This is a genomic window from Stenotrophomonas sp. YJH_SMC_6, from assembly GCF_059371335.1.
Map to the genome: position 1 here is coordinate 1 of NZ_JCAFUM010000009.1, position 56,617 is coordinate 56,617.

Genomic DNA, 56,617 nt, shown 5'->3' on the forward strand with positions numbered 1-56,617 from the left:
CAACTTCGTGATCCGGGTGCGGATCTGCTTTGGGTGGGTGCGGACCGTTGGCCCGCACGACACGGTAGTGCCGGCCGCTGGCCGGCAACTTCGTGATCCGGGTGCGGATCTGCTTTGGGTGGGTGCGGACCGTTGGTCCGCACTGTTTGAGCTGGATGCAGGCTGACCTGCCGTGCCGACCAACGGTCGGCACCCACCGAAGCAGGGCCGTAGCCTGCCCTCGACCCCGCGTACACGCCCACGCTGGCAAGCTGAGCGTCATGGCTGAACCGCTCCCGCTGCGTCCGCCACCGCCATTGCTGGACGACGCCTGTGCGTTGTTCCTCGATGTCGATGGCACCCTGATCGAATTCGCTGCACGCCCGGATGCCGTGCAGCTGCTGCCGGATGTGCGTGAAGCCATCGGCCGCATCAGCGACCGCCTGGAAGGTGCCGTGGCACTGGTCAGTGGTCGACCGCTTGAACAGCTGGATCAACTGTTCGCCCCCCTGCAACTACCCGCCGCCGGCCTGCACGGCCATGAGCTGCGTGGCGAAGACGGTCGTGTGCTGCGCGACGAACACGACGACGACACCGCCGAATGGCTGCACGCGCTGCACCAGCAGGCGATGCGCTTCGCCCATGGGCATCCTGGCGTGCTGGTGGAAGACAAGGGCGTCGGCCTGGCCTTGCACTGGCGCGGTGCGCCGCACGCCGCCAGCGATGTCCGCGCGTTCGCTGACCGCCACGTGCGTGGCCGCACCAGCTACCGCCTGCAGCCTGGCGACCATGTGGTCGAGTTCGTGCCTGTCGGCACCGACAAGGGCCGTGCCGTGCGCCGGATGATGCAGTACCTGCCCTTCCGCGGCCGCCTGCCGGTGTTCCTCGGTGATGACCTCACCGACGAATTCGGCTTCGATGCCGCCAACGGCCAGCATGGCTGGAGCGTGCTGGTGGGTGAACGTGAACCCAGTGCGGCCGTGTTCGCGCTGCCCGACATACGCAGCGTGCACGCCTGGCTGCGTGAGAATGCCTATTGACCCGGCCAACCCCCACGGCCGCAACCGAGATGTACCGCGTGATGACCCAACCCGATCTTGATCTGGGCGTGGTCGGCAACGGCAGCTTCGGCGCCCTGGTCGACAAACATGCCCGCGTTGTCTGGAGCTGCCTGCCCACCTTCGACGGCGACCCCACCTTCTGCGCCCTGCTCGGCCCCAACCAGCAGACCGGCGGCGACTTCGCCATCGAGCTGGAGGACTTCGCGAGCAGCGAGCAGGAATACCTCACCAACACTGCGATCCTGCGCACCGTGCTGCGTGACACGCAGGGCGGCGCATTGGAAATCCTCGATTTCGCCCCGCGCTGGCGCCAAAACGACCGCTTCTACCGGCCGGTCAGCCTGATCCGCCAGGTGCGTCCGCTGGCCGGCAGCCCGCGCATCACCGTGCGTGCGCGCCCGCTGGCCGACTGGGGCGCACGCGTGCCAGAGTCGACCTGGGGCAGTAACCATGTGCGCTGGATCCTGCCCGAACACGTGCTGCGGCTGACCACCGATGTGCCGGTGCGCTTCGTGCGCGACGGCCTGCCGTTCGTGCTCAACCATCCGATCCACCTGATCCTGGGCGTGGATGAATCGCTCAATCGTTCGATCAGCGGCTACGTGCAGGAAGCCTTCCAGCGTACCCGCGATTACTGGCGCGAGTGGGTGCGCTACCTGTCCATTCCACTGGAATGGCAGGACGCGGTCATCCGCAGTGCGATCACGTTGAAGCTGTGCCAGTACGAGGACAGCGGCGCGATCATCGCGGCGATGACCACTTCCATTCCGGAAGCACCCGGCAGCGTGCGCAACTGGGACTACCGCTACTGCTGGCTGCGCGACGCGGCCTTCGTGGTGCGGGCGCTGAACCGTCTTGGCGCCACGCGCACGATGGAACAGTTCCTCGGCTACATCTTCAACCTGGCCACCACCGACGGCACGCTGCAGCCGCTGTATGGCATCGGCTTCGAGGCCAAGCTGGACGAGGACGAGGTACCCAGCCTGTCCGGTTATCGCGGCATGGGCCCGGTGCGGCGCGGCAACCTGGCCTGGGTGCAGCGCCAGCACGATGTCTACGGCAGCGTGGTACTGGCCTCCACGCAGCTGTTCTTCGACCGGCGCCTGCAGGACCCGGGTGATGCGCACACCTTCGCCCGCCTGGAACCCCTGGGCGAACAGGCCTTCGCCCTGCACGACGTACCCGATGCCGGCCTGTGGGAATTCCGCGGCCGCACCGAAGTGCACACCTACACCAGCGCGATGTGCTGGGCTGCCTGCGACCGCCTGTGCAAGATCGCCGTGCGCCTGAAGCGCGATGACCGCGCGCATTACTGGCGCGAGCGCGCCGACACCATCCACGCGCGCATCATGGCCGAATCCTGGAACGAGGAGCTGGGCCACTTCACCGATACCTTCGGCGGCCATCGGCTGGATGCCTCGCTGCTGCTGCTGGCCGATATCGGTTTCATCGACGCGCTGGACGCCCGCTTCATCGCCACCGTCGATGCCATCGGCCGCGACCTCAAGCATGGCAATTCGCTGTACCGCTATGTCGCGCCGGATGACTTCGGTGAACCGGAAACCAGCTTCACCATCTGCACCTTCTGGTACATCGACGCGCTGGCGGCGATCGGGCGCATGGACGAAGCACGCGAGATGTTCGAGCTGCTGCTGAAGCAGCGCAACCATCTGGGCCTGCTGTCGGAGGATCTGGCCTTCGACAGTGGCGAGGCCTGGGGCAATTTCCCGCAGACCTATTCGCACGTCGGCCTGATCACCGCCGCAATGCGCCTGTCGCGGTCCTGGCAGGAGGCATCGTGAGTCGTCTGGTCGTGGTTTCAAACCGTGTGGCCGTGCCCGGCGAGAACCGCGCCGGCGGTCTGGCTGTCGGCCTGCTGGCTGCCCTGAAGGAACGCGGTGGCCTGTGGTTCGGCTGGAGTGGCAAGACGGTGAAGGAAGGCAGCGGCACGCTGCACCGGCAGAAAGACGGTGACATCGACTACGTCACCATGGACCTGAGCAAGCGCGAGGTCGATGGCTACTACAACGGCTTCGCCAACCGCACCTTGTGGCCGCTGCTGCACTTCCGCCTGGATCTGGTCGACTACGACCGCGGCACCCGCGAGACCTACCACAAGGTCAACGCGCTGTTCGCCGACAAGCTCGCGCCACTGCTGCGCGAGGACGACATCGTCTGGATCCACGACTACCACCTGATCCCACTCGGTGCGCTGCTGCGCGAGCGCGGCATCGGCTGCCGCATAGGCTTCTTCCTGCATATCCCGATGCCGTCTGCCGACCTGCTGCAGGCGATGCCCGACCACCTGCGGCTGTTCTCCGCGCTGTACGCCTACGACCTGGTCGGCTTCCAGACCCAGCGCGACGCTGATCGCTTCCAGACCTACCTGCGCCTGTTCGGCGGCGGCCGCGTGCTCGACAACGGCGAGCTGGAAGCACCGGGCGGGCGCCGCTTCCGTGCCGCCGCCTTCCCGATCGGCATCGACACCGAGCTGATCGCACGCCAGGCCGGCACCGCGGCCACCAAGGCCGCCGTGAAGAACCTGCGCGCCAGCCTGCGCGATCGCCAGCTGGCGATCGGCGTGGATCGCCTGGACTATTCCAAGGGCCTGCCCGAACGCTTCCTTGGCTTCGAGCGCTATCTTGAGCGCCACCCCGACCAGCGCGGCTCGCTGACCTACCTGCAGATCGCCCCGGTCTCGCGCGGCGACGTCACCGAGTACCGGCAGCTGCGCAGCCAGCTGGAACAGATCGCCGGCCACATCAACGGTGGCCACGCCGAACCTGACTGGACGCCGCTGCGCTACGTCAACCAGAACTTCACCCATGCCACCCTCACCGGCTTCTACCGGGCGGCGGCGGTCGGCCTGGTCACGCCGTTGCGCGATGGCATGAACCTGGTGGCCAAGGAATACGTGGCGTCGCAGGACCCGGAAGATCCCGGCGTGCTGGTGTTGTCGCTGCTGGCCGGCGCTGCCGACGAACTCAAGCAGGCATTGCTGGTGAACCCGCACGATCTGGACGGCGTGGCCGACGCCATCGCCACGGCAGCAACGATGTCACTGAGCAGGCGCAAGGAACGCTGGCACGCGATGATGGATCACCTGCGCACCTACGACATCAATCACTGGCGCCGCAGCTATCTGGACGCGCTGGAAGGTTGAGGAAAAAAGGGGACGGAGGGGATCAAGGCAGTTGTGCACAGACGCCTTGATCCCCTCCGTCCCCTTTTTCCTTCAATCCAGGAATCGCGCTGCCTGCTCCGGTGCGGGCAGATGACAGGCGTCGTGCCGTCCGAACCAGCGGTAGCGGTTGCGCGCCAGCGCGCGGTACGCGGCATCACGCCAGCCACGCGGCACTGCCCGCAACACGCCGATCAGGCGCCAGGCGCTGCCCAGCCCCGTCAGCACGCGCAGGATCGCATCGGTATCGGTCCAGGGGCCCTGCGCGTCCAGCAGCAGGAACGACGTCGGGTCCTGCGGGTCCAGCCCGTGCGCGCGCAACATCGCGCTGCCCTGCTGCCCCTGCATCGCCGCAAAGCGGTAGCGCCCCGCGCGGTCGAAACGCAGCAGGAAGCGCACCCAGCGGTTGCACAGCGCGCATACGCCATCGAATACGATCACCGCGCTCCCCGCCTCGGCGGCGGCCTCACTGCGGTTCGAGCCAACCTTCATAGCGGATCAGGGCTCCCGCCCAGGGCAGCGTCACATCGACCAGGAAAGTGTACCGCTCACCCTGCCAGGCTTCGCGGCAACGCACGCCCCCAAACCAGCGCCTCGGCAACGGCAGCAACCCGAACGCCCAGACCCGGCGCACCGACCAGTCGATGCCACCCTCGCGGGCCTGCAGATCAAACTCGAAGCGCACCGCGCCCAACTGCTCGCGCAGGCAGCCCTCGTGCGCCCACAGCCGCGACACCATCGGCCAGCGGCCAAAACGCCGCGCCCACTGCTCGCCCTGCCCGTGTGCACTGAACGCCACTTCGGTCGGCAACGCTCCACCGTCCTTCGGCAGCCGCGCCAACGCGGCCAGCAGCGGCACCAGCCAGTGCCGCCCCCTCACGATACGCGCCTGCCCCACGTAGCGGCAGGGCAACGGCGCGGCATGCAACGCCTGCACCGGCGCGGCCAGGGTGGCGAAGGCCGGCCCCAGCACGCGCGCGAACAGCGGCAAGGTCAGGGCGCGATCCAGGCCAGCGTCGCCATGCGCCCGGTGCGACGGTCGCGCCGGTGCGAATACAGGTCCGGATCGGCCATGGTCGACACCGTGCCGCCATGGACCTGCGCCGGGTCCATGCCCGCCGCCTGCAACCGCTGCCGCGCCAGCGCGAACAGGTCCACCTTCCAGTGGCCTGCGCGGGTGGCCACGAACGCCGCGTCGGCGGCCGGATCATGGCCGACGAAGGCGTGGTAGACCTCCTCGCCGATCTCGTAGTCGGCCGGTCCGGCGGCCGGGCCCAGCCAGGCGCGCAGCTGCGCCGGCGGCGTCTGCATGGCGGCCACGGTGGCCTCCAGCATGCCGTCGGCCAGGCCACGCCAGCCTGCGTGGGCCGCGCCCACCTCACTGCCATCGGCGGCGGCAAACACCACGGGCAGGCAGTCGGCAGTCAGGATCGCCAGCACCACGCCCGGCACCGAGGTCACTGCGGCATCGGCCACCGGCTCGCTTGCGCCGGGCACCGGCGGCGCGGTGAAGCGCAGCACGGTGCTGCTGTGCACCTGGCGCAGCCAGTGCGGTGTCGAGGGCAGCCCCAGCCCCTGCTGCAGCAGCCGGCGGTTGTGCTCGACGTTGGCCGGGGTATCACCCTCGGCCGCGTGCCGGTTGCCCAGGTTGAACTGCGCGAACGGCGCCGGCGAAATGCCCGCACCGTGCCGACGCGTGGTCAGCGCATGGACGCCCGGAGGCGCCGGCCAGTCCGCCTGCAGCACCGGCAGCACGGCGGCCATCACCAACGGTCCCGCTCGCGCGCGGCGAAGGCCTCGCTGTCTTCGCGCAGCACCTTCATCAGGTGCAGCATGTCCTCCGGCACCGGCGCGGTGTTGCGCACCGGCTCACCGGTGATCGGGTGCGTGAACTCCAGGGTCTCGGCGTGCAGGGCCTGGCGCTTGAAGCCACGCAACGCGGCCACCAGCTCATCGCTGGCCCCCTTGGGCAGCTTCAGCGCACCGCCGTACAGCGGGTCACCGATGATCGGATGGCGTACATGCGCCATGTGCACGCGGATCTGGTGGGTACGGCCGGTTTCCAGGCGGCACTCCAGCGCGGTGTGCGCACGGAAGCGCTCGCGCAGGCGGTAGTGGGTGATCGCTTCCTTGCCGTCCTCGCGCACCGCCATCTTCAGGCGGTCGCGCGGGTGGCGGTCGATCGGGGCATCGGCGGTACCGCCGGCCACCAGCGCACCCATCACGATGGCCAGGTACTGGCGGTGCACGTCGCGTGCGGCCAGCTGCTCGACCAGCGCGGTCTGCGCTTCCAGGGTCTTGGCCACCACCATCACGCCACTGGTGTCCTTGTCCAGGCGGTGCACGATGCCCGCGCGCGGCAGCACCGCCACCGACGGGTCGCGGAACAGCAGGGCGTTGACCAGGGTGCCGCTGTGGTTGCCCGCGCCCGGGTGCACCACCAGGCCGACCGGCTTGTTGATCACCAGCAGGTGCTCGTCCTCGAACAGCACGTCCAGCGGGATGTCCTCCGGCTGGGCGTCGGTCTGGGTTTCCAGCACCACGTTGAGGGTCACCACCTCGCCACCGCGCAGCGGATCGCGCGGGCGCACCTGGGCGCCGTCCAGCAGGACCTCCCCGGCCTTGATCCACTCGGTCAGGCGCGAACGCGAGTATTCGGGGAACAGTTCGGCCACCACGGCGTCGAAACGGCGGCCGGCAGCGGTGTCGGGGACGATGGCCTGGCGGGCCGATTCAGAGGGTTGTTCAGACATGGCAGGGGGCATTCTTTGAAATTTTGGGGTCCCGGCGGCCGGTTTCAGTCGCTGGACAGGACACTAGGCTATCATCGACCCTTCGTATTCCAGCCGCGTCCCGCCTTGACCTCATGATCCGACGCTCCTCCATGCTCTCCGCGCCCGTCCGCCTCACCGCCCTGCTGCTGGTGCTGGTCATCGCCGCCACCGGCTGCCACCGTGGCGCCAAGAAGGGCGATCGCCCCGATGAAGGGACGCCGGTCGAACAGTTGTACGAGAAGAGCCACAAGCTGATGCAGGGTGGCAACTGGAGCGGGGCTGAAACCAGCTTCCGCCGCCTCGTGGCCCAGTATCCGTACGGCCCGTATACCGAACAGGCGATGATCGAAACCGCCTACGCGCAGTACAAGGCCGGCAAGCACGACGATGCGGTGTCCAGCATCGACCGCTTCATCCGTACCTACCCGACCCATCGCAACATCGCGTACCTGTACTACCTGCGCGGCCTGGCCAACTCCAACCGCAGTACGGTTTTCCTGCGCCGCGTATGGTCGCTGGATGCCAGCCGCCGCGATCTGTCCACGCCGCACCAGGCGTATTCGGACTTCAACATCGTGGTGGACCGTTACCCGAACAGCCGCTACGCCGCCGATGCGCGCCAGCGCATGCTGGAGCTGCGTGACGTGTTCGCCCAGCATGAGCTCGACAACGCCCTGTACTACATGCGCCGCGGCGCCTGGGTCTCGGCCGCCGGCCGCGCCAACTACCTGCTGGAAACCTATCCGCAGAGCGCGTTCCAGTACGATGCCGTCGCCGTCCTGGCCGATTCCTACACCCACCTGGGCAACAAGACCCTGGCCGACGACGCCCGCCGCGTCCTGCAGCTGAACCAGCCGGACCACCCGTGGCTGGAAGGCAAGTGGCCGAAGTACCCGTGGATGATCCGCAAGCTGAACCCGTTCGCTGGCGAAAAGTCCGCCAGCACCGGCCAGCGCAACGCGCGACTGGAAAAGAAGTAAAAGAAGGCCCCGAAAGGGGCCTTTTCTTTGTCGGCAGATCCACACCATGCGTGGAGGGTTCGTGCGCCCATGGACCACGACACTAGGAATTCTACGAATCCCCGGCGGATGCGACGCCGGTCCCAATCGGCGTAGGCGAGGCCCTCCACACTACGGCGCAACGGCCATCCCGGCCGTGAAGGAGCGCCCCATGACCCCACCGCCCCGCCGTTTCCACCCGCTCGCCTGCCTCCTCGCCACTGCCCTGCTGGCGCTGTCCTCGGGCCCCGTGGCGGCTGCCTCACCCGCACCGGGCGATCTGCTGTCTGCTGCCCCCTATCGCGCGCCATGGGTGCCGTCCAAGGCCGCGCAGGCCTACAAGCTGCACTACCGCACCCCGGATCATCGCGGCCAGCTGGCCGAAGGCACCGGCCTGCTGTACCTGCCCGCCGGCGCGGCGCCTGCAGGCGGCTGGCCGGTGGTGTCCTGGGCACATGGCACCCAGGGCATCGCGGATCGCTGTGCGCCCTCGGTGTCCGGCCCCTACCAACCCGAACGCGACGGCCGCTTCCTCGATCAGTTCCTGGCACAGGGCTATGCGGTGGTTGCTGCGGACTACCAGGGCCTCGGCAGTCCAGGTGACCATGCCTATCTGCATGTGCGCACTGCCGCGCGCAATGCCATCGACCTCGTCAAAGCCAGCCGCCAGTATCTGGGCACCGCAACGCTGTCGCCGCGCTGGGTCTCGGTCGGCCATTCGCAGGGTGGTGCCGCCGCGCTCACTGCCGGGCATCTGGCGCCCACCTATGCTGGCCCGTCGCTGCACTACCGCGGCAGCTTCACCACCGGCACGCCCACCGCCGTCGAGCTGACCGCACTGGTGATGAAGCCGGACAACCGCACCGCCAATCCTGGCGCGCTCAACGCGTATCACGCGTATCTGCTCGACGGTCTGCTGCAGGTTGCGCCGCAGATCGACCGCGTCCTCAGCGACACCGGCCGCACCCGCGTGGCAGTGGCACGCGAGCAGTGCCTGGGCGAACTGGCCACCACGCTGGACGGCGCGGATACCGGCAGCATGTTCACCGCACCGCTGACCAGCGTGCCGGGCATCTGGGCCGTGCTGTACGACTATCTCGGCGTACCGCGCCGCGGTTTCAGCCAACCGCTGATGCTGGGCCACGGCAGCGAGGACCGCGACGTCCCCTATCTGACCACCCTGCTGTATGCCGCAGGCCTGGCGCTGCGCGGCGAGCCGGTAGCGTTCCGGCGCTACCCGGTCGACCATCGCGGCACGCTGGACGCTGCGGCGGCGGATGGCCTGGCATTCGTACGAGCCCGGCTGGGGGACGGCCACTTCAACGACGCTGCGGAAACCGCCGGCCTCGAACAGCTGCTCGACGACGCCCGGTAGATCCACGCCATGCGTGGATGCGCGGGATACGGGTTGCCGGCCAGCGGCCGGCACTACCAAAGGCAGTAGATCCGCGCCATGCGTGGATGCGCGGGATACGGCGTTGCCGGCCAGCGGCCGGCACTACCGGATGCGGTAGATCCACGCCATGCATGGATGCGCGGGATACGGGTTGCCGGCCAGCGGCCGGCACTACCGGAGGCAGTAGATCCGCGCAATGCGTGGATGCGCGGGATACGGATTGCCGGCCAGCGGCCGGCACTACCGGAGGCAGTAGATCCACGCCATGCGTGGACGCGCGGGATACGGGTTGCCGGCCAGCGGCCGGCACTACCAAAGGCAGTAGATCCGCGCCATGCGTGGATACGCGGGGTACGGGTTGCCGGCCAGCGGCCGGCACTACCTGCTAACGGCTACCTCAACCCTTGTAGCCGTTGCTGATCGGGTAGCGACGCTCGCGACCGAAAGCGCGGCGCGACACCTTCGGGCCTGGCGCGGCCTGGTGCCGCTTCCACTCGCTGATGCGCACCAGGCGCAGCACGCGGTCGACCACGGCCGCGTCATAACCGGCGGCAACGATCTCCGTGCGCGACTGCTCCTGGTCGATGTAGCGGTACAGGATGCCGTCCAGCACGTCATAGGCCGGCAGCGAGTCCTGGTCCAGCTGGTTCTCGCGCAGTTCGGCCGACGGCGGGCGGCTGATCACCGCCGGCGGGATCACCGGCGCGCCGCCCACGGTATTGCGCCACTTGGACAGGCCGAACACCTCGGTCTTGTACAGGTCCTTCAACGGCGCGTAGCCACCGCACATGTCGCCATAGATGGTGGCATACCCGACGGCGTACTCGCTCTTGTTGCCGGTGGTCAGCAGCAGCCCTCCGAACTTGTTGGCCAGCGCCATCAGGATCACGCCACGGCTGCGCGACTGCAGGTTCTCTTCGGTCACGTCCGGCGCAGTGCCTTCGAACATCGGCGCCAGCGATTCCATCAGGCCCTTGAACGCCGGCTCGATCGAGACCGCTTCCAGCTTCACGCCCAGTGCCTGGCACTGCTCGGCGGCCAGGTCGTTGGACATGCCGGCGGTGTAGCGCGACGGCAGGCGCACAGCGGTGACGTTCTCGGCGCCGAGCGCGTCGACCGCCAGCGCCAGTACCAGCGCCGAATCGATGCCACCGGACAGGCCCAGCCAGACCTTCTTGAAACCGTTCTTGCGGCAGTAGTCCTGGATGCCACGGGTCACCGCGCGCCAGGCCAGCGCGTCCATGCTCTCGTCGCCGTCGTCCATCCACACGTGCGGCATGAAGCGACGCGTTTGGCCGTCGTACTCCACCACCAGCCACTGGTCGACGAAGGCGGCGGCGGCGGGGTGCACCGTGCCATCACCATCGGCCACCACCGAGGCGCCATCAAACACCAGCGCATCCTGGCCACCAACCACATTGAGATAGGCAATCGCTGCCCCGCTCTCGCGGGTGCGTGCGGCCAGCACCGCATCGCGCTGGGCGTGCTTGCCGCGCTCGTACGGCGAGGCATTGGGTACCACCACCAGCTGCGCGCCGGCGCGCACGGTGTCGGCCAGCGGCTCGGCGAACCACAGGTCCTCGCAGATCAGCAAACCCACCGGAATGCCGTTGACCTCGAAGACGCAGCTGCCACCGTCCGGATCAACATCGAAGTAGCGGCGTTCGTCGAACACGGCGTAATTGGGCAGCTCACGCTTGCGGTAGGTCTGCTCGACCAGGCCATCGCGCAGCACGCTGGCGGCGTTGTAGACCACCGCGCCAGCCGCCTGCGGCCAGCCGACCACCGCCGTGATGCCGCGGCAGGCACCGGCGATGCGCATCATTGCCTGCTCGCACTCGTACAGGAAGCCCGGGCGCAGCAGCAGGTCTTCCGGCGGATAACCGCTCACCGCCAGCTCGGGGAACATCACCAGCTCGGCGCCGTACTCGTCGCGCGCCTGGCCGATCATCTCGATGATGCGCTCGGTGTTGCCGGCGACGTCGCCGACCGGGAAGTCGAACTGCGCCATCGCGATGCGGATCGAAGCCATGGGAATCCAGCCTGTGGTTGCAATGCCGCCATTGTAGCGCTGCGCCATGCGCGCGCCGGGCGCGCTCGCTGCGTGGACAGCCCCGGCTCAGTAGATCCACGCCATGCGTGGATGAGCTTGCCGGGATGGCCAGGGCGCCAGACGCAGAAAGGCCGCCCGGAGGCGGCCTTTCTGTTTTGCAGCAGCCGGTGGGAAGAGCAGTCGACTAACAGTCGACTCTACAATCCCCCGCCCAGCGGTCTTACTTGACCAGCTTGGCGATGGCAGCGCCCAGGTCGCCCGGCGAGCGGACGGTGACAACACCGGCCGCTTCCATGGCGGCGAACTTGCCTTCGGCAGTGCCCTTGCCGCCCGAGGCGATCGCACCGGCGTGGCCCATGCGCTTGCCGGCCGGAGCCGACGCACCGGCGATGAAACCGACGACCGGCTTCTTCACGTGGTTCTTGATGTACTCGGCGCCGGCTTCTTCGGCGTCGCCGCCGATTTCGCCAACCATGATGATGCCTTCGGTCTGCGGGTCTTCGTTGAACAGCTTCAGGCAGTCAACGAAGTTCAGGCCGTTGATCGGGTCACCGCCGATGCCGATGCAGGTGGACTGGCCCAGGCCGACTTCGGTGGTCTGCTTGACCGCTTCATAGGTCAGGGTGCCCGAACGCGACACGATGCCGATCTTGCCCGGCTGGTGGATGTGGCCCGGCATGATGCCGATCTTGCACTCACCCGGGGTGATGACGCCCGGGCAGTTCGGCCCGATCAGCACGGTGTCCGGATGCGAACGGGTCAGCACGTTCTTGACGCGCAGCATGTCCAGCACCGGGATGCCTTCGGTGATGCAGACGATGACCTTGATGCCGGCAGCAGCGGCTTCCAGAATCGCGTCAGCCGCGTACGGCGGCGGCACGTAGATGACCGAGGCGTTGGCGCCGGTGCTCTGCACGGCGTCGGCAACGGTGTTGAAGACCGGCAGGTCGATATGGGTGGTGCCACCCTTGCCCGGGGTCACGCCGCCGACAACCTGGGTGCCGTACTCGATCATCTGAGTGGCGTGGAAGGTGCCCTGCTGGCCGGTGAAGCCCTGCACGATCACCTTGGTGTTCTTGTTGATCAAAACAGACATTGGAATTCCTTGGTGTCGGTATCAGGCGGCGTTCTTGACAGCTTCAACGATCTTCTTGGCGCCATCGTTGATGTTGTCAGCCGGGATGATGGCCATGCCGCTGTCACGCAGCAGCTGCTTGCCTTCTTCCACGTTGGTGCCTTCCAGGCGCACCACGACCGGAACCTTGACGCCCACTTCCTTCACGGCGGCGATGATGCCTTCGGCAATCATGTCGCAGCGGACGATGCCGCCGAAGATGTTGACGAAGATGCCTTCGACCTTGTCCGAGGACAGGATCAGCTTGAAGGCTTCGATGACGCGCTGCTTGTTGGCACCGCCGCCCACGTCCAGGAAGTTCGCCGGCTCGCCGCCGTTGAGCTTGATGACGTCCATGGTGGCCATGGCCAGGCCGGCGCCGTTCACCATGCAGCCGATGTTGCCGTCCATGGTGACGTAGTTGATGTCCAGTTCCGAAGCGATCACTTCGGTCGGATCTTCCTGGGTCTTGTCGCGCATGGCGACCAGGGCCTTCTGGCGGAACGCGGCGTTGTCGTCGCTGTCGAACTTGCCGTCCAGCGCGTACAGGTTGCCGTCGTCCAGGATGGCCAGCGGGTTGATTTCAACCAGGGCCAGGTCCTTTTCGTTGAACAGGCGGTACAGGTTCACCATGATGCTGGCGAACTGGCCGGCCTGCTTGGCGGTCAGGCCCAGCTTGAAGCCGAAATCGCGGCCGTGGTAACCCTGCACGCCTTCGACGAAGTCGACGTTCAGCGAGTGGATCAGCTCCGGGGTTTCAGCAGCGACCTGCTCGATCTCCACGCCGCCTTCCGAAGAGGCGATGTAGGTGATGGTCTTGGTGCCACGGTCGACCAGCACCGACAGGTACAGTTCCTTGACGATCTCGCCGGCGGTGGTCACCAGCACCAGGTTGACCGGCAGTTCAACGCCAGCGGTCTGGTAGGTGGCCATCTTGGTGCCGAGCATCTTGGCTGCAGCGGCCTTCACGTCGTCGGTGGTCTTGCAGAACTTGACGCCGCCAGCCTTGCCGCGGCCGCCAGCGTGGATCTGCGCCTTGACCATCCAGGGGCCCTGGCCCAGGGAGTTGGCAGCGGCAACCGCTTCGTCCGGGGTCGCAGCGACCTTGCCGGCCGGGACCGGGATGCCGTACTCGGCAAGCAGTTGTTTTGACTGGTATTCGTGGAAATTCATGCGTCACCGTGGGAATAGGAACGACCGCACGCAATTCCTCAGGGCCCCGGCGGGGCGCCGGCATGGACCGCGGCGGGCCCACTATTGTGGCCGAGCCGGCGCCGGGGCGCAAAGAAGTCTGTACAAAACGCCAGACGCGGGCAGATTTCCACCGTCATTCAGACAGTTGCACCCGGGCCGGGGCTGGCCACCGGTGTCCGCAACGGGCCAAATGCGCGATCCGGACCACTTCGGCGGCGCCCGGCCGGGGGCCCTATACTGCCCTTCGCAAACGCGACGTGCCGGCCCGACTTCAGGGGACGCCGGACAGGCCCGCCGCAGAATCCAGACCCAGGCAGCCAGAAGGGGAGTTCCGGCGTGTCACCCAGTGCTTCATTGATTGACCGCATCGAATCGATTCCGCGGCGTGAACTGTATTTCTTCGCGCTGTACCGGGTGCTGATCGCTACGGTCATTGCCGCCCTGCTCTACAGCCCGTTGTCGGCCATGGTCGGCGAAGCCCACCACCCGCGGCTGGCCGATGTCGTTGCGGTCATCTACCTGGCCCTGTCGCTGCTGGCCCTGGTGGTCGGCCGCAACGAACGCTGGCTGCGCCCGATCGTGGTCACTGGCGTGCTGGTGGATATCGTGGCCGCCACCCTGCTGTCGCACGCCCTGCCCGGCGCCAGTGCCGGCATCTCGATGTCGCTGCTGTTCAACATCGCCGCCGCCGCCACCCTGCTACCGCTCAGCCTGGGACTGGGCCTGGCGCTGGCCGCCAGCCTGGCCACCGGCGTCGAGTACACCTGGAAGCTGCTGGAAGGCGGCGACCCCACCCGCACCCTCGCCGAACTGGCGATGTTCGCTACCAGCTACCTGGCACTGGCCTTCATCAGCTACCAGGTGGGCAACCGCGCCCGCCGCAACCAGCAGCTGGCCAACCAGCGCGGCGATGAAGTCGCCAACCTGTTCCAGATCAACGAACTGATCATCCGCCGCATGCGCACCGGCGTGCTGGTGGTGGACGCCGACAACCGCATCACCCTCGCCAACGAAGCCGCCTCGATGCTGCTGGGCGACAACGACGGCAACGGCGAAAGCGGGCGCCTGGACCTGGCCAGTGCCGCACCGGAACTGGCGCGCCGGCTGCAGCGCTGGCGCAATGGCTGGGCACAGGACGAACTGCCGCTGCAGCTCAACCCCGACCAGCCGGAAGTGCAGCCACGCTTTGCCCGCCTGCTGGCCGGCAGCGACCTTGCGCTGGTGTTCCTGGACGATTCCAGCGTGGTCTCGCGCCGCGCCGAATCGCTCACCCTTTCCGCCATGGGCCGCTTCTCGGCCAGCCTGGCCCACGAGATCCGCAATCCGCTGGCGGCGATCAACTATGCCGTGCAGCTGCTCGAGGAAGGCACCGGCTTCAACGAGAGCGACCGCCGCCTGCTGCAGATCATCCGCCAGCAGTGCCAGCGCACCAACGGCATCGTCGAGAGCGTGCTGGGCCTGGCACGGCGCGAACGCGCCACGCCGGAGAACGTGGACCTGGTCGCCTTCGTGCGCCGCTTCGTGCTGGAGTACAAGCAGGGCCAGACCCTGGAGACCGACAGCATCGAACCGATCATCAGCGACACATCGGTGATGGCCCAGGTCGACGCCAAGCATCTCTACCAGGTGCTGACCGTGCTGGTGCACAACGCACTGAAGTACGGCCGCATCGGCCAGCAGCCTGCACGGGTGCGGTTGCGCGTGGCCCAGCACGAACGCAGCGCGGTGATCGACGTGATGGACCGTGGCCCGGGTATCCCGGAGAGCGTGGCCGCGCAGCTGTTCCGGCCCTTCTTCACCACGTCCGAGCATGGCACGGGACTGGGCCTGTACATCGCGCGCGAGCTGTGCAGGGCCAACCAGGCCCGCCTGGACTACATCGCGGTGCCGGCCGGTGGCTCCTGCTTCCGCCTGGTGCTGCCCGGTCCACATACGCTGCTACCGAGCTGATCCCCATTCTGTGCGTCAAACATTTGTCGCTTCCAGCCCCCTCGTTTATCTTTCACGCCCATGAATGAAACCCGCAGCGCCCTCGTCGTCGACGACGAACGCGACATCCGCGAACTGCTGGTGCTGACCCTCGGCCGCATGGGGCTGCGCATCAGTACCGCCGCCAACCTGGCCGAGGCACGTGAGCTGCTGGCCAGCAATCCGTACGACCTGTGCATCACCGACATGCGCCTGCCCGATGGCAACGGCATCGAACTGGTCAGCGAGATCGCCCAGCACTACCCGCGCACGCCGGTGGCGATGATCACCGCATTCGGCAGCATGGATCTCGCTGTGGAGGCACTGAAGGCCGGTGCGTTCGATTTCGTCAGCAAGCCGGTGGACATCTCGGTGCTGCGCGGACTGGTCAAGCACGCGCTGGAACTCAACAACGCCGAGCGCCCCGCACCGGGCCCCAACGCCGAACAGGGCGGGCGCCTGCTGGGCCACTCGCAGGCCATGGATGTGCTGCGCACCACCATCGGCAAGGTCGCGCGCAGCCAGGCGCCGGTCTACATCCTCGGCGAGTCGGGCGTCGGCAAGGAGCTGGTTGCACGCACCATCCATGCCCAGGGCGCGCGCGCGGCCGGCCCGTTCGTGCCGGTCAACTGCGGTGCCATTCCCGGCGAGCTGATGGAGAGCGAATTCTTCGGCCACCGCAAGGGCAGTTTCAGCGGCGCACACGCTGACAAGCCTGGCCTGTTCCAGGCTGCGCACGGCGGCACCCTGTTCCTGGACGAAGTGGCTGAACTGCCGCTGCAGATGCAGGTGAAGCTGCTGCGGGCGATCCAGGAAAAGTCGGTGCGCGCGGTGGGCGCGGCCAACGAGGAGCCGGTGGATGTCCGCATCCTCTCGGCCACCCATAAGGACCTGGCCGAGCTGGTCGAGGACGGGCGCTTCCGCCACGACCTGTACTACCGCATCAACGTGATCGAACTGAAGGTGCCGCCACTGCGCGAACGCCGCCAGGACCTGCCCGAACTGGCCGCCGCCGTGCTGGCCCGCCTGGCCCGCAGCCACGGCCGCGCCACCCCGCTGCTGGCGCCCTCGGCGCTGGAAGCCCTGGCGCAGTACGCGTTCCCGGGCAATGTGCGCGAGCTGGAGAACATCCTGGAACGTGCGCTGGCCCTGGCCGAGGAAGACTGCATCGGCGCCGATGACCTGCGCCTGCCACAGCACGCGCCGCGTGCTCCCGGCAGTGCGGCGCCCGCCGAAGCGGTGGCCGACCTGCAGCCGGGCAGCGCTGCCCTGCCCTCCTACATCGAGCAGCTCGAGCGCAGCGCCATCCAGCGTGCGCTGGAAGAGAACCGCTGGAACAAGACCCGTACCGCCGCGCAGCTGGGCATCACCTTCCGTGCGCTGCGCTACAAGCTGAAGAAGCTGGGGATGGAGTAAACCCGGGGTCGGATCCCTTTCCAAAGGAAAGGGCTCTGACCCGGCGCGTACCACCGACCTGGTAGTGCCGGCCGCTGGCCGGCAACCCCATGCATCGCGTCATCCACGCATGGCGCGGATCTACATCAATCCTTGGTGACGCGGTTGATCTCGGCCAGGCTGGTGATGCCCGCCGCGGCCTTCTTCAACGCCGACTGGCGCAGGTCATTCACGCCGATCTGCTGCGCCGCCTCGGCAATCTGCAGCGCATTGCCACCGGCCAGCACGATGGTGGCGATCTCATCGGTCATCGGCATGACCTGGTAGACGCCGGTCCGGCCCTTGTAGCCCTCGGTGCATTCATCGCAGCCCACGGCCTCGTACAGCTCGATGCCCGCATCCAGCTGCGCCTGGGTGAAGCCTTCGGCCAGCAGCGCATGTTCGGGCAGGCTGGACGGGCGCTTGCAGTTGCCGCACAGGCGGCGCGCCAGGCGCTGGGCGATCACCAGTGTCACCGAGCTGGTGATGTTGTACGGCGCGATGCCCATGTTCATCAGGCGCGCGATGGTCTGCGGCGCATCGTTGGTGTGCAGCGTGGACAGCACCATGTGGCCGGTCTGCGCGGCCTTGATCGCGATCTCCGCCGTTTCCAGGTCGCGGATTTCGCCGACCATGATGATGTCCGGGTCCTGTCGCAGGAACGAGCGCAGCGCCGCGGCGAAGGTCATGCCGCGCTTGTTGTTCTGCTGCACCTGGTTGACGCCGGGCAGGCGGATTTCCACCGGGTCTTCGGCGGTGGAGATGTTGCGCGTCTCGTCGTTGAGGATGCCCAGCGCGGTATACAGCGACACCGTCTTGCCCGAACCGGTCGGGCCGGTCACCAGCACCATGCCGTACGGCTTGTGGATGGCATCCAGGAACAGCTTCTGCTGGTCCGGCTCGTAACCCAGCTTGTCGATGCCCAGCTTGGCCGCGCTGCCATCGAGGATACGCAGCACCACCTTCTCGCCGAACAGGGTCGGCAGCGTGCTGACGCGGAAGTCGATCTGCTTGGTCTTGGACAGGTTGAGCTTGATGCGGCCGTCCTGCGGGACGCGCTTCTCGGCGATGTCCAGCTGTGCCATCACCTTCAGGCGCGCGGCGATGCGCTGGTTCAGCTTCACCGGTGCGCGCGCGACCATCTTCAGCAGGCCGTCGATGCGCAGGCGCACGCGGTAATCGTCTTCGTAGGGCTCGAAGTGGATGTCCGATGCGCCCTTGCGGATCGCATCGACCAGCACCTTGTTGACGAACTTCACCACCGGGGTGTCGTCACCCTTGGCATCGATGCCGGAATCGCCGCCGGTGGCGCCGAGATCCTCGTCGCCGGCCGCCACGTCCAGGTTGCCCATGCCATCGTCATCGCCACCCAGGGCATCGCCGAGGGTGTCATGGCTGGCGTGCCACTGTTCCAGCGTGCGCCGGATCTGGTCTTCGTCGACCAGGATCGGCTCGACCACCAGGTTGGTATGGAACTTGATCTCGTCCAGCGAGTGGGTCGGGTTGCTGGTGCCGACGAACAGCTTGCCACCGCGCTTGAACAGCGGCAGCACGTTGTGCTTGCGCAGCAGCTCCTCGCTGACCAGGCTCATCGCGTTCTGGCTGGCGTCGAAGGTGGACACGTCGAACAGCGGCATGCCGAACTCGACCGCGTTGGCGGCGGCCAACTGCGAGGCATTGACCAGCTTGTTCTGCGCGAACCAGGTCGGCAGTGGCTGGCGCGCGGCGGCGGCCTTGGCCATGGCGTCGCGGGCGGTGGCCTCGTCCAGGGCCCCGTCCTGCACCAGGCGACGGGCCAGGCCGGTGATGCCGACAAGATTGGCGGTGGTGACAGCGTTCATATGAATCCTTGGCTCATGGGGTCATGCCATGCCGTGCGTCTTGCACGGACACCGCACGGGGCAGCAGAACCCGCCGCGACCCAACGGCCATCGGCATCGCCAATCCATGAGCAACACTGCCTTGCCCGGCACTCCCGGCCCGGCAGGCACGATCCTGACTCCCCCGGGGATGATAGCCCCGTCAAGGGGCAGCCAGCATCCCATCGGAGCGCTGAAGTGTGATCAGCAGCCGGTCGGGCGATAGCGCGCTTCGAACGCGCTGCCATCGCAGCTCCAGATGCCCTCGGCCGAGCGGCGCAGGATCAGGTCCTTGCCTTCCAGCGCGCTGTGGCCCTTCAACGTGCAGCTGATGTGGCCGACACCGGAGTCGCTGAGTTCGGCTTCGACGTTCGAGCAGTGGGCGTTCTGGGCGCCGCCGATGAACTCGGGGGTGACCAGGCTGGCCGAGCGGTTTTCATAGACGACCGTTTCAACCAGCATCTTGCCCGGGCTGATGTCGGCCAGCGCGGCCGTCAGCTGAGTACGGATGATGTAAGGCTGGAACGCCACCGTCGCGATGGCCGCCAGAATGCCGATGATGGCCACCACGATCATCAGCTCGATGAGCGTAAAGCCCTTCTGCGTGTTCATGATTCCCCCTGTGTTGTCCAGCAATCCCCATTGCTGCGTGCCGACCGGGATTCGTACTCCAGTTAGCACAAGGCCCGCCGAAGCGGGCCTTGTGTCAACTCTGATGACAGCTACAGGAGCAGCAAACTCCCATGCCTGTCAGGTCAAGAGTATTAGGTACCAGTGCAGCCAGCCGGACGGAACTTCTTATCGACCGACACCGTGGTGCAGCTGAAACCGCCAGCCTTGGTGATCGCGCCCGAGGTAGCGTCGACGGTTGCTTCGGCATAGTCCAGCGAGATGCTGGAGCTGGTGCCAATACGACCCGGATCACGGATGGTGCACTTCATGCCGGTCTTAGCCACGGTGATTTCCGAGCAGCTACCGGTTTCCTTGCTCTGGAAGCCGGCAGATTCCAGCGTCGGAGTCTTACCGTTGCTGACTTCCATTTCGAACTGGGTCTTGTGCGAGGCCAGGTCGGCCAGCGCAGCGGTGACCTTCGACTTCGAGGTGTAGTCCTGGTAGGCGGGCAGTGCGATGGCGGCCAGGATGGCGATGATCGCGACGACGATCATCAGTTCGATAAGGGTGAAGCCCTTCTGGTTCTTCATTGGTACATCCCCAAGATAGTGGTGGTTGAGTTCAGTGCACGGGATCGGACCGGACAACGCCGGTTGAGCGGGCCCCGCGCCCTGCGGGTGGATCAACGCAGGTTGCGTGCCAACCCCGGCACGCCTCCCCCTGGATTTCCCCGCGCCCATGATGGCAGCAATTTCGCGGATGGGAACCCCCCGCTTCCGAATCTGCGATGGACGCGGCAATGTGACGCAGTACGTCACCTTTGGTCGGCACCCGGCACGAAATCGCACGCTGGGCCGCCTGCCAACTGCCCATCCGCCCTTGAACCCGCTACCATCGATGGCTAGTTACCCGCCTGGGGATGGCGGGTCTTGGGGAGCCAACATGTCTGTCAGTCGCAGTGCGATCAAGAAAGAGCCGGTGGCGCGCGCCACCATGGAGCTGCAGCCGTTTGTCTGGGAGGGGACCGACAAGCGGGGCGTGAAGATGAAGGGCGAGCAGCTGGCCAAGAACGCCAACCTGCTGCGCGCCGAGCTGCGCCGCCAGGGCATCAACCCGGGCCAGGTCAAGCCCAAGCCGAAGCCGCTGTTCGGCGCCGCCGGCAGCCCGGTCAAGCCCAAGGACATCGCCTTCTTCAGCCGGCAGATGGCCACGATGATGAAATCCGGCGTGCCGATCGTGTCGGCGCTGGACATCATCGCCAGCGGGCACAAGAACCCGCGGATGAAGAAGCTGGTCGACACCATCCGCACCGACATCGAGGGCGGCTCCTCGATGTACGAGGCGATCAGCAAGCACCCGGTGCAGTTCGACGAGCTGTACCGCAACCTGGTGCGGGCCGGCGAAGGTGCCGGCGTTCTGGAAACCGTGCTGGACACGGTGGCCACCTACAAGGAGAACATCGAAGCGCTGAAGGGCAAGATCAAGAAAGCGCTGTTCTACCCGATCATGGTGGTGGTGGTGGCCATGCTGGTCAGCGGCATCATGCTGGTGTTCGTGGTGCCGCAGTTCGAGGACGTGTTCAAGAGCTTTGGTGCCGAGCTGCCCGCCTTCACCCAGATGGTGGTGAACCTTTCGAGATTCATGGTGTCGTGGTGGTGGCTGATGCTGCTGGTCGCGATCGGTACGGCGGTCGCCTTGGTCATGTCCTACAAGCGCTCGCCGAAGATGCAGCATGCGATGGACCGGCTCGTGCTGAAGGTGCCGGTGATCGGGCAGATCATGCACAACAGCGCCATCGCCCGCTTCTCGCGCACCACCGCGGTGACCTTCAAGGCCGGCGTACCGCTGGTGGAGGCGCTGGGCATCGTGGCCGGTGCTACCGGCAACACCGTGTACGAAGAGGCGGTGCTGCGCATGCGCGACGACGTCTCGGTGGGTTACCCGGTGAACATGTCGATGAAACAGACCAACCTGTTCCCGCACATGGTCATCCAGATGACCGGCATCGGCGAAGAGGCTGGTGCGCTGGACGCCATGCTGTTCAAGGTGGCCGAGTACTATGAGCAGGAGGTCAACAATTCGGTGGATGCCCTGAGCAGCCTGCTGGAACCGATGATCATGGTGTTCATTGGTACCATTGTGGGCGGCATGGTGATTGCCATGTACCTTCCCATCTTCAAACTCGGCGCCGTCGTCGGATAACACATACATGGCTTTTCTCGACCAGCATCCTGGCCTCGGCTACCCCGCCGCGGCCGCCTTCGGACTGCTGCTGGGCAGTTTCCTGAACGTCGTCATCCTGCGCCTGCCCAAGCGGCTGGAATGGCAGTGGAAGCGCGATGCGCGCGAAGTCCTGGAGGAACCGGACTTCTATGAACCGCCCCCACCGGGGATCGTGGTCGAGCCGTCGCACTGCCCGCACTGCAAGCACAAGCTGAGCTGGTACGAGAACATCCCGCTGTTCAGCTGGATCATCCAGGGCGGCAAGTGCCGCCACTGCAAGGCACCGATCTCGCTGCAGTACCCGCTGGTGGAGGCGCTGACCTCACTGCTGGTGGTGGCCTGCGTCTGGCAGTTCGGCTTCGGCTGGCAGGGTTTCGGCGCCATCGTGCTGACCTGCTTCCTGATCGCGCTGTCCGGCATCGATCTGCGCACCCAGCTGCTGCCCGACCAGCTCACCCTGCCGCTGATGTGGCTGGGGCTGATAGGCAGCATCGACAACCTGTACATGCCGGCCAAGCCCGCCCTGGTGGGCGCGGCGGTGGGCTATCTGTCGCTGTGGACGGTCTGGTGGCTGTTCAAGCAGCTGACCGGCAAGGAGGGCATGGGCCACGGCGATTTCAAGCTGCTGGCAGCGCTGGGCGCCTGGTGCGGGCTGAAGGGCATTCTGCCGATCATCCTGCTGTCGTCGGTGCTGGGCGCCATCATCGGCTCGATCTGGCTGTACAGCCGGGGCCGTGACCGCGCCACGCCGATTCCGTTCGGCCCTTACCTGGCCATTGCCGGCTGGTTGTACTTCATGTGGGGCGCGCCGCTGGTGGAGCAGTACATGGTGATGAGCGGGCTGCGCTGAGGGGAGTCCCCATGAGCCGCTATGTGGTTGGCCTGACCGGTGGCATCGCCTCGGGCAAGAGTGAAGTGACCCGGCGCTTCGAAGCGCTGGGCATCGTGGTGGCCGACGCCGACCTGGCCGCCCGGGCCGTGGTGGCTGCCGACAGCCCGGCGCTGGCCCGCATTGCCGAGCGTTTCGGCGCCGACATGCTGCTGGCCGACGGCAACCTGGACCGGGCCCGCCTGCGCGCCCACGTCTTTGCCGATCCGGCCGAGCGGACAGCGCTGGAAGCCATCACCCACCCGGCCATCCGCCTGCTGATGCAACAGCAGTGCGAGCAGGCTGAGAGCCCCTATGCGATTGCGGCCATTCCGCTGCTGACCGAGGTGGGCGGGCGGAAGGCCTACCCTTGGCTGGACCGGGTGCTGCTGGTGGATGCTCCGGAAGCCGTGCAGCACGCCCGCCTGATGCAGCGCGATGGCATTGATGCTGCGCTGGCCGACCGGATGATTGCTGCGCAGGCCAGCCGTGCGCAGCGCTTGGCACTGGCCGATGACGTAGTGGTCAATGATGGGCAGCCGGAGGACCTGCAGGTGCAGGTGGAACAGCTGCATGCGCGGTATCTGGGCTTGGCCGGGGCTTGAGGCCTGGTTGCCGGCCAGCGGCCGGCACTACCAAAGCGCATCCATGCGTGGCGTGGATCTACTCCAGCTGCTGGCGGGCGCCACCCTGCTCCCGCGCGATTTCGGCAGCGTGCAGCAGCTGGATCAGGGTATTCAGGCCGGCAAGCGTGCGGCTGAGACCAGCCATCGTGGCGGCCTGCGCCGGGCTGGCCCCCTGCACATCCAGCCGCTGGCCGTCGGCAGCGTCGCGGCCATCCATGCGCGCCAGAAGGGCGGGCAGCAGGTCCCTGGGGTCATCCAGCAGAACTTCGGCCCGCTCGGCGACGTCGGCAGGCAGCAGGTGGGCGGCATCGCCGATCAGGGCGTGCAACTGGGGGAACAGCGGGCGGGCGGACATGGTGAAGCTCCTCGCAGACAGCAGGCCACCTGCAGATGCAAGGTGGCGGACGGTGCGGGTTGGCGTACCGGAGACCCAACAACTCAAAAGCGAAGGAAAAATAGACTCCAGCGGATTCTGGCGAATCCCCACGCACCGTCCGCCAAAGCGAGGGCAGACGATGCATTTTCCATGATGAGCTAGAGCACATCCGGAGCTTTTGATTTGTTGGTTTTTTTCAGGACGCCAATCCCGGCCAAGGCACCTGCCCCGGCCAGGTCATCAGGCCATCACCGCGCACGGCGATCTGTAAGGAAATTCCCAAGTGCGGCGCGGGCTTGCCAATGCGTGCGTTGGAACACGCGCGGGGCGCGGCAGCGATCACGGTGGTGTCGTGTCGGGCCTGTGATGCGATGTTCGCGTGCGGGGGATTCAGTGTCACAAGCGACACAGGGCGTGATGCAAGGTCGGCAGGGTCCGTGCCGACCAAGGTCGGCACCCACCCAAGCAGGGGTGCTTACAACGGCTTCGGCGAGAACGTCAGGGTGGCGATCACGCCACGCTCGCCACCGGGGCGCACGCTCACCTGCCAGCCGTACAGGTCGCACAGACGGCTGACGATCGACAGGCCGATGCCGCCTCCCTGCGAATGACCAGCGTGCGTGCCGCGGTAGCCACGCTGGAACAGCTTGGCCGCATCTTCCTCGCTCAGGCCCGGGCCGCTGTCGGTCACCGACACCGAATTGGCGCCCACGAAGACGCGTACTTCGCCATCCTGCGAGTACTTCACCGCGTTGCCGATCAGGTTGCCCAACGCCACCGACAGCGCCGCCTCGGGTGCATCGATCACCAGGTTGCGCTCGCCTTCCAGCAGCAGCTCCAGCGGCTTGCCACCCAGCTGCGCGCGGTGCGCATCCAGCAGCTGCTCGGCCACGCGGGCCACGTTGCTGGTGCCCTGCCCGCGCTCGTTGCGCGACAGCAGCAGCAGTGCGCCGATCAGGTCGCTGCACTGCTGCTCGGCACGCTGGATACGCTGCAGGCGCTGCAGCACCTTCTCGTCCAGGCCGGGCCGGGTCAGCAGCAGCTCGGTGGCACCGCGGATCACTGCCAGCGGCGTGCGCAGTTCATGGCTGACGTCTGCATTGAACTCGCGATCGCGCTGCACCACTTCGGTCAGCCGCGAGGAGTAGTCGTCCAGCGCCTGGGCCAGCTGCCCCACCTCGTCATCGGGAAAGCGCGGCGCCAAGGGCTCGGGCTCACTGGTACCGCCGCGGTACGCACGCAGCCGCGCGGCCAGGTCCGACACCGGCTTCATCACCTTCGACGCCGACCACCAGCCCAGCACCAGCGACAGCACGCTGAACACCAGCACCGACAACACCAGCGCGCGGTTGAGCTGCTTGCCGCCGCGCACGCTGTCGGTCATGTCATAGGCGAGGAAGAACCAGGCGTCGGGCGTCTTCCGCACGGCCAGCTTGTAGGAATAGGGTTCGCCGTGTTCGTCGCCGCTGACGCTGTGGATGCCATCGGAGAAGCCCGCCCACTGCGCGCGTTCTTCGCGCACCCGGTCGAACTTGTCCTTGGAATAGGCATACGCACGGATCTGCAGCACCGGCGCGTCCGGGTTGTGGCCCGGGTGTTCGTAGTAGCGCCGCGCGTACTCGTCGATGTTGCGGTTCATCAGCTCTTCCACCAGCTGGTTTTCCACGCGCAGGCGGGCCCAGTTGGTGGCGAACGCGAACAGTGTCGTCAGGCAGAAGCCCAACAACACGAACGAGACGATGATGCGGCTGCGCAGGCGCCGCCGGTATGGCGTGCGCCGGCGCTCCCCCTTGGCTGCCACGGAATCAGGCTTCCGGGGTGGCGATGCGGTATCCGATGCCATGGCGGGTCTGGATCAGCGGCACTTCAAACGGCTTGTCGACCACCGCACGCAGGCCATGGATATGCACGCGCAGCGAATCCGAATCGGGCAGTTCCTCGCCCCACACGCGGGTTTCCAGCTCCTGGCGGGTCACCACCGCCGGTGCCGCTTCCATCAGCGCCTGCAGGATCTTCAGCGCGGTCGGGTTGAGCTGCAGCAGCTTGCCCTGGCGGCGCACTTCCAGCGTATCCAGGTTGTATTCCAGGTCGCCGGTTTCCAGCACGCGGGTCTGCACGCCCTTGCCGCGGCGCGACAGGGCGTTCAGACGCACTTCCACTTCCTGCAGCGCGAACGGCTTGATCAGGTAGTCATCGGCACCGGAATCGAAGCCGGCCAGCTTGTTGTCCAGCGAATCGCGGGCCGTCAGCATCAGCACCGGGGTCTGCTTGCGCGCTTCATTGCGCAGTTTGCGGCAGACTTCGATGCCGTCCATGCCTGGCAGGTTGAGATCCAGCACGATCGCGTCGAACTCGTGCACCACGGCCAGATGCAGGCCGGTGACCCCGTCAGCCGCGAAGTCCACCGTATGCCCCCGGTCCTCCAGATAGTCGCCCAGGTTGGCCGCAATGTCGCTGTTGTCTTCGATTACCAGGATTCTCACTGTCACCTCTAATTGACTGTACTGCCGGCGCGCATGACCTGCCTCATGTCCTGCTGTGCCCGTTCCTTCTGCCGAGCGCGCTCGGCAACGGTCATGCACTGCGTCGTGGTCCGGTTGGAACCGATGGGCTTTTCACGTTGGCATATTAGACGACTATCTTCACGCGCCTGTGTCAAAACCGTGTTCACGACCTGCTGATCGTTGAAGACCTGGGTTTGCACCGGTTCAGGCATGGAATCGCGTGCCGGGTACTGCTCCACCGCTGCGCGCATGCGTGCCAGGGCGTCGTTGACGCGGGTGCGCTCGTCCTGCTTGAGTTCCGAATAGGTTTCGCCGTCCTTGAGCTCCACCTCGATACGCGCGATCTGCTGCTGCAGCGGCTGGCCGGGCACGAACACGTCCTTGCCCCTGGATGCCGATGCGGTACTGACCAGGGCGAGTCCTGACAACAGGACGGCCGACATCAAAGCCTGTTTCATGGCAAACAAATCCTTGTCTGTGGCGAATCCCGACTCTATTCGCACCCCCTTCACGCCAGCAAGTGCCAATGGTCGGGGCAGCGGAAGCCCTACCGCGAGCTGGCAGGGTTGAAGTTGTTGAAGGTGCGCTGGTCGTTCAACAGCGCCTTGCCCTTTTCCTCGATCCGGCGGCGCTCGGCCACCGTCAGGCAGCGGCTTTTGGGCATGTTGCTGCCGGTGCTGCGCGTGTGCTGGCAGATCTGCCGGCTGTCCTCGTGGGCGCGGGTGAGCAGGGTATTGATCCGCTCCTGGTCGTTGAAGACCTCCCCCTGCACCTGCGGCGGCAGTTCCTGCACGCTCTGGTGGCCGCCCATCCGCGCGGTGATCCGGGCCAGCGCTTCGCGCACGGTGCTGCGGTCATCAGCGGAAATCTCGCTGTAATCGCCATCATCCAGGGCTTTTTCGACCTGGCGCACCTGCTCGGCCACCGGCGACTGCCGGTCCATCTGCACAACGGATTTCTCCGGCTTGGCCGCAGCAGATCCGGCCAGGCCCAGCAACAACGCGATCATCGTGATGCGGTACATCGCCAGCCTCCGATCCATCCAGGAACGATGGGGGCCACTCTACGGCCGTCACGCCACCCCCACAAGGGACAGCGGGCAGGCATAAAAAAGACCCAGGCGGTGCCCCCGCCTGGGTCTGAAGTTGTATCCCGATACCGATCCTGCTGAGAGGCAGAGCTGCGGTTCGCTGAAGCCTACGCGTGGGCCGATTAAAGGCTTGTTAAAGCCGGCCTCATCCGCCCGTGAGAATCTCAAGCCGCTGAATAATCAGGGTTTTTTAAGCTTCTCGACGTGCTCGATGATGCGCGTGGCCACGTCCACCCCGCAGGCGGCCTCGATCCCTTCCAGCCCCGGCGTTGAATTGACCTCCAGCACCAGCGGGCCGCGCGCGGAGCGGATCAGGTCCACCCCGCACACCGACAGTCCCAGCGCCTTGGCCGACCGCACCGCCACCTGCTGCTCGGCACGGCTGGCCTTGGCCGCCACCGCCGTACCCCCGGCATGCAGGTTGGAGCGGAAGTCACCTTCCGGCGCCTGCCGCTGCATCGAGGCAACCACCTGGTCACCGACCACGAAGCAGCGCAGATCGGCGCCCTTGGCCTCGCCGATGAATTCCTGCATCAGGAAATTGGCGTACAACCCGCGCAGGGCCTCGACAATGCCGCGCGAGGCGCTGGCCTTCTCGGTAAGGATCACGCCGCGCCCCTGGGTACCCTCATTGAGCTTCACCACATGCGGCGGTGGGCCCAGCATGGACAACAGGTCGACGGTGTCGTCGGGGTTGTCGCCGAACACAGTTACCGGCATGTCGATGCCCTTGGCCGCCAGCAGCTGGTGTGCGCGCAGCTTGTCGCGCGAACGCAGGATCGCGTCGGACGGATTCGGGGTGCGTGCACCCATCAGTTCGAACTGGCGCAGCACGGCCGTGCCATAGCGGGTGATCGAGGCACCGATGCGCGGGATGACCATGTCCACGCCGGTCATCGGCCGGCCCTTGTAATGCATCGAAAAGCCATCGGCGGCAATGCGCATGTAGCAGCGCAGCGGATCGAGGATGCGCACGGTGTGGCCGCGCGCGCGCGCCGCCTCGACCAGCCGGCGGGTGGAATACAGGGAACTGTTGCGGGACAGGATGGCGAGCTTCATCGCGGCAGGATCGGGCGGCAGGCGCGCAGCATAGCGCGGGCGTGTGGCGGGTGGATGATGCCCTGCGGCGTGGCTTGCTCAGGCGCAGGCGGCACACTGCGGGGGCAGGCCAGACCGCAAGGAAACCCGATGTCGATCACCGTATTCCCGCGCTTCTCCGAAGTGGATGTACTCGGCCACGTCACCAACACCGCCCTGCCCGTCTGGTTCGAGGAAGGCCGCCAGGAGATCTTCCGGCATTTCAGCCACGAGGCCAGCATGCGCGACCTGGCACTGATCCTGCGCCGCTACGAGATCGACTTCCTGCAGCAGATACAGGCGGGACACGAAGTGCGCATCGAGACCCGGATCGAGAGCATTGGCCGCTCCTCGCTGTCGATCGTGCAACAGGCGTTCCAGTTCGAGGCCCTGGTAGCCAGCGGGCGCTGCGTGATGGTTCATTTCGACTACACGGCCAACGCCTCGCGCGAGATCGATGCGGAGCAGCGCCAGGCGTTGTCGGGGCTGTTCACCGAGGAATATGCACAGTCGCTGCGGGAAACGAGCGCGCGCGCCGCCGAGGCCTGATCAGCGCGAGGGAAGGCGCAGCCTGAAGCGCCCATCACGGGCGCGCAGCGCCAACCCGGTTTCACGCCATTCCACAGGCAGCTCCAAGGCTGTGTGGCGCGTGGGGTTTCGATGGACGGCATCGGACTCCCAGCGTTCCTCATAGGCTTCGCACTGCAGTGTGCCGTCATCGTCAGCATCGATCACATTGATCCAGGCCATGCTCCGGGCCTTGCCGAAGCCCCCCATCGCATGACGGGCAAAGGCTTGCCAACGACCCTGCCAGCAGACAAGCCACACGCCCTCGATGGGTCGCAGGTTCTCATCAAGCACACTGCCGGCCACCACCAGGCAGCGTCCCGACGGGCTCGCGATCACGGTCTCCAGATCACAGGCATGGCGACCACTGGAGGTCTCGTCAAGGTAAAGGGCATACGGGCAGATGCACGCGAACAGGGCCGGATGCGCAGTCACGCGCAGATCATCGGGAAGCAGCGGGACCGCGCGCAGCACCCGGGCATCAGGCAGGACGTGCCTCAGCTCCCGCGGCAATCCGGCGGCCAGCGCCGGATGTCCGTGCTCCAACCATAGGCCTCGGCAGGAATGCAGCTGGGTCACGCCGCCGGACTGGCTGCGCAGCCACGACGCCGCCCCCGCCTCCCCATCGATCTGCAGGCGCTCGCCCAGCTGCTGCCGGAACTGGCCGGGATCAGCCGCAAGCACCTGCACCGTCTTTTGGCGCTCGTCGTAGACGATCACTGCTTCGCATCGATCAACATACCCGCTGGCCAGGCGCAGCGCGCCTCCCGGCAGGTCCTGCCATTCACCACTGGCATCACGACTGCCTCCAGTGGATACGCCTTCGACGATGGCGCCATCGCGCAGCATCTGCGTGCTGTACGCCGGTCCGCCCATGCCCAGCTCGCCCCAATCCAACAGCACATCATGTGCGGGCGGCCGTTCGGCAAAGGGCTTCATCGATCGCGAGCGCAGTCGTGAACCGCCCACGGCATTGCCGACCAGATCGATTCGCTGCAGCGCGCCCCCCAACGCAAGGCACACGGCAAGGCCGGCAATCACTCCCAAAGGCGACCACCAGGCCACACAGACGGCGACCAGGGCCAGGAACGGCAACCACTGGGTGTAGCGCCGCAGGGCGGTTCGATCAAGGGACATGCGGATGAGAGAGGCGCCCCAGCGAACCGTCGACGTCTTCAATGCCGATCCGATCGATTGCGGCCGATGCCGGTTCAAGCATCCTGCGCTCCTGGAACGGCGCCAAATCGATTCTCTTCCTCGCTCCCGGGAAGCAGCATGACCGGAAAGAGGACGAACACCCCCAAGGGAATGAACGCGATCACGGTGTACCAGCCTGACTCGTCGATGTCGTGCAATCTCCTCACGGTCAGGGCCAGCATCGGAGGCAGGAAGACGAAGACAGCGCAGACGGTCATGACCCATCCCACCTTCCACAGGATCTCGGACGTTTCCCAATCCAACGACAGGTACCCGACCAGCCAGTAACCGCGATCCATCACGCTGTAGCTCACCGCCATCACGAACCCGGCCAGCAGCGATTACGACCAGAACTCCCGCCGGTCGGATCGTCCGGAAAAATCAAAGCATCGCCTGATGGGCACAAGTGCAGCGATCATTCACGCTCCGGGCAACGGATGTTGGGCGTCAACAGCTGACGATCTTCTAGCATTGCGAAGCCAAGCATCAACTGAACCCCGCAGCTCGACCGGCCCCGGGAGGCCACAGCAGCCGCAGCTGCAGCAGGGCAGTTCCCGTCCTGCAGGCTCTGCGCAAGGATGCATTCGGACACGACCGATCCGGCCAAGGGATGTTTGCGAAGCGACGTCCAGCCCTGGCATTCACCGGGCATCTCGACCGGGATCCATGCGCGGAAAAGCGGGGTTCGGATATCGCGGAGCGTCTGCCTGATGCAGACCGCTGGAGACATGGAGCGGGCGATGGGAATCGAACCCACGTCAGTAGCTTGGGAAGCTACAGCTCTACCATTGAGCTACGCCCGCGTTGCGGTGGGAAGTCTATGCGCTGGGCCCCGTGTTGCGCAATGGTGCCCATCGCATCAGGCCGGGGTCACAGCCCTCTCGCTGCCGAGAGGGCCGACCCCGCCTGGTTTCTGCTTAGAAGGTGCCGCTGAAGTTGGCGAACAGCGTTGCGTCCTGGGCACGCTTCTGCCCGGCCGAAGCGCTCAGGCCGAAGTTGCTCTGCAGCCCGAACAGTTCGGTGCGGGCGCCCAGCACGACGGTCGCGTAGTCCTTGTCGAACTTCAGGCCCGGCACACGGTAGCTGCCCAGTTCCGGCAGGGTCTGCAGCCACGCGCTGCCCTGCTTGGTGTCTTCGAACTCATGGTCGTAGGTCAGCTGCGCGTACGGCTTGAGGGTGCCGCCATCGAAGCGGGCCTGCCAACCGATGCGACCAACGGTCGAATCAACGTTCTGGCGGTCGTAGCCCAGCGCGGTGGCCAGGGTGCCGGCCGCAGCGCTTTCGGTGTAACCATCGATCTTCACCTTCTGCCAGATCACCGAAGCGATCGGACCGTGACGGAAGCCGCCTTCGGTGCCGAACTCGTAACCGGCGTTCAAGGCGGCGGTCAGGTTGCTGCCGTCCGGCGAACCACCGTGCTCGCGGGTGGCCGGGCCGAGCTGGACCTTGCGGTTCACGTCATACGACAGCCAGGTGTAGCTGACCTGGCCGTTCACCCAGATGCGATCGCCGTACCAGCCGGCGAACAGGCCGGCGGTGGTGTCCTTCTGGGTGAAATCGCCACGGCTGTTGCCGAAGTCGGCGTTGAGGCGGCCGAAGCCAGCGAAGCCGCCGACCACCATGCCGTCGCGCGCCCAGTCGATGCCGAACAGGCCGGCCGGCGCCAGGCCGTCGTACAGATCCGCGTGGTCGTAGCGCTGCAGGTCACCGCGGACGCCGCCCCACCAGGACAGGCCGTCGGCCGGACGACCGCCCAGGTGCATGCTGACCTGATCGGCACGCGAACGACCGATGGTCTGTGCCGAGTGGCTCAGCACCTGCTGCAGGCGCGGGGCTTCCAGCACCGAGACCGCGTACTGGCCCAGCAGCTGGTGGCCCGCCGTGGTCGGATGCACGCCATCGGCGAACAGATAGGTGTTGGCCGCATCCGGGCTGACGTAGCTGGTCGGATTGCAGGTCAGGATGCTCTGAGTCGAATTGGCCGGATCGATCTTGCAGGCGGTGCTGGTGACGTTGGTGAAGCCGTACATGGCCGGATTGGCGGCGACTTCGCCCAGCACGGTGAAGGTATCGAGCGGGATGAACTCGATGCCGGCCTGCTTCAGGCCACCATAAAGAGCCTTGTTGTAGCCGGCTGACAGCGCGGTGGCGGTGGCCGCGTTCGGGCCGCGGAAGGCCGGAGTCAGGCCGACGTTCGGCAGGTTCGGCACCAGCACGTACTGCGCACCGGCCTGCTTCAGCGCACCCACCAGAGCGATCTGGTCGGTGACGGCGGCGCCGATGATGGCCTGTGCCTGCGCCGGTGCAGCTGCGGCGGCGAACAGGTCATTGGCGCCGCCCCACACCGTGTACAGGACATTGCCGTCAGCCTTGCCGCCGTTGGCGGCCAGATAACGGGCCGCCTGCGACTTCAGCGAGGGGATAGTCCCCATTGCGCTCGGCACGTCCACGCCAACGCGGGCACCACCGACCGCGTAATTGTCACCGCTCTGGCCGTTGCCATTGGCGGCGCCATTGAGGCCATAGTAGTTGGCGACCTGCTGCGACCACACCCAGCCCGGGTTGGTGGTGAACTGGCCGGTCACCGGACGCACATCGGCCGGCAGCAGCGGGCGGAAATAGCCGGCATCGGTCAGGCTGTCGCCGAAGAACACGGCCTTGGAATACGGGGATTCGCCTGCCATGGCCGGAAGCGCGGCCAGCGCGATCGCGGCCGCCATCAGGGTGCGGATCGGGCGTTTGCTGAGCAGCATGAAAAAACTCCTGTGGGGATATCGTTGAGGACCCGGCGGACGTACGCCGGCGCACGGTGAATGGTTTCACTGCGCCGCGTTTTGCTCACGCTGCGCCGCCGCATGGATTGTCGCCCGATCGCCGGGAAACCTGCTGTGCCGGAGCTGGCGCCCCGTTCAATTTGCAAGTGTTCCGATCCCGGCGGGCTATCGGCGACAATGCACGGATGAACATCCAGCTCAATGGCGAACCCCGCGCCCTGCCCGCTTCGGCAACCCTCCACGACCTGCTCGAGGCCGAACAGTTGCTGCAGCGCCGGGTGGCGGTCGAGGTCAACGGCGAGATCGTCAGCCGCAGCCGCCACGGCGAGCACGTCCTGGCCGAAGGCGACGTGGTGGAGATCGTGCACGCGTTGGGCGGGGGCTGAGACCTCCGGGTGGTGCCGGCCGCTGGCCGGCAATCCGACGCTGTCAGGCACCCTGCATGTGCCGGCCAGCGGCCGGCACTACCCTCGCCCTCCTGCGGACAGCACCGCCTTGCGTGATCCCATCTTCAGGCGGATAGGCGATAATCGCGCCATGAACGTTCATGTCTCCCCCGATTCGCTGGTGATCGCCGGCAAGACCTATGGCTCGCGGCTGCTGACCGGCACCGGCAAGTTCAAGGATCTGGAAGAAACCCGCCTGGCCACCGAGGCCGCGGGCGCCCAGATCGTCACCGTGGCGATCCGCCGCACCAACATCGGGCAGAACCCGGGCGAGCCGAACCTGCTCGACGTGCTGCCGCCGGAGCGCTACACCATCCTGCCCAACACCGCCGGCTGCTACACCGCCGAAGATGCCGTGCGCACCTGTCGCCTGGCCCGTGAGCTGCTGGACGGCCACAACCTGACCAAGCTGGAAGTGCTGGGCGACCAGAAGTCGCTGTACCCGGACGTGGTGCAGACCCTCAAGGCCGCCGAACAGCTGGTCAAGGACGGTTTCGAGGTGATGGTCTACACCTCCGATGACCCGATCCTGGCCAAGCGCCTGGAAGAGATCGGCTGCGCCGCGGTGATGCCGCTGGCCGCGCCGATCGGTTCGGGCCTGGGCATCCAGAACAAGTACAACCTGCTGCAGATCATCGAAGACGCCAAGGTGCCGATCATCGTCGACGCCGGCGTGGGCACCGCCTCCGACGCGGCGATTGCGATGGAGCTGGGCTGCGACGGCGTGCTGATGAACACCGCCATTGCCGGTGCACGCCACCCGGTGCTGATGGCCAGCGCCATGCGCAAGGCAGTCGAGGCCGGCCGCGAAGCCTTCCTGGCCGGGCGCATTCCGCGCAAGCGCTATGCCAGCGCGTCCTCGCCGGTGGATGGGTTGATCGGCTGATGACCAATCCTTTCGACAGCGCCGGTTCCAAGGCCCCGCCCAAGCCCTTCACCGTCAGCGAGGGCCGCCGCGAGGTGCGCAGCTTCGTGTTGCGTCAGGGCCGTTTCACTCCCGCCCAGCAGCGCGCGTTCGACGAACGCTGGCCGCGCTTCGGCATCGACTACAACGGCCAGCCGCGTGACCTGGACGCCACCTTCGGCCGCCCGGCGCGCAAGGTGCTGGAAATCGGCTTCGGCAACGGTGCCGCGCTGCGCTTCGCCGCCCAGCACGACCCGTCGCGCGATTACATCGGCATCGAGGTGCACGCCCCGGGCGTGGGCCGCCTGCTGAACGCGCTGGCCGAGGACAACGCCGACCACGTGCGCCTGTACCACCACGATGCCGTGGAGGTGCTGCAGAACGAGATCGCCGACGGCGCGCTGGATGAAGTGCGCATCTACTTCCCGGACCCGTGGCACAAGAAGCGCCACAACAAGCGCCGCCTGCTGCAGCCGGCGTTCGCCGACCTGCTGGTGCGCAAGCTGCGCCCGGGTGGCCGCCTGCACTGCGCGACCGACTGGGAAGACTACGCTGAGCAGATGTGGGACGTGCTCGATGCCACTGCCGGCCTGGTCAACCGTGCCGGCCCGCGTGGCAGCGTGCCGCGCCCGGACTGGCGCCCGCAGACCCACTTCGAGACCCGCGGCCAGAAGCTCGGCCACGGCGTCTGGGACCTGTTGTACGACCGCACCTGATCAACGCCTGAGGACGCCGCGCCCCACATGGATACCGCGCTGACGCTGACCAACGACATGAAGCTCGTGCTCGGGCTGGTCGGCTTCACGATGGCGATGTTCCTGTTCGAGCGCATCCGCGCCGATGTGGTCGCGCTGGTGGTACTGGTGGTGCTCGGTGTCACCGGCCTGATCGCGCCGGAGGAGATCTTCGGCGGCTTCTCCGGTAACGCGGTGATGAGCATCATCGCCACCACCATCCTCGGTGCGGGCCTGGACCGCACCGGGGCACTGAACCGGCTGGCCGCGTGGCTGCTGCGGCGCGGCCATGGCGTCGAGCAGCGGCTGCTGATGATGACCACGGCCATTGCCGGCCTGAACTCCTCTTTCATGCAGAACCCGTCGGTGATGGCGCTGTACCTGCCGGTCGCCTCGCGACTGGCAGCGCGCACGGGCCTGACCCTGCAGCGCCTGCTGCTGCCGATCTCGGCGGCGATCGTGATGGGCGGCGCGCTGACTATGGTCGGCAACTCGCCGCTGATCCTGCTGAACGACCTGCTGGCCTCGGCCAACAACAACCTGCCCTCGGGCCTGGCCACCATCGAGCCGCTGCGCATGTTCGCGCCGCTGCCGATCGGCGTGGCGCTGCTGATCGCCTCGCTGCTGTATTTCCGCTACTACGGCGACCGCAAGCTGATCGAGGAAGAGAACCTGGCCAACGACGGGGTCACCCCGGCGCGCACCGAAAGCTACTTCGCCAAGACCTATGGCATTGAAGGCGATGTGTTCGAGCTGGTGGTCAGTGCCGAAAGCCCGCTGGTCGGCATGACCCTGGGCGAGGCCGAGAACCTGCACGATGCCCCGCTGCTGCTGGCCCTGAAAACCGGCAACGACACCCGCCTGGCGCCGCCGGCGGAAATGCGCATCTGGGTCGGCAGCGTGCTCGGTGCGATGGGCCCGCGCGAGCAGATCAACGACTTCGCGCAGAACCAGTTCCTGCGCATGTCTTCGCGCCTGAAGCACCTGGGCGACCTGTTCAACCCGAGCCGTGCCGGTATTTCCGAGGCGGTGGTGCCGCCGACCTCGAACGTGATCGGCAAGAGCGCCGCGGACCTGCGTCTGCGCAAGGAGCGTGGTATCAGCCTGCTGGCGATCAACCGCGACAAGCAGGTGATCCGCGAGGACGTGCGCGATGTGCAGCTGCGCGCCGGCGACATGCTGGTCTTCCACAGCATCTGGACCGACCTGGCGCAGGCCGCGCGCAGCCGCGACTTCGTGGTGGTCACCGACTATCCCACCGGTGAGCAGCGCCCGCACAAGTTCAAGATCGCCATGACGATCTTCGCGCTGACCATCCTGATCGCGCTGACCAGCAAGCTGCCGGTGGCGCTGACGCTGATGACCGGCGTGGCCGGCATGCTGCTGACCGGCGTGCTGCGCATGGACGAGGCGTATGCCTCGATCAACTGGAAAACGGTGTTCATGATGGCCGGGCTGATTCCGCTCGGTTGGGCGATGGATTCCAGCGGCGCGGCGGCGTGGGTAGCCGGGCATACGATCGACAAGCTGCCTACCGGCATCCCGGTGTGGGTGCTGGAGGTGGCGCTGGCGCTGTTGACCACGGCGTTTTCGCTGGTGATCAGCCATGTGGGCGCGACCATCGTGATGGTGCCCATTGCGGTGAACCTGGCGCTGGCGGCGGGTGGCAACCCGACCGCGTTCGCGCTGATCGTGGCGCTGTCGGCGTCCAACAACCTGATGACGGCCTCCAACCCGGTGATCTCGATGATCACCGGCCCGGCCAACTACACCCCGCGCGAGATGTGGCGGGTCGGCGGCCCGCTGTCCCTGATCTACACCTGCGTGGTGGTGCTGATGATCAACCTGATGTTCTGAGAGTTGGGTTTGTTGGCAGGGCTGCGCCCTGCACCCCGGTAGTGCCGGCCGCTGGCCGGCAACATCAACGGCAAAAGCGTGCATTCCGTGGGATGGCGGTGCACTGTGGGTTTGCGGGGACGCCGTAAACCCATCCATGGGGGCTTGGTCGCGGCATCCATGCCGCTCACACCCCGCAAACCCACAGTGCCCCGCCTTCGACGGTTTCACGAGGCTGGTGGTGGGTGCCGACCGTTGGTCGGCACGGATCTCGCTCTGGTAGCTGTCGACCTTGGTCGACACCGTAGATCCACGCCATGCGTGGATGAATCTCTGGATACCCATTGATGTGGATACCCATTGATCCTGTGGGTGCGAACCTTGGTTCGCACACCGGTTACATCAGGCCAGGTAAATCTGCCCGTCGCGCACGTCCACCGGTACGGCGCGCAGTCTGTCGCCCTTGCACGGGCCGGCAATGCAGTCGCCGCTGTCCAACGTGAACGAGGCGCCATGCGCGGCGCACACCAGGTGGCCCTCGCGGCTCTTCAGGAACTGGCCCGGGGCCCAGTCCAGGCGGCGGCCGGCGTGCGGGCAGATGTTCAGGAACGCGCGCACCTGCGCACCGTCGCGGTACAGCACCAGCGATTCGGCATCGCCATCAACCACCGCTTCGACCTCGGCAAACGCGCCATCGGCAATGGCATCAAGGGCGATCAGGGCGGCAGGGGCAGTCATGGCGAAGGCTCGGACAGTAAACCCGCATTGTCGCACGCCCACTCAGGTGACTGGCTGCGACATGAACACAAGTCATTGATCCGTAATAAGCACAGGCTATATTTAACGAGTTTTTCACTCAATGACAGTGGCGCGTCCCGATACTCTGGTTTCGCTGATCCCAGCCTATCGAGTCGCCATGTTCAATCGCGCATCCGCCTTCAACCAGTTCCGCACCCTGTTCGCGCCGCGCAAGCCGCGCCACCCGCTGGTGCGCGTTGCCGTGGGCCTGCTTGGCCTGGCGATCCTGGCCGCGATGGTGTTCATCGGCGTGTTCGTCGGTGCGGCGATGATCCTGGTGGGCCTGGCGTGGAAGCTGCTGGCCTCGCGCAAGCCGGGTGTTGCCCGTCCGGTCGACCCGACCGTGGTCGAAGGCGAGTACCGCGTGGTACGCAAGCCGGTGTTGCCGGCCTCGCGCTGATCCACCTCCTGCGCGCCCGCTGACGGCGGGCGCCATGCGTTCTAGACTGCGGGCACGCCCTTCCTGGATGCCCGCATGTCCGATGTCTCCGATGTGATCCCTGCCGTAGCCCTGCCGCGTGTACCGGTGGTGGGCGGTGGCAGTTTCCCCGTGCACCGCATCTACTGCGTCGGCCGCAACTTCGCCGACCACGCCCGCGAAATGGGCGCGGCGGTGCCGGCGGCCGATGACCGTGGCCGCCCGATGTTCTTCAGCAAGCCGGCCGATGCGATCGTGGTCGGCCATGACGACGCCATCCCCTACCCGCCGGCGACCGCCAACCTGCACCACGAAGTGGAGCTGGTGGTGGCGATCGGCCGTGATGCGCCCGCAGGCGAACTGGCCGTGGCCGATGCCGAAGCACTGGTCTACGGCTACGCCGTCGGCCTGGACCTGACCCGCCGCGACCTGCAGGCTGCGGCCAAGGACAAGGGCCACCCGTGGGATGCGGCCAAGGGCTTCGATGCCTCCGCGCCGATCAGCGAAATCGTCCACGCCGAAGAGGTCGGCGATCTGGCCGCGCTCAACCTGTCGCTGGAGGTCAACGGCGAGGTGCGCCAGCAGGCGCTGCTGGACCAGATGATCTGGAACGTGCCGGAGATCCTGCACGAGCTGTCCAAGCTGTGGCAGCTGCGTGCCGGCGACCTGGTGTTCATGGGCACCCCGTCAGGCGTGGCTGCACTGAAGCCCGGCGACCGCTTCAGCGCGCGCCTGGAAAATGTGGCCGAGCGCCACGGCGTGATCGCCGGCTGACATCAGCTGCGCTACCCTGCGCGCTGTCCACTTCCCCACCGGAGAAAAACAACAATGGGAATGCTCACCGAGTTCAAGGAATTCGCGATGCGCGGCAACGTCATCGACCTCGCCGTCGGCGTGGTGATCGGCGCGGCCTTCGGCAAGATCGTGACGGCGCTGGTCGAGAAGATCATCATGCCGCCGCTGGGCCTGCTGATCGGCAAGGTGGATTTCTCGCAGCTGGCGTGGACGCTGTCACCGGCCCGCATCGGGCCGGACGGCAAGGAGATTCCGGCCGTGGTGATCGGCTATGGTGACTTCATCAATACGCTGATCCAGTTCGTGATCGTGGCCTTCGCCATCTTCATCGTGGTCAAGGCGATCAACCGCCTGTCGCGCAAGCAGGAGGCTGCACCGGCCGCACCGGCCGAGGAAGTGGTGCTGCTGCGCGAGATCCGCGACAGCCTGAAGAAATAAGGCGGCAGAACGGTAGTGCCGGCCGCTGGCCGGCAAGGCCAGCACATACGGAAGCCGGCCAGCGGCCGGCACTACCGCGACTGCGCGAAAGCCCCGCTCCGGCAGGGCTTTCGCTTTGCCGGACATGGCGGAAAACAGCGTTCGCGCCAGCCATGACCTCCCGCCCATGCGCCGGGCTGAACGACTGTTAAGCTCCAAGGCTTGGTCCCTTCCCGGAGTTGTCCATGCGTCGCCGCGTCCTTGCCATCGCATCCTCCCTCGCCCTGCTGGCCGCCCCGGCCTTCGCGGCGCCGCATACCACCACCCTGCCCCCGGCGTCGCTGGCGACCGCCGCACAGCTGCGTGACCAGGCGCTGGCCGATGACACCGGCTGGAAGGTGGTCGAATCGCTCACCACCGAAATCGGCCCGCGCATCGCCGGCAGCGAGGCCGACGCCCGCGCCGTGGCCTGGGCCGAAGCCAAGTTCAAGGCACTGGGCTTCGACAAGGTGTGGAAGGAACCGGTGACCTTCCCGAAATGGGAGCGGCGCAGTGAACACGCTGCCGTGACCGGCAGGAACCCGCAGCCGCTGCAGATCACTGCGCTGGGCGGCAGCCCGGGCGGCACGGTGGAAGCGGAGGTGGTGCGCTTCGCCGATCTGGCCGCCCTGCAGGCGGCACCGGCCGGTTCGCTGAAGGGCAAGATCGCCTTCGTCGATTACCAGATGCTGCCGTTCCGCGATGGCCGCGACTACGGCCGCGGCGGTGCAATCCGCAGCAAGGGACCGTCAGAAGCGATCCGCAAGGGCGCGGTGGGCTTCCTGATGCGCTCGGCCGGTACCGACTCCCACCGCGTGCCGCACACCGGCATCACCCGTTTCGATGATGGCCTGACCCCGGTGCCGTCGGCGGCACTGTCGGTGCCCGATGCCGACCAGCTGGCGCGCCTGCTGGCCCGTGGCAGCACCACGGTGAAGGTGGCGCTGGACTGCGGCTGGGATGGTACGGCGACCTCGTACAACGTGATCGGCGAGATCACCGGCCGCAGCCTGCCGAAGGAAGTGGTGGTGATCGGTGGCCACCTGGATTCTTGGGACCTGGGCACCGGCGCTGTCGATGACGGCGCGGGCGTGGGCATCACCATGGCCGCGGGTCACCTGATCGGCCTGCTGAAGCAGGCACCGAAGCGCACCATCCGCGTGATCGCCTTCGCCAACGAAGAACAGGGCCTGTACGGCGGCAAGGCCTACGCCGAGGCGCATGCAAAGGACGTGGCCCTGCACCAGCTGGCCGCCGAGAGCGATTTCGGTGCCGGCCGCATCTATGCCTTCAACACCGGTTCGCCGAATCCGGAAGGCTCGCGCGAGGCGACCCGGCAGATTGCCGAGGTGATGAAGCCGCTGGGCATCGAGTACCAGGCCGACAAGGGTGGCCCGGGCCCGGACGTCGGCCCGTTGGCCGCCAAGGGCGGCGCGTGGGCGTGGCTGGCGCAGGATGGTTCGGACTACTTCCACCTGCACCACACCGCCGACGACACGCTGGACAAGATCGACCCGAAGGCGCTGGCACAGAACGTGGCCGCCTATGCGGTATTCGCGTACCTGGCCGCGGAAGCCGATGGCAGTTTCGGCAGCGAAGCCAAGGCGACCACGCCGCCGAACGAGTGATGCGGTAGCGCCGGGCCATGCCCGGCGAGCGCAGCGGCAGGAGCGGTGCGAACCAAGGTTCGCACCCACCAAGGCGGGTCCTGAATCAGGAACCCGGCAGGGTCAGAGCCCTCGCCTTCGGCGAGGGATCCGACCCCGATCATGCGAGCCCGGATACGGGATCACCCGCGTCGACTGGCCCACTGCGCCAGCAGCACGGCCGTGGCCGAGGCCACGTTCAGGCTCTCCACCGCGCCACTGCCGGGAATCGAGACCCGCATGTCGCATTCGCTGGCCAGGCCGCGGTCCATGCCCTCGCCTTCAGCGCCCATCACGTACACAAGGCGCGACGGCAGCGACGCGCGGAACACGTCATCACCGCCCTCGACCAGGGTTGCGGCCAGGCCGAAACCGGCACTGCGCAGCTGCGCCATCGCCTGAGCAGTCTCCGGCAGCTGCACCAGCGGCACCGACTCCGCCCCGCCTTCGGCCACGCGTGCGGCAGCACCGGACAGCGCCAGCGTGCTGCCGGCCGGCAGCAGCAGCGCCTTGACGCCGAAATGCGCGGCCGAGCGCAGGATCGCGCCGAAGTTGTGCGGGTTGCCGACACCATCCAGCCACAACGCCAGCACCGGGCCCTGCTCCAGATCGGCCAGCCACTGCGCCAGCGGCACGACCGGCGCACGCAGCACGTCGGCTACCAGGCCTTCGTGATGGGTCGTGGCAGCCAGCTTGTTGAGATCGCCTTCCTCCACCACGCGATAGCCCACGCGGTTGGCCACGCACCACTTCAGCACCGGCTGCATGCGCGGAATCAGCGCGTCCACCAGGTACAGCTTGCGCAGCGCCTGCGGGCGATTGGCGAACAGGGCCTGTACGGCGTTCCAGCCATACAGGCGCAGTTCGTCGTTGCCGCGCCGCGGCGGTGGCGGGGTGCCGCCCTCACGCGGTGGCAGCGGAGTGGCCCGCGGCGGTCGCGACGACGGGCGGCGGGCATTCTTCCAGGGATCATTCACTACGGGACAACTCCAGCTTGCGTTGACGCCAGAAATCGGCGTTCTTGATGCCCAGGGCATCGGGGTCGAAGATTGGATCGAGGCCGAGCTTCTTCTGTCGTTCGTAATCACGCAGGGCGAGCATGGCCGGCTTCTGGATGATGAGGATGGCAATGATGTTCAGCCAGGCCATCAGGCCGACGCCGATGTCACCCAGCGCCCAGGCCAGGGTCGCATTATGGAACGCGCCGAACACCACCATGCCGATGATGCCCAGGCGCAGCACCAGCACGGTCAGCGGGCGCTTCCTGTTGTGGTTCACATAGCTGAGGTTGGTCTCGGCCATGTAGTAGTACGCCATGATGGTGGTGAAGGCGAAGAAGAAGATGGCGATGGACACGAACGCCGAACCCCAGCCCGGCAGCACGGCTTCCACACCGGCCTGGGCATAGCCCGCGCCTTCCGGAATGCCGGCCAGGCCCTGGAAGATCGGCGCGGCGCCGGCACCTGCGGGCGAGTACACGTTGTAGGTGCCGCTGGCCAGGATCAGGAAGGCGGTGGCGGTGCACACCATCATGGTGTCGAAGTAGATGGCGAAGGCCTGCACGTAGCCCTGCTTGGCCGGGTGCGAGACTTCCGAGGCGGCCGCTGCATGCGGGCCCGAACCCTGGCCGGCTTCGTTGGCGTAGATGCCGCGCTTGATGCCCCACTCCACTGCCAGGCCCATCATCGCGCCGAACGCGGCGTGGGTGCCGAAGGCGCTGCTGAAGATGATGTTGAACATCTCCGGCACGCGGTCGTAGTTGATGATCATGATGATGATGGCCATCAGGATGAAGCCGGCGGCCATGAACGGCACCACCACTTCGGCGAAGTTGGCGATGCGCTTGACGCCGCCGAAGATCACCACGCCCAGCAGCAGCGCGACCACGATGCCGATGCCCAGCTTCAGCGCCTGCACCGATTCCATGCCGAAGGCCTGGCCATCGAGCGGCCCGCACAGCGCGGTGCCGCGGCAGGCGTTGATGATGCTGTCGGCGATCGCGTTGGCCTGCACGCCCGGCATCAGGAAGCCGGCGGCGATGATCGTGGCGATGGCGAAGGCCAGCGCGTACCACTTCAGGCCCATGGCCTTTTCGATGTAGTAGGCCGGGCCACCGCGGTAGCGGCCTTCGGCGTCCTTGGTCTTGTAGATCTGCGCCAGGGTGCATTCCACGTACGAGGTGGACGCGCCGAGGAAGCCCATCACCCACATCCAGAAGATCGCACCGGGGCCGCCGAAGGCGATGGCGGTGGCCACGCCGGCGATGTTGCCGATGCCCATGCGGCCGGCCATCGACATGGCCAGGGCCTGGAACGAGGACACGCCGGCGTCGGATTTCTCACCCTTGACGGTGAGGCGGCACATCTCGACGAAACCACGGATCTGCATGAAGCGCGTGCGCAGGCTGAAGAACAGGCCGGCGGCCAGGCACATGAAGATCAGCGCCTTGCTCCAGATGATGCTGTTGATGAAATGTACGGTAGCTTCCACGCGCGCTCTCTCCAGTCGGCGGGTTGTAAGGACGTCCCGTCGGCTGGAGGGGACCGGTCGATTCTCCCTGATCGAAGGCCGCTGCGGTAGCGCCGGATCAATGGGGGCTGCGGGATGGGTGGGTGGGATGGCTGCGCTGACGCCATGATGCCCGGTAGAGTCGACTGTTGGTCCACTGCCGTTGGCCCCGGTCGCAGAAGAGCCCGCGCTGCGCGCGATAGTCGACTGACAGTCGACTCTACCCCTCCCCTTCCCCGGCTGCTCAGGGCAGCTGGGTGCGTACCCGGGCAAAGCGGCGCAGGTCGTGCAGGACGCCGCGCTTGTAGACCGCACAGCGCTCCATGCCCTCTTCCTGGAAGCCGTTCTTCTCCAGTACACGGGCCGAGCCGAGGTTGAAGTCGACCACGGTAGCCTGCAGCCTGAACAGGCGCAGTTCGTCCATCACCCACGGTGCGAACAGGCCGACCACGCGGGTCATCACGCCCTGCCCCCAGTAGGCCTGGCCCAGCCAGTAACCCAGTTCGGCGGTATGCCCACGCTCGGCCACGCCCTGCTGGGCACCGACGCTGCCGCAGGCCTGGCCGTCGATCTCGATGGCCAGGTTCAGGGTTCCAGGGGCCAGCACGCGGCCGGCGAGGAAGGCCTCGCCATCCTCGCGCGTGTACGGGTACGGAAAGCGATCACGCAGGCCGCGCGACACCTCGGCGTCGTTGGCATGCCGCAGCAGGGATCCCAGGTCTTCCGGGCGCCAGGGGCGCAGTCGGAAACCCTCTCCCTGTAGTGGCGGGGTCAGAGCCCTTTCCGTTCCGGAAAGGGATCCGCCCCCTGGTTCGACCCCGTCGGCGTGCCGGTCAGGCATGCCCGCCCACCGAGGGCGATTCGGCTTCCTGCTTCTCCAGCTCTCGCTTCACCGCTTCCGGCGAGCGGGTGTACGGGGCCAGCCGCGCGTAGAACGCCGGCACCACGAACAGCGACAGGAAGGTCGAGAGGGTTACGCCGAAGATGATCACGATGCCGATCGTGCCACGGCTGGCCGAACCGGGGCCACCGGCCACCACCAGCGGGATGGCGCCGACCACGGTGGCGATCGAGGTCATCAGGATCGGGCGCAGGCGCACCATCGCCGATTCGATGATCGCCTCCCGCACGGTTCTTCCGTCGTCGCGCAGCTGGTTGGCGAATTCGACGATGAGGATGCCGTTCTTCGCTGCCAGGCCGACCAGCATGACGATGCCGATCTGGCTGAACAGGTTCACCGTGCCGCCGCTCACCCACAATCCGACCAAGGCACCGAGCACGCCCAGCGGCACGGTCAGCATGATGGTGAGCGGGTGGATGAAGCTCTCGAACTGCGCGGCCAGCACCAGGTAAACCACCAGCAGGGCCATCGCGAAGGTCAGCAGCACCGCGCCACCCGCACTCTGGTACTCGCGCGATTCGCCCTTCCAGTTCACCTGCGCGTACTGCGGCAGTTCCTCGCGGGCCACGTTCTGCGCCCAGGCGATGGCCTCGCCCAGCGGATAGCCCGGTGCCAGGCCGGCGGTGATGGTGATCGAGCGCAGGCGGTTGAAGCGGTTCAGCGTGCCCGCCTCGGCCACTTCACTGAGCGTGACCAGGTTGGACAGCGGCACCAGTTCGCCGGAGGTGGCGCGCACGCGGATCGCGGCCAGGTCGGCCGGGCTGGCACGGCCATCGCGACCGGCCTGCACCAGCACGTCGTACTCCTCGCCGTTGTCGACAAAGGTGGTGACGCGGCGCGAGCCCATCATGGTTTCCAGCGCCGAACCGATCGCGGTGACCGGCACGCCGAGATCCGCCGCACGCTGGCGGTCGATGTTCACCCGCATCTGCGGCCGGGTTTCCTTGTAGTCCGAATCCGGGCCGACCAGGCCGGGATTGTCGGCCATGCGCAGCAGGATGCGGTCACGCCACTGCGCGATCTCGGCGTATTCCGGGCCGCCCAGCACGATCTGGAATGGCTGGCCGCCACTGCGCACCAGCCCGCCGCCCACCTGCGTACGCACGCGCACGCCGCGGATGGTGTCCAGTTCCTTCTGCAGTGCGTTGGCCACGTCCGGCGTGGCCTCGCTGCGCTGGCGCCACGGCTGCAGGAAGATGCTGACGCGGCCGGTGTGCATTTCCTCGCTGGCACCGAAGCCGCCGGGCACGCGGGGGTTGGCACGCACGATCGGCTTGTCCGGGCCGACGTGAGGGGCCAGCAGCGCTTCCACCTGCTGTACCTGCTGCACGGTGTAGTCGTAGCCGGCGCCTTCCGGGCCGTCGATCATGATCTGGAACGAACCGCGGTCTTCGGCCGGCGCCAGCTCCGACGGCAGCAGTTTCAGCAGGCCCCAGCTGGCGGCCAGCGCGGCCACCATCACCAGCAGGTAGATCCAGGTGCGGTCCACGTGATGGTCGAGCACGCGACCATAGCCGGAGGCCAGGCGCTCCAGGTTGCGGTTGACGAAGCCATGCAGGCCGCGCGGTGCCTGCCCGGTGTGCGGCTTGAGCAGTTTGGAGGCCATCATCGGCGTCAGCGTCAGCGCCACGAACGCGGACAACGCAACCGCTGCCGCCAGCGCCACCGCCAGTTCGCGGAACAGGCGGCCGGTATTGCCTTCCAGGAAACCGACCGGCAGGAACACCGCCACCAGCACGGCGGTGGTGGCGATCACCGCGAAGGCGACCTGCGTGGTACCGCGCTTGGAGGCCACCAGCGGGGGCTCGCCCAGGTCGATGCGGCGCTGCACGTTTTCCACCACCACGATCGCATCGTCCACCACCAGGCCGATGCACAGCACCAGGGCCAGCAGGGTCAGCAGGTTGATCGAGAAATCGAACGCATACAGCGCGATGAACGCCGCGACCAGGCAGACCGGCACGGTCACGGCCGGAATCAGCGCAGCGCGGAAACTGCCAAGGAACAGCCAGATCACCGCCAGCACCAGGATCATCGCTTCCACCAGCGTGGCGTAGACGCGATCCACCGCCGCTTCGATGAAGGTGGTGTTGTCGAAGGCGACGAAGATCTGCGTGCCCTTGGGCAGGGTCAGCGCCACCCGCTCGGCTTCAGCGCGCGCGGTACGCGCCACGTCCAGCGAGTTGGCAGTGGAGGTCTTGACGATGCCCAGGCCGATGCCCGGCTCGCCGTTGCTGCGGTAGTACGCGCGACGCTCGGCCGAAGCCAGTTCGATCTTCGCCACGTCGCCCATGCGCACCACGTAACCGTCGCGGCCCTTGCCCAGCGGGATGGTCGCAAAGTCTTCCGGCTTGATGTAGTTGCGCTCCACGCGCAGGGTGAAGTCACGGTCGGTCGACTCGATGCGGCCGGCCGGCAATTCCACGTTCTCGTTGCGCAGTGCGGTTTCCACATCGCCAGTGGTCAGCCCGCGCGCGGCCAGCTGGTCACGGTCCAGCCAGATGCGCATCGCATAGCGCTGGCGACCACCGATGCGGACCTGGGCCACGCCATCGAGGCTGGAGAAACGATCGACCACGTAGCGGTCGGCGTAGTCGCTCAGCTCCAGCGTGTCCATGGTCGAGGAGACCATGTTGAACCAGATGATCGGGTCGGCATCGCTCTCGACCTTGGCGATTTCCGGCGGACGCGCTTCTTCGGGCATGCGGTCGGCGACGCGGCTGACCGCATCGCGCACGTCATTGGCCGCCGCTTCGATATCGCGGTTGGAGGTGAACTCGATGCTGACCTGCGAGCGGCCGTTGGTGCTGCGCGCATTGATCGTATCGATGCCTTCGATGCCGGCCAGCGCATCTTCCAGCACCTGGGTGATGCGGCTTTCGATGACCGCCGCCGAGGCGCCGGTGTAGTCCACCGACACCGACACGATCGGCGGATCGATGGCGGGCAGTTCGCGCAGGGTCAGGCGGGTGAAGGACATCACGCCCAGCACCAGCAGCAACAGGCTCATCACCACGGCGAACACCGGCCGCTGGATGGAGATGTCGGACAGCTTCATCCGCCGTGGCCCTCGGCCGCGACCGGCGCCGGTGCATCCGCCGGCTTGGCACCGCTGGCCGGCGCCGCATCCTTGGCCGCGACCTTCAGGCCCGGGCGCAGCTTGCCGGTGCCATCGACCACGATGCGCTGGCCGGCTTCCAGGCCCTGCTTGATCTCAACCACGCCGGCACGGCGCGCACCGGTCACCACGTCCACGCGCTCGACGCTGTCGTCGCTCTTGATGCGGTACACGAACGTGTCGCGGCCCACCTGCACCACGGCAATTTCCGGCACCACCAGCGCCGGGCGCTCGGGGCGGAACAGGCGCACGTCCAGCAGCATGCCCGGGCGCAGCGCGTGGTCGCTGTTGGCGAAATCGCCGCGCACGGTCACCGCACGGGTCGCCGGGTCGATGCGTGCGTCGATGGTGCTGACCACGCCCTCGAAGGTGCGGCCCGGCCACGCCACGCTGGTGGCGCTGACCTTGTCACCGACGCCCAGTGCGGCCAGTTCCACTTCCGGCACCTGGAAATCGATGTGCATGTGCTCGATGTCGTCGAGCGTAGCGATGACCGTGGTCGGGGTCACCAGCGAGCCTGGGCTGACCTGGCGGATGCCGAGCACGCCGGCGAACGGTGCGCGCACACGGCGATCACCGATGTCGGCCTGCATCTGCATCACGCGCGCCTCGGCGGCATCACGGATCGACTTCTGCGTATCCAGCGTGGCGCTGGACACCAACCGCTGGGAGGCCAGCTCGCGCTGGCGCTTGTACAACTGGTCGGCCTCGTGGAAGGTGGCCTGCGCCTGAACCAGCGCCGCTTCCTGGGCCTGCCCGCGCAGCGTCACGATCGGTGCGCCGGCGGCGATGTGCTGGCCGCTTTCGAAATGCACCTTCTCGACGATTTCGCTGACCTTGGCGGTGACGCTGATCGACTCGCGCGCCTTGGCCGTGCCCAGCGCCTGCAGGGTGTCGTTCCACTGCGTGGGCTGCACCACCTGCGCCGTGACCGGCACTGCTTCGCCCTGCCGACGCGCGGCGGCCTCCTGTTTGCCTGCGCACCCGGCCAACACGGCCAGGCTGAGGCCAAGGGCCAGGGTCGAAGCGATACGAGCCAACATGAATGGTCCTGATTGATCCACGGCCGCCGAGTGTAGGCAAGGCCCCGCAAAAGCGGTATGTGCCAAGCGTTTACCATCGTGGAACCGAAGCCGTGATAGCGCCTTGAACCCGTTCCGTGCAAGGCTGCCCTTGGCGGTGTCGGCGTGTGTCGGGTTGTATCCAGCCGTGCACCACGGGCGTTGCCATCGTAGAGTCGAAGCTGCCCGACAGAGGGCGTCGGGCGGGGACGGATCCTGGCGGGGATCCGGCCCCGGTTTTTTTTCACCCGGCGGATCAGTACCGGTAGTTCACCTTCATCCACAGGCTGCGCCCGGGCTCGTTGATGCGCACCGGGTCGGCCGGGAAGCCGAAGTCGGCACTGCCGGCCAGGTTCAGGTGCTCGCTGTAGGCGCGGTCGAACAGGTTGTCGACGCCCGCGCTGAGCTGCAGCTGCGAACTGAAACGGTACGCGGCGTTGAGCGCGAACGTGGCGAAACCTGCACTCGGCCCGAGGTCCTGTGCGACCACGTTGCCCTGGCCCTCGGCCACGCGGTGCTGGTGGGTCACCGCACGCAGCAGTGCCCCGGCACTCCAGCGCTGGCCTTCCCAGTTCGCGCTCAGGCGTGCTTCCAGTGGTGGCATCTGCGGCAGCGGACGCTGCTGGTCGCGGTTCTCGCCCCAGGCATAGGCCAGCGTGCCGCCCAGCTTCCACTGCCCGGCCAGGCTCACTTCCAGGCCCGCCTCGGCACCGGCGATGCGCGCGTCGACATTGCGGGCCTGGCTCATGCCCATCATGCCGCTGCCGTGGTACGTGAACAGGATGTAGTCCTGGATCTGCCCGGCGTACGCCGAAACCCACGTCTGCACGCGCGGTCCCTTGTACTGCAGGCCGACGTCGAGCTGGGTGGTGCGTTCGGGCTGCACGCCGGTGAACGCGTTCACTGCGCCGGCCGGGCCATGGTTGGGCGAGAACAGCTCCCAGTAGTCGGGCATGCGTTCACTGTGGCCGAGCCCGGCGTACCAGGTCAGGCCGTCGGCCAGGTCCTGCTCGTAACGCAGGAATCCACTGCCGAGCCATTCCTTGCGACGCTGGCCCGCAGTCGGATTGGGCCTGTTCCCCATCATTCCGCGGATCGATTGCCGCTCATCGCGGACGCTGGCGCGGTCGATGCGCAGGCCACTGATCCAGCGCTGGTCGGTGCCGGCGCCCAGGGTCAGTTCGCTGAACACGCCATAGCGACGGAAGTTGGCATCAGTCTCCCACGCCGCCTGCCGGTAGGTATCGCGGCCCATGCCCATGCGGCCGCGGTGGCGGCTGTCTTCGCCATCCACACCCGCCACCAGCTGCACATCCTGCCAACGCCACTCGGAACTGACCCGGCCGCCCTGGGTACGGCGGTCCACGTTAGACGCCATCGGCATCGGCATCATGCTGTTGGGATTCGGCGTGCGCAGCGTGTAGTTGTCCATCACGTGGTCGGCTTCGTTGTAGTACACGTTGGCCTGCAACGTGTCCCACGCACCGGGCAGGTTTCGTTTTTCGAAGCGCGCGGCATAGCTGGTGCGTTCGAACGCGGCACCGTCCATGCCGCGCCCGGCGTAACGCGCGATGGCATCGCCGGCACCGGCGGAAATCTCCAGCAGCGTGTCGGCATCCGGCGTCCAGCCGATGGCCACGTCACCGTTCCACTTGCGCCACTTCGACGGCACCACGTCACCGTGGCCGTCCTTGTAGTCATCGGCTTCGGAGCGGTTGCCGCTGGCACGCACGTAGCCGGTCGGGTTGCCCAGGGTCAGGTCCAGCACCTGGTCATTGCGGTTGCGCGAACCGACCAGCGCACTGGCATCGGCACGCAGGCCGGGTTCATCGAAGCGCGGCGTGTCGCGCTCGAAGCGCACGGTACCGGCCGAGGCACCTGCGCCCCAGCGCACGCTCTGCGGGCCCTTGATGATGGTCAACCGGTCGAAGCTCTCCGGCGCGATGTAGGAGAGCGGATTGTCCATGCGCGACGGGCAGGCACCGATCAGGTTGCCGTCGTTGCTGAGGATGTTCAGGCGCGAACCGAACATGCCGCGCAGCACCGGGTCGCCGTTGGTGCCGCCATTGCGGATGGCAGAGAAGCCGGGAACGGTTTTCAGGTAATCGGCACCATCACTGGCCGGCACCGGCTGCCGCGGCAGGCGCGGATCGGTCACCCAGTGCAGCGGCGAGGACGGTGCGGCGGCGGTGACCACCATCGTGTCGAGGGTGCGCGCCTCTTCGGCGGGCGCAGCGTAGGCCAGTGACGTGGCCACGGCCAGGCCAAGGGCAACCGGCAGGCGCGCGCAGGCGCCCGCGGGGCGGGAAGTCATTTTCATCGGAACAGCTCCAAGGTACGCACGCGCGCACGGCGCCCGGTCAGGCGTCGTGCGGCAGATTCACGGGGATATCAGCGGACGATGGAGACGCGCGGTGGCCCACGTGCGGCATGTGCGGGCCAGTGCGGTGCGGGCAGCACCCGTTGCGACCACGGGAACACCAGGCGCGGCCGCCACAGCAGCGGCAACAGCAGCACCAGCACCGCCAGCCATGGCAGCAGGCGCATGGCCAGTACGCAGTATTCGCAGGCTTCGCCATGCATGGCGTGGGGATCGGCCGCGGGGCTGGGCGCTGCCGGCGCGGCGCCGTGCTGATCGTGCCCGGCCATGGCCATGTCATGCATGTCGTGACCCATGGCGGCGTGGTCCATGCCCGCCATTGCGGTGTGGTCCATCGGCGGCGCCTGCAGCGCGCGGCTGACCAGCGGCGCAAGCACCATCAGCAGCGTCGCCAGGATGGCGAGCTGGAGCAGAAGACGCTGCGGGCGGGACAGGCGGGTCACCCCGCTAGTGTAGAGGCGGGTCCTGGGTTACCCGTGCGACGAACCGTCGCAGGAGGGGGTTTATCGGCAGGGCTGCGCCCTGCACCCGCTGCGAGCTGGAGCAACAGCAAGAGCCGAAGCAACATCAAAAGCTGGCTTCCTGTGAGTTAGGCGGGGTGGGTCCGGTTGCGGGGGGCGCTGCAAGTACGTCCATGTAAGCTCGGTCGCCGCATCCATGCGGCTCACGCCCCCGCAACCGGACCCACCCCGCCATCGACAGATTCTCGCGATCTGCTGTAGATCCACGCCATGCGTGGATGAATCTCCATCGGAATCGAATATTTCGAACTGGAATCGAAAAGCATCCACGCATGGCGTGGATCTATCGTGTCGACCAAGGTCGACACCTACCGACAGCCGCCGGAATCTGTCAGAGGTGGGGCGGTGTCGGAGTGCGGGGTGTCAGCCGCATGGATGCGGCTGCCAAGCTTACAGGGACGTACTTGCAGCGTCCCCGCACTCCGACACCGCCCCGCCAACCCACGGAATGCCGCTTCTGCTGTTGCTGTTGCCTTTGTCCGCAGCAGGTGCAGGGCTGCAAGCCCTGCTCGCCCCCCCCCTCACACCGTGATGGTCTGGGTCAATGACTCCCACGTCGGGGGCACCGGCCACGCGGCGGCCTGGTTGCCATCCAGCACCCTGCGCAGATCGCGCGGATCAATCTGCGGTGCCAGCACGTGCACCAGCTCCAGCGCGTAATCGCGCAGCACCCGGTCGCGCGGCAACACCGCCCAGGCAATGCACTCGCTGATCGGGTCCGGCGCCGGCCACGAGCGCAAGTCTTCGTCGTTGGAACTGACCGCCATCTCGGCCAGCAGGCCTACGCCCAGACCGGTACGCACATAGGTCTTGATCAGGTCCGCATCGAGCGCGGTCAGCGCCAGGTCCGGCGCCAGGCCGTTTGCAGCGAAGGCGCGCTGCAACGAGGAATTCGGGCGGGTCGAGGATTCGTAGCTGATCAGCGGCTGCCGGGCCAACGCGGCCAGGTCCGGTGCGCGGCCGGCGCGGTCCAGCGGGTGCCCCTTGGGTACCACCACCAGGCGTCGCCAGCGGAACAGCGGCACTGCGATGCCATCGGTGGGCTCACTGCCGGCGGTGCTGATGATGGCGATATCCGCGTCACCCTGATTCAAGCGGTCCAGCGCGTCGGTTTCACCGGCCTGCTGCAGGTGCACGCTCACCTGGGGATAGGCCTGCTTGATCGCTGCCACCGCCGGCGGCAGCACGAAGCGCGCCTGGGTGTGGGTGGTGGTCAGGATCAGCTGGCCCTGGCTCTCGCGGCGCTGGTTGGCCGCGTAGGTGCGGATGTTGTTGGCCTCGGCCAGCACCGCGCGGGCGCGGGCGATGACCTCGGTGCCGGCCGGGGTGACCGACTCCAGGCTGCGACCCTTGCGCACGAACAACAGGAAGCCGAGCTCGTCTTCCAGCTGCTTGAGCTGCTTGGACAAGCCGGGCTGGGTGGCGTGCACGCGCGAGGCGGCCAGCGTGATGTTCAGCTCGGCGTCGGCGATGGCGACCAGGTAGCGCAGCTGGGTCAGCGTCATGGGAGGCGGGCGGCGTGGGGCGGAGGTCCACTCTAGGGTCAATTGCCGTCACCAGCTTATAACCAAAGGTTGTTTAAGAAAGGTATCTGGTCATTTCCGGGCGTCATATGCCGGCGCTACGGTCAGCCGGCAGCCGCTGGCCTGAACAGCCAGCCCTCCCCTTCTGCCCGCCGGCGTCCGGCGCGGCCCTGTTTCCGGAGCGCTTCCATGGCCCTGTACGACTCCATCCTCGATACCGTCGGCAACACCCCCATCGTCAAGCTGCAGCGCCTGGCGCCGCCGCAGGTCAGCGTCTACGCCAAGGTCGAGTCGTTCAACCCGGGCGGCTCGGTCAAGGACCGCCTGGCGCTGGCGATCATCCTCGACGCCGAAGCACGTGGCCTGCTCAAGCCGGGCGACACCATCGTCGAAGCCACTTCTGGCAACACCGGCGTGGCGCTGGCGATGGTCGCCGCCGCGCGCGGCTACAAGTTCGTGGCGACCATGGTCGAGACCTTCTCGGTGGAGCGCCGCAAGCTGATGCGCGCCTATGGCGCCAAGGTGATCCTGACCCCGGCCGCCGAACGCGGCAGCGGCATGGTGCGCAAGGCGCGCGAACTGGCCGAGCAGCACGGCTGGTTCCTGGCCAGCCAGTTCGCCAACCCGGCCAATCCGGCGTATCACCGCAACACCACCGCCGCCGAGATCCTGCGCGACTTCGCCGGCAAGCGGCTGGACTACTTCGTCAGCGGCTGGGGCACGGGCGGCACGCTCACCGGCGTGGGCGAAGTGCTGAAGGTCGCGCGTCCGCAGACCCGCATCATCGCCACCGAGCCAGCCGGCGCCGCACTGCTGAAGGGCGATGACTGGAAGCCGCACAAGATCCAGGGCTGGACCCCGGACTTCGTGCCCGACGTGCTCAACCGTGATGTGGTGGATGAACTGCTGACGGTGGAAGATGACCGCGCGATCGCCACCGCGCGCCGACTGGCCGCCGAGGAAGGCATCTTCGTCGGCATCTCCGCCGGCGCTACCGTGGCCAGCGCACTGGACGTGGCCGCACGTGCCGAACCGGGTTCAGTGATCCTGGCGATGCTGCCGGACACCGGTGAACGCTACTTCTCCACGCCGCTGTTTGCCGATGTGAACGAGGGTTCTGACGACGACTGGCTGGCCGGCCTGCCGTAACACCCCGGGGTCGGATCCCTTTTCCGCAGGGAAAGGGCTCCGACCCCCTTCTGCTTCAGCCTGCATGAAGGCGTCGCCCGCCATCGTGCGTGAAGGCCGTCGGATCGCAGCGCGTGAGACGGTCATGACGCAGTATCGATGCCCTGTCCCCTACCGTGGGAACAGCCGGCGCAGATGCTGCGCGGATCACCTCACAGGCAGGAGACGGACGCATGAAGATCGAAGTTTGGCAGGGCGACATCACGACCCTGGCGGTGGATGCGATCGTCAACGCGGCCAATGAAACGCTGCTCGGTGGTGGCGGTGTCGACGGCGCGATCCATCGTGCGGCCGGGCCCGCGTTGCTGGCCGAATGCGCGCAGCTGCCGGAGCTGCGCCCGGGCGTACGTTGCCCGACCGGCGAAGTGCGCGCCACCAGCGCTTACGCTTTGCCTGCACGCTACGTACTGCACACGGTGGGCCCGGTCTGGCACGACGGCCAGCGCGATGAACCGGCGTTGCTCGCCAACTGCTACTGGAAGTCGCTGCAGCTGGCCGAATCGCTGGGCGTGCAGTCGATCGCATTCCCAGCCATCAGCTGCGGCGTATACGGCTATCCGCTGTACCAGGCCGCGCAGATCGCAGTGACCGAAACACTGGCCTGGCAGCGCAGCCACGCGCAACCGATGCGCATCGTGCTGGTGGCGTTCAATACCGCTACGGCCAAGGCCTACCAGCAGGCGTTGAGTGCCGCCGGGCAAAGCGCCGACAGCGAACCGCGCGGGTCGATGCTGCCGCCCTTGGGTGACGCGGGTTTTGCCGCCGCGCATTGAATCGCGACGCAGCGTGGAAAGGAAAAGGCCGGGCATTGCCCGGCCTTCTCAGTTGCACCGTTGATGTCATCCACGCGTGGCGTGGATCACGCTCAACGACTGGCAGCTTCCACCGCAGCGGCGTCATCGGCCACGGCGGCTGCCGCGTCGGCAGCGGCACGTGCAGCCGAGGCGGCAGCGCCATCGGCGCTGGCCCCTTCCACCTGCACGCGCACCTCGACCATGCCTGCGCCATTGTTCAGGCTGGACACGTCGACGGTGTAATGACCGGCCGGCAGAGTCTCTTCCAGGCGCGAGTTGGTACCGTTGCCACCGTCGTCGTCGGTCAGCTCGACATCGCCACCGACCACGCGCAGCACGGTATCGACCTGGCTGGAAATCGCATCCAGGCGCACGTCGGCCGGCCGGTCCAGGGTCAGCAGGAAGCGGCGACGGCCTTCGTTGTCCAGCATGGTGTACACGCTGCCCGACTTCGGCAGGGCGGTGCCATCGCGCTCGACCAGATTCCCCGGCAGTTCGATGCGGGAGGCAGACAGGGTGAACATGCCATTGACACCGCTGCCGAGGCCGCGCGCGGTCAGGGTGTACTTGCCCGGCTTCAGCGACAGGGTCAGCCGCGAGTTGGTGCTGTCGTTGCCATCGTCGTTTTCGGCTTCAACGCCCTGGCCCGACAGCTTCAGCACCGGATCGAAGACATCCGACACCAGGCGGATTTCGTAAAGGCCGGCCTTGTCCACCTGCAGGGTGTAGTCCTGCGAATCACTGGCCAGCATGTCCACGATTTCGCCACTGCCCGCCAGCGGCTTGCCGTCGTAAGGTTTCAGCTTCTCGGCTCGCAGGCGATACGGACCAAAGGCGGTCGGGCCATCGGCATTGACCGCCACCTGGTAGGTGCCGCCGCCATTGGCACGGAACGCCAGCGAGACGTCGCCTTCGCGTTCGTAACCGGTGTTGCTGGTGGAAACAAGACTGCCGTTGTTGAACACGGCGATCGAGCCGCTGAGGGCACCAGTGAGCTTCAGGCCGACCAGGTCCTTGTCTTCCAGCTTGATCTGGTAGAGCTGGTGATGGCTGCCATCATTGAAGTTGATGCCGCTGCGCGAGGTGATCTCGCCGGACACCGGCTTGTCGAAATCGAGCGACGCGGCCTTGCCTGCCTCTGCGCCGCCGCCGATGCGGTTGCACCCGCCGGCGACCAGGACCGTGGCTACGGCCAGTGTGATTGCTGCCAAACGCATGTTGTTTCTCCTTGGCCTTCCATGTGGTTCCCGCGTACCGGCCGGGCACGCGGGGGCGGAAAAGATACCCGCAAAAGCAAACGCCGGCGTGATGCCGGCGCTGCCTTGTTCATCCAGCGATGGGACGGATCAACCGTTCCACTTGCCCAGCGCAGCCAGGCCGTTGTCCTTGGCACGCTCGTACACGGTCTTCTGGGCGGCTGCGTAGTTGCCCTTCATGTCCTTGGCCCACAGCTTCAGCGCGGCCTGCTGCATGGCGCGGCCGTAGGAGAAGCTCAGCGGCCACGGCAGGTTGCCCAGCTGGTTCATCGCGTTCAGGTGCTCGGTGGACTGCTCGTCGCTCTGGCCACCGGACAGGAACACCACGCCCGGCAGGATGGCCGGCACGGTGCTCTTCAGGCACATCACGGTCGACTCGGCCACTTCCTCGACGTCGGCCTGCTCATCG

50 protein-coding genes, 1 tRNA gene and 1 pseudogene (1 of these 52 cut by a window edge) are annotated in these 56,617 nt (G+C 66.9%); 21 read left to right on the top strand and 31 right to left on the bottom strand.

The window, feature by feature from the left end:
- Window positions 1-260: 260 nt before the first annotated feature.
- From otsB to otsA, 3 genes are read left to right on the top strand one after another with little or no spacing between them, the layout of a single operon-like run.
- On the top strand, window positions 261-1,019 hold the full coding sequence (gene otsB / locus AC5P9N_RS11470; protein WP_005410783.1) for a trehalose-phosphatase: 759 nt from the start codon (window positions 261-263) through the stop codon (window positions 1,017-1,019).
- A gap of 41 nt (window positions 1,020-1,060) precedes the next feature.
- Window positions 1,061-2,842 (top strand): glycoside hydrolase family 15 protein, encoded by a 1,782-nt coding sequence (locus tag AC5P9N_RS11475; protein ID WP_005410784.1) that lies wholly within the window; start codon window positions 1,061-1,063, stop codon window positions 2,840-2,842.
- The gene (otsA, locus tag AC5P9N_RS11480) at window positions 2,839-4,203 is read left to right on the top strand and encodes an alpha,alpha-trehalose-phosphate synthase (UDP-forming) (protein WP_005410785.1); all 1,365 of its coding nucleotides are present in this window, start codon (window positions 2,839-2,841) and stop codon (window positions 4,201-4,203) included. The genes AC5P9N_RS11475 and otsA overlap by 4 nt, the downstream gene beginning before the upstream one ends.
- 72 nt (window positions 4,204-4,275) lie before the next feature.
- On the opposite strand, the gene AC5P9N_RS11485 is transcribed toward otsA, so the two are convergent.
- The 4 genes from AC5P9N_RS11485 to rluD are packed head-to-tail and all read right to left on the bottom strand — an operon-like array spanning window position 4,276 to window position 6,974.
- Entirely contained in the window at window positions 4,276-4,713 is a 438-nt protein-coding gene (locus tag AC5P9N_RS11485; RefSeq protein WP_049452819.1) for a thiol-disulfide oxidoreductase DCC family protein, read from the bottom strand.
- The gene (locus AC5P9N_RS11490) at window positions 4,688-5,212 is read right to left on the bottom strand and encodes a DUF4166 domain-containing protein (protein WP_049452820.1); all 525 of its coding nucleotides are present in this window, start codon (window positions 5,210-5,212) and stop codon (window positions 4,688-4,690) included. The genes AC5P9N_RS11485 and AC5P9N_RS11490 overlap by 26 nt, the downstream gene beginning before the upstream one ends.
- A 2-nt stretch (window positions 5,213-5,214) precedes the next feature.
- Window positions 5,215-5,985, bottom strand: a complete 771-nt coding sequence (gene pgeF / locus AC5P9N_RS11495; protein ID WP_099485279.1) for a peptidoglycan editing factor PgeF — start codon at window positions 5,983-5,985, stop codon at window positions 5,215-5,217.
- Entirely contained in the window at window positions 5,985-6,974 is a 990-nt protein-coding gene (gene rluD, locus AC5P9N_RS11500) for a 23S rRNA pseudouridine(1911/1915/1917) synthase RluD (protein ID WP_019660164.1), read from the bottom strand. The genes pgeF and rluD overlap by 1 nt, the downstream gene beginning before the upstream one ends.
- Window positions 6,975-7,087: 113 nt before the next feature.
- On the opposite strand from rluD, the gene AC5P9N_RS11505 reads away from it, so the two are divergent.
- Entirely contained in the window at window positions 7,088-7,975 is an 888-nt protein-coding gene (locus tag AC5P9N_RS11505; RefSeq protein WP_024956778.1) for an outer membrane protein assembly factor BamD, read from the top strand.
- A 190-nt stretch (window positions 7,976-8,165) separates the two neighbouring features.
- The gene (locus AC5P9N_RS11510; RefSeq protein WP_060380470.1) at window positions 8,166-9,368 is read left to right on the top strand and encodes a lipase family protein; all 1,203 of its coding nucleotides are present in this window, start codon (window positions 8,166-8,168) and stop codon (window positions 9,366-9,368) included.
- Window positions 9,369-9,786: 418 nt separating this feature from the next.
- Here the strand turns inward: AC5P9N_RS11510 and AC5P9N_RS11515 are convergent, their stop codons facing one another.
- The 3 genes from AC5P9N_RS11515 to sucC all read right to left on the bottom strand — a co-directional run bounded on the left by AC5P9N_RS11515 (window position 9,787) and on the right by sucC (window position 13,729).
- Window positions 9,787-11,421, bottom strand: a complete 1,635-nt coding sequence (locus AC5P9N_RS11515; RefSeq protein WP_024956776.1) for an NAD+ synthase — start codon at window positions 11,419-11,421, stop codon at window positions 9,787-9,789.
- Between the two features lie 241 nt (window positions 11,422-11,662).
- Entirely contained in the window at window positions 11,663-12,538 is an 876-nt protein-coding gene (sucD, locus tag AC5P9N_RS11520) for a succinate--CoA ligase subunit alpha (protein ID WP_005410793.1), read from the bottom strand.
- A 21-nt stretch (window positions 12,539-12,559) separates the two neighbouring features.
- Window positions 12,560-13,729 carry an ADP-forming succinate--CoA ligase subunit beta gene (gene sucC / locus AC5P9N_RS11525; protein WP_004154430.1) on the bottom strand — a complete coding sequence of 390 codons (1,170 nt, stop codon included), beginning with the start codon at window positions 13,727-13,729 and terminating at the stop codon, window positions 12,560-12,562.
- A gap of 357 nt (window positions 13,730-14,086) precedes the next feature.
- Between sucC and AC5P9N_RS11530 the strand changes: the two genes are divergently transcribed.
- Both AC5P9N_RS11530 and AC5P9N_RS11535 read left to right on the top strand, forming a co-directional pair.
- A complete protein-coding gene (locus AC5P9N_RS11530) occupies window positions 14,087-15,700 on the top strand; it encodes a sensor histidine kinase (RefSeq protein WP_060380148.1) in 1,614 nt (537 codons plus the stop codon).
- A gap of 60 nt (window positions 15,701-15,760) precedes the next feature.
- The gene (locus tag AC5P9N_RS11535) at window positions 15,761-17,134 is read left to right on the top strand and encodes a sigma-54-dependent transcriptional regulator (RefSeq protein WP_005410795.1); all 1,374 of its coding nucleotides are present in this window, start codon (window positions 15,761-15,763) and stop codon (window positions 17,132-17,134) included.
- Window positions 17,135-17,259: 125 nt separating this feature from the next.
- On the opposite strand, the gene pilB is transcribed toward AC5P9N_RS11535, so the two are convergent.
- The 3 genes from pilB to AC5P9N_RS11550 all read right to left on the bottom strand — a co-directional run bounded on the left by pilB (window position 17,260) and on the right by AC5P9N_RS11550 (window position 20,213).
- A complete protein-coding gene (gene pilB, locus AC5P9N_RS11540) occupies window positions 17,260-18,993 on the bottom strand; it encodes a type IV-A pilus assembly ATPase PilB (protein ID WP_005414305.1) in 1,734 nt (577 codons plus the stop codon).
- Window positions 18,994-19,215: 222 nt separating this feature from the next.
- On the bottom strand, window positions 19,216-19,623 hold the full coding sequence (locus AC5P9N_RS11545; RefSeq protein ID WP_099485280.1) for a pilin: 408 nt from the start codon (window positions 19,621-19,623) through the stop codon (window positions 19,216-19,218).
- 152 nt (window positions 19,624-19,775) lie between these two features.
- On the bottom strand, window positions 19,776-20,213 hold the full coding sequence (locus tag AC5P9N_RS11550; protein ID WP_043035129.1) for a pilin: 438 nt from the start codon (window positions 20,211-20,213) through the stop codon (window positions 19,776-19,778).
- A gap of 352 nt (window positions 20,214-20,565) precedes the next feature.
- Here AC5P9N_RS11550 and AC5P9N_RS11555 point away from each other — a divergent pair, with 352 nt between their 5' ends.
- Genes AC5P9N_RS11555 through coaE form a run of 3 tightly spaced genes read left to right on the top strand, consistent with a single transcriptional unit; the run spans window position 20,566 to window position 23,319 of the window.
- On the top strand, window positions 20,566-21,825 hold the full coding sequence (locus tag AC5P9N_RS11555; RefSeq protein ID WP_099474767.1) for a type II secretion system F family protein: 1,260 nt from the start codon (window positions 20,566-20,568) through the stop codon (window positions 21,823-21,825).
- A gap of 7 nt (window positions 21,826-21,832) precedes the next feature.
- Window positions 21,833-22,696, top strand: coding sequence for a prepilin peptidase (locus AC5P9N_RS11560; protein ID WP_005410800.1), 864 nt, complete (start codon window positions 21,833-21,835; stop codon window positions 22,694-22,696).
- Window positions 22,697-22,707: 11 nt separating this feature from the next.
- Window positions 22,708-23,319, top strand: coding sequence for a dephospho-CoA kinase (gene coaE, locus AC5P9N_RS11565; RefSeq protein ID WP_049452340.1), 612 nt, complete (start codon window positions 22,708-22,710; stop codon window positions 23,317-23,319).
- A gap of 64 nt (window positions 23,320-23,383) precedes the next feature.
- Here the strand turns inward: coaE and AC5P9N_RS11570 are convergent.
- From AC5P9N_RS11570 to rimK, 6 genes and pseudogenes are all read right to left on the bottom strand, one after another.
- Window positions 23,384-23,695, bottom strand: a pseudogene (locus tag AC5P9N_RS11570) (hypothetical protein); the annotation flags it as partial.
- 496 nt (window positions 23,696-24,191) lie between these two features.
- Window positions 24,192-25,559, bottom strand: coding sequence for a sensor histidine kinase (locus AC5P9N_RS11575; RefSeq protein WP_043034309.1), 1,368 nt, complete (start codon window positions 25,557-25,559; stop codon window positions 24,192-24,194).
- A complete protein-coding gene (locus AC5P9N_RS11580) occupies window positions 25,522-26,199 on the bottom strand; it encodes a response regulator transcription factor (protein WP_005410804.1) in 678 nt (225 codons plus the stop codon). Before AC5P9N_RS11580 ends, AC5P9N_RS11575 begins: the two co-directional genes overlap by 38 nt.
- Window positions 26,200-26,207: 8 nt before the next feature.
- Complete coding sequence (locus tag AC5P9N_RS11585) at window positions 26,208-26,678, bottom strand: hypothetical protein (RefSeq protein ID WP_005410805.1); 471 nt, start codon at window positions 26,676-26,678, stop codon at window positions 26,208-26,210.
- A gap of 89 nt (window positions 26,679-26,767) precedes the next feature.
- Window positions 26,768-27,244: a hypothetical protein gene (locus tag AC5P9N_RS11590; RefSeq protein ID WP_005410806.1), complete on the bottom strand. Its 477-nt coding sequence runs from the start codon at window positions 27,242-27,244 to the stop codon at window positions 26,768-26,770.
- A 246-nt stretch (window positions 27,245-27,490) separates the two neighbouring features.
- On the bottom strand, window positions 27,491-28,369 hold the full coding sequence (rimK, locus tag AC5P9N_RS11595) for a 30S ribosomal protein S6--L-glutamate ligase (RefSeq protein WP_005410807.1): 879 nt from the start codon (window positions 28,367-28,369) through the stop codon (window positions 27,491-27,493).
- Between the two features lie 129 nt (window positions 28,370-28,498).
- On the opposite strand from rimK, the gene AC5P9N_RS11600 reads away from it, so the two are divergent.
- Window positions 28,499-28,936, top strand: coding sequence for an acyl-CoA thioesterase (locus AC5P9N_RS11600; protein ID WP_060380859.1), 438 nt, complete (start codon window positions 28,499-28,501; stop codon window positions 28,934-28,936).
- Here the strand turns inward: AC5P9N_RS11600 and AC5P9N_RS11605 are convergent, their stop codons facing one another.
- From AC5P9N_RS11605 to AC5P9N_RS11620, 4 genes are all read right to left on the bottom strand, one after another.
- The gene (locus AC5P9N_RS11605; protein WP_099485281.1) at window positions 28,937-30,091 is read right to left on the bottom strand and encodes a hypothetical protein; all 1,155 of its coding nucleotides are present in this window, start codon (window positions 30,089-30,091) and stop codon (window positions 28,937-28,939) included. It abuts the gene before it with no gap.
- A gap of 74 nt (window positions 30,092-30,165) precedes the next feature.
- Window positions 30,166-30,471, bottom strand: coding sequence for a DUF805 domain-containing protein (locus tag AC5P9N_RS11610; RefSeq protein ID WP_239498924.1), 306 nt, complete (start codon window positions 30,469-30,471; stop codon window positions 30,166-30,168).
- A 409-nt stretch (window positions 30,472-30,880) separates the two neighbouring features.
- Window positions 30,881-30,954, bottom strand: a tRNA-Gly gene (locus tag AC5P9N_RS11615).
- 114 nt (window positions 30,955-31,068) lie between these two features.
- Entirely contained in the window at window positions 31,069-32,904 is a 1,836-nt protein-coding gene (locus AC5P9N_RS11620; protein WP_049431796.1) for an autotransporter domain-containing esterase, read from the bottom strand.
- Between the two features lie 206 nt (window positions 32,905-33,110).
- Between AC5P9N_RS11620 and thiS the strand changes: the two genes are divergently transcribed.
- The 4 genes from thiS (at window position 33,111) to AC5P9N_RS11640 (ending at window position 36,866) form a co-directional block, all read left to right on the top strand.
- Window positions 33,111-33,311, top strand: a complete 201-nt coding sequence (gene thiS, locus AC5P9N_RS11625; protein WP_005410812.1) for a sulfur carrier protein ThiS — start codon at window positions 33,111-33,113, stop codon at window positions 33,309-33,311.
- A 151-nt stretch (window positions 33,312-33,462) separates the two neighbouring features.
- A complete protein-coding gene (locus AC5P9N_RS11630; RefSeq protein WP_005410813.1) occupies window positions 33,463-34,257 on the top strand; it encodes a thiazole synthase in 795 nt (264 codons plus the stop codon).
- Window positions 34,257-34,991, top strand: coding sequence for a tRNA (guanosine(46)-N7)-methyltransferase TrmB (trmB, locus tag AC5P9N_RS11635; protein WP_099485282.1), 735 nt, complete (start codon window positions 34,257-34,259; stop codon window positions 34,989-34,991). Before AC5P9N_RS11630 ends, trmB begins: the two co-directional genes overlap by 1 nt.
- A 27-nt stretch (window positions 34,992-35,018) precedes the next feature.
- On the top strand, window positions 35,019-36,866 hold the full coding sequence (locus tag AC5P9N_RS11640) for an SLC13 family permease (protein WP_060380528.1): 1,848 nt from the start codon (window positions 35,019-35,021) through the stop codon (window positions 36,864-36,866).
- 381 nt (window positions 36,867-37,247) lie between these two features.
- On the opposite strand, the gene AC5P9N_RS11645 is transcribed toward AC5P9N_RS11640, so the two are convergent.
- Window positions 37,248-37,583: a Rieske (2Fe-2S) protein gene (locus AC5P9N_RS11645; RefSeq protein ID WP_060380529.1), complete on the bottom strand. Its 336-nt coding sequence runs from the start codon at window positions 37,581-37,583 to the stop codon at window positions 37,248-37,250.
- 178 nt (window positions 37,584-37,761) lie between these two features.
- Here AC5P9N_RS11645 and AC5P9N_RS11650 point away from each other — a divergent pair, with 178 nt between their 5' ends.
- From AC5P9N_RS11650 to AC5P9N_RS11665, 4 genes are all read left to right on the top strand, one after another.
- Window positions 37,762-38,043 (top strand): hypothetical protein, encoded by a 282-nt coding sequence (locus AC5P9N_RS11650; RefSeq protein ID WP_005410817.1) that lies wholly within the window; start codon window positions 37,762-37,764, stop codon window positions 38,041-38,043.
- A gap of 75 nt (window positions 38,044-38,118) precedes the next feature.
- Window positions 38,119-38,835 carry a fumarylacetoacetate hydrolase family protein gene (locus tag AC5P9N_RS11655; protein ID WP_012481114.1) on the top strand — a complete coding sequence of 239 codons (717 nt, stop codon included), beginning with the start codon at window positions 38,119-38,121 and terminating at the stop codon, window positions 38,833-38,835.
- 54 nt (window positions 38,836-38,889) lie between these two features.
- Window positions 38,890-39,294 (top strand): large-conductance mechanosensitive channel protein MscL, encoded by a 405-nt coding sequence (gene mscL, locus AC5P9N_RS11660; RefSeq protein WP_005410819.1) that lies wholly within the window; start codon window positions 38,890-38,892, stop codon window positions 39,292-39,294.
- Window positions 39,295-39,518: 224 nt separating this feature from the next.
- A complete protein-coding gene (locus AC5P9N_RS11665) occupies window positions 39,519-40,940 on the top strand; it encodes a M28 family peptidase (protein ID WP_099485283.1) in 1,422 nt (473 codons plus the stop codon).
- 161 nt (window positions 40,941-41,101) lie between these two features.
- On the opposite strand, the gene AC5P9N_RS11670 is transcribed toward AC5P9N_RS11665, so the two are convergent.
- The 8 genes from AC5P9N_RS11670 to AC5P9N_RS11705 all read right to left on the bottom strand — a co-directional run bounded on the left by AC5P9N_RS11670 (window position 41,102) and on the right by AC5P9N_RS11705 (window position 52,952).
- Window positions 41,102-41,935 (bottom strand): TrmH family RNA methyltransferase, encoded by an 834-nt coding sequence (locus AC5P9N_RS11670; RefSeq protein WP_099485284.1) that lies wholly within the window; start codon window positions 41,933-41,935, stop codon window positions 41,102-41,104.
- On the bottom strand, window positions 41,928-43,448 hold the full coding sequence (locus AC5P9N_RS11675) for an alanine/glycine:cation symporter family protein (protein ID WP_099485285.1): 1,521 nt from the start codon (window positions 43,446-43,448) through the stop codon (window positions 41,928-41,930). The genes AC5P9N_RS11670 and AC5P9N_RS11675 overlap by 8 nt, the downstream gene beginning before the upstream one ends.
- A gap of 262 nt (window positions 43,449-43,710) precedes the next feature.
- Entirely contained in the window at window positions 43,711-44,307 is a 597-nt protein-coding gene (locus tag AC5P9N_RS11680) for a GNAT family N-acetyltransferase (RefSeq protein ID WP_099484802.1), read from the bottom strand.
- Window positions 44,300-47,425 carry an efflux RND transporter permease subunit gene (locus AC5P9N_RS11685; RefSeq protein ID WP_049448776.1) on the bottom strand — a complete coding sequence of 1,042 codons (3,126 nt, stop codon included), beginning with the start codon at window positions 47,423-47,425 and terminating at the stop codon, window positions 44,300-44,302. Before AC5P9N_RS11685 ends, AC5P9N_RS11680 begins: the two co-directional genes overlap by 8 nt.
- Window positions 47,422-48,528, bottom strand: coding sequence for an efflux RND transporter periplasmic adaptor subunit (locus tag AC5P9N_RS11690; RefSeq protein ID WP_060380122.1), 1,107 nt, complete (start codon window positions 48,526-48,528; stop codon window positions 47,422-47,424). Before AC5P9N_RS11690 ends, AC5P9N_RS11685 begins: the two co-directional genes overlap by 4 nt.
- A 274-nt stretch (window positions 48,529-48,802) precedes the next feature.
- Complete coding sequence (locus AC5P9N_RS11695; RefSeq protein WP_099498234.1) at window positions 48,803-50,866, bottom strand: TonB-dependent copper receptor; 2,064 nt, start codon at window positions 50,864-50,866, stop codon at window positions 48,803-48,805.
- Between the two features lie 71 nt (window positions 50,867-50,937).
- Window positions 50,938-51,369: a DUF2946 domain-containing protein gene (locus tag AC5P9N_RS11700; RefSeq protein ID WP_099484800.1), complete on the bottom strand. Its 432-nt coding sequence runs from the start codon at window positions 51,367-51,369 to the stop codon at window positions 50,938-50,940.
- A 599-nt stretch (window positions 51,370-51,968) separates the two neighbouring features.
- The gene (locus AC5P9N_RS11705) at window positions 51,969-52,952 is read right to left on the bottom strand and encodes a LysR family transcriptional regulator (protein WP_024958695.1); all 984 of its coding nucleotides are present in this window, start codon (window positions 52,950-52,952) and stop codon (window positions 51,969-51,971) included.
- Between the two features lie 207 nt (window positions 52,953-53,159).
- Here AC5P9N_RS11705 and cysK point away from each other — a divergent pair, with 207 nt between their 5' ends.
- Together cysK and AC5P9N_RS11715 are read left to right on the top strand one after the other, a co-directional pair.
- Window positions 53,160-54,119: a cysteine synthase A gene (gene cysK / locus AC5P9N_RS11710; protein WP_005410829.1), complete on the top strand. Its 960-nt coding sequence runs from the start codon at window positions 53,160-53,162 to the stop codon at window positions 54,117-54,119.
- A 212-nt stretch (window positions 54,120-54,331) separates the two neighbouring features.
- Entirely contained in the window at window positions 54,332-54,931 is a 600-nt protein-coding gene (locus AC5P9N_RS11715) for an O-acetyl-ADP-ribose deacetylase (protein ID WP_049406609.1), read from the top strand.
- A gap of 92 nt (window positions 54,932-55,023) precedes the next feature.
- Here the strand turns inward: AC5P9N_RS11715 and AC5P9N_RS11720 are convergent, their stop codons facing one another.
- Window positions 55,024-56,169, bottom strand: coding sequence for a hypothetical protein (locus AC5P9N_RS11720; RefSeq protein ID WP_005414328.1), 1,146 nt, complete (start codon window positions 56,167-56,169; stop codon window positions 55,024-55,026).
- Between the two features lie 129 nt (window positions 56,170-56,298).
- Window positions 56,299-56,617, bottom strand: the 3' end of a protein-coding gene (locus tag AC5P9N_RS11725) for a class I fructose-bisphosphate aldolase (RefSeq protein WP_005410832.1). 686 nt of this gene lie beyond the right edge of the window; 319 of the gene's 1,005 nt are visible here — the last part of the coding sequence; the start codon falls outside the window, past its right edge; it ends in the stop codon at window positions 56,299-56,301.

What these genes read in the sequence shown, in the direction of transcription:
- otsB (WP_005410783.1), top strand. Translation starts at nt 261, where the DNA reads ATGGCTGAACCGCTCCCGCTGCGTCCGCCACCGCCATTGCTGGACGAC.
- AC5P9N_RS11475 (WP_005410784.1), top strand. Translation starts at nt 1,061, where the DNA reads ATGACCCAACCCGATCTTGATCTGGGCGTGGTCGGCAACGGCAGCTTC.
- AC5P9N_RS11485 (WP_049452819.1), bottom strand. Translation starts at nt 4,713, where the DNA reads ATGAAGGTTGGCTCGAACCGCAGTGAGGCCGCCGCCGAGGCGGGGAGC.
- pgeF (WP_099485279.1), bottom strand. Translation starts at nt 5,985, where the DNA reads ATGGCCGCCGTGCTGCCGGTGCTGCAGGCGGACTGGCCGGCGCCTCCG.
- rluD (WP_019660164.1), bottom strand. Translation starts at nt 6,974, where the DNA reads ATGTCTGAACAACCCTCTGAATCGGCCCGCCAGGCCATCGTCCCCGAC.
- AC5P9N_RS11505 (WP_024956778.1), top strand. Translation starts at nt 7,088, where the DNA reads ATGATCCGACGCTCCTCCATGCTCTCCGCGCCCGTCCGCCTCACCGCC.
- AC5P9N_RS11510 (WP_060380470.1), top strand. Translation starts at nt 8,166, where the DNA reads ATGACCCCACCGCCCCGCCGTTTCCACCCGCTCGCCTGCCTCCTCGCC.
- AC5P9N_RS11515 (WP_024956776.1), bottom strand. Translation starts at nt 11,421, where the DNA reads ATGGCTTCGATCCGCATCGCGATGGCGCAGTTCGACTTCCCGGTCGGC.
- sucD (WP_005410793.1), bottom strand. Translation starts at nt 12,538, where the DNA reads ATGTCTGTTTTGATCAACAAGAACACCAAGGTGATCGTGCAGGGCTTC.
- sucC (WP_004154430.1), bottom strand. Translation starts at nt 13,729, where the DNA reads ATGAATTTCCACGAATACCAGTCAAAACAACTGCTTGCCGAGTACGGC.
- AC5P9N_RS11535 (WP_005410795.1), top strand. Translation starts at nt 15,761, where the DNA reads ATGAATGAAACCCGCAGCGCCCTCGTCGTCGACGACGAACGCGACATC.
- pilB (WP_005414305.1), bottom strand. Translation starts at nt 18,993, where the DNA reads ATGAACGCTGTCACCACCGCCAATCTTGTCGGCATCACCGGCCTGGCC.
- AC5P9N_RS11545 (WP_099485280.1), bottom strand. Translation starts at nt 19,623, where the DNA reads ATGAACACGCAGAAGGGCTTTACGCTCATCGAGCTGATGATCGTGGTG.
- AC5P9N_RS11550 (WP_043035129.1), bottom strand. Translation starts at nt 20,213, where the DNA reads ATGAAGAACCAGAAGGGCTTCACCCTTATCGAACTGATGATCGTCGTC.
- AC5P9N_RS11555 (WP_099474767.1), top strand. Translation starts at nt 20,566, where the DNA reads ATGTCTGTCAGTCGCAGTGCGATCAAGAAAGAGCCGGTGGCGCGCGCC.
- AC5P9N_RS11560 (WP_005410800.1), top strand. Translation starts at nt 21,833, where the DNA reads ATGGCTTTTCTCGACCAGCATCCTGGCCTCGGCTACCCCGCCGCGGCC.
- coaE (WP_049452340.1), top strand. Translation starts at nt 22,708, where the DNA reads ATGAGCCGCTATGTGGTTGGCCTGACCGGTGGCATCGCCTCGGGCAAG.
- AC5P9N_RS11575 (WP_043034309.1), bottom strand. Translation starts at nt 25,559, where the DNA reads ATGGCATCGGATACCGCATCGCCACCCCGGAAGCCTGATTCCGTGGCA.
- AC5P9N_RS11585 (WP_005410805.1), bottom strand. Translation starts at nt 26,678, where the DNA reads ATGAAACAGGCTTTGATGTCGGCCGTCCTGTTGTCAGGACTCGCCCTG.
- AC5P9N_RS11590 (WP_005410806.1), bottom strand. Translation starts at nt 27,244, where the DNA reads ATGTACCGCATCACGATGATCGCGTTGTTGCTGGGCCTGGCCGGATCT.
- rimK (WP_005410807.1), bottom strand. Translation starts at nt 28,369, where the DNA reads ATGAAGCTCGCCATCCTGTCCCGCAACAGTTCCCTGTATTCCACCCGC.
- AC5P9N_RS11600 (WP_060380859.1), top strand. Translation starts at nt 28,499, where the DNA reads ATGTCGATCACCGTATTCCCGCGCTTCTCCGAAGTGGATGTACTCGGC.
- AC5P9N_RS11605 (WP_099485281.1), bottom strand. Translation starts at nt 30,091, where the DNA reads ATGTCCCTTGATCGAACCGCCCTGCGGCGCTACACCCAGTGGTTGCCG.
- AC5P9N_RS11610 (WP_239498924.1), bottom strand. Translation starts at nt 30,471, where the DNA reads ATGGCGGTGAGCTACAGCGTGATGGATCGCGGTTACTGGCTGGTCGGG.
- AC5P9N_RS11620 (WP_049431796.1), bottom strand. Translation starts at nt 32,904, where the DNA reads ATGCTGCTCAGCAAACGCCCGATCCGCACCCTGATGGCGGCCGCGATC.
- thiS (WP_005410812.1), top strand. Translation starts at nt 33,111, where the DNA reads ATGAACATCCAGCTCAATGGCGAACCCCGCGCCCTGCCCGCTTCGGCA.
- AC5P9N_RS11630 (WP_005410813.1), top strand. Translation starts at nt 33,463, where the DNA reads ATGAACGTTCATGTCTCCCCCGATTCGCTGGTGATCGCCGGCAAGACC.
- trmB (WP_099485282.1), top strand. Translation starts at nt 34,257, where the DNA reads ATGACCAATCCTTTCGACAGCGCCGGTTCCAAGGCCCCGCCCAAGCCC.
- AC5P9N_RS11640 (WP_060380528.1), top strand. Translation starts at nt 35,019, where the DNA reads ATGGATACCGCGCTGACGCTGACCAACGACATGAAGCTCGTGCTCGGG.
- AC5P9N_RS11645 (WP_060380529.1), bottom strand. Translation starts at nt 37,583, where the DNA reads ATGACTGCCCCTGCCGCCCTGATCGCCCTTGATGCCATTGCCGATGGC.
- AC5P9N_RS11650 (WP_005410817.1), top strand. Translation starts at nt 37,762, where the DNA reads ATGTTCAATCGCGCATCCGCCTTCAACCAGTTCCGCACCCTGTTCGCG.
- AC5P9N_RS11655 (WP_012481114.1), top strand. Translation starts at nt 38,119, where the DNA reads ATGTCCGATGTCTCCGATGTGATCCCTGCCGTAGCCCTGCCGCGTGTA.
- mscL (WP_005410819.1), top strand. Translation starts at nt 38,890, where the DNA reads ATGGGAATGCTCACCGAGTTCAAGGAATTCGCGATGCGCGGCAACGTC.
- AC5P9N_RS11665 (WP_099485283.1), top strand. Translation starts at nt 39,519, where the DNA reads ATGCGTCGCCGCGTCCTTGCCATCGCATCCTCCCTCGCCCTGCTGGCC.
- AC5P9N_RS11680 (WP_099484802.1), bottom strand. Translation starts at nt 44,307, where the DNA reads ATGCCTGACCGGCACGCCGACGGGGTCGAACCAGGGGGCGGATCCCTT.
- AC5P9N_RS11685 (WP_049448776.1), bottom strand. Translation starts at nt 47,425, where the DNA reads ATGAAGCTGTCCGACATCTCCATCCAGCGGCCGGTGTTCGCCGTGGTG.
- AC5P9N_RS11690 (WP_060380122.1), bottom strand. Translation starts at nt 48,528, where the DNA reads ATGTTGGCTCGTATCGCTTCGACCCTGGCCCTTGGCCTCAGCCTGGCC.
- AC5P9N_RS11695 (WP_099498234.1), bottom strand. Translation starts at nt 50,866, where the DNA reads ATGAAAATGACTTCCCGCCCCGCGGGCGCCTGCGCGCGCCTGCCGGTT.
- AC5P9N_RS11705 (WP_024958695.1), bottom strand. Translation starts at nt 52,952, where the DNA reads ATGACGCTGACCCAGCTGCGCTACCTGGTCGCCATCGCCGACGCCGAG.
- cysK (WP_005410829.1), top strand. Translation starts at nt 53,160, where the DNA reads ATGGCCCTGTACGACTCCATCCTCGATACCGTCGGCAACACCCCCATC.
- AC5P9N_RS11715 (WP_049406609.1), top strand. Translation starts at nt 54,332, where the DNA reads ATGAAGATCGAAGTTTGGCAGGGCGACATCACGACCCTGGCGGTGGAT.
- AC5P9N_RS11720 (WP_005414328.1), bottom strand. Translation starts at nt 56,169, where the DNA reads ATGCGTTTGGCAGCAATCACACTGGCCGTAGCCACGGTCCTGGTCGCC.